The sequence below is a fragment of the Arthrobacter melezitosi genome, assembly GCF_054511055.1.
The window spans coordinates 1-57,671 of the sequence record NZ_JBTNDJ010000013.1 but is presented as its reverse complement, the minus strand read 5'-3'; the positions used below and the strand labels follow the sequence as shown (position 1 = coordinate 57,671).

Sequence of the window (57,671 nt, the reverse complement as noted above, 5' to 3'; positions counted from 1 at the left end):
GCTCAAGCATCCCGAATCAGGCCCGGCACGGAGAAGCCCCCGGACCCCGATGTGGAAAACCGGGGGCCGGGGGCTTCCGCCGCGGCCGGGGGCTAGGAGAAGTCCTGCGCCGACCGTTGGAGCATTTCGAGCCACTGCTCGCGGGCGGAAAGGGCTTCCTTGGCCGTGGAGATCCGCTTGGCGTCCCCGGCCTTCTCGGCCGCCGCAAGGTCATCCCTGAGCGTGGCGATGGTCGCCTCGAGCTGGCTCAGGGCGCTGTTGGTCCGGGCCTTGGTCTCGGGGTTCGTCTTGTGCCAGTGCTCGTCCTCGGCGGCCTTGACGGCGTCCTCAATGCGGCGCAGGCCGGCGTCCATCCGGCCGATGTCGGCGCGCGGCACCTTGCCCGCCTCCTCCCACCGGTCCCGGATCGACTGCAGCGCCTTCTTGGCGGCGGCGACGTCCTTCACCGGCAGCAGCCGGGCGGCCTCCTTGAGGAGCGCCTCCTTGGCCACGAGGTTCGCGCCGTACTCCTCGTCGACGGCCTCGTTGGCGGACTTGCGCGCCTCGAAGAAGCGGTCCTGCGCGGCGCGGAAGCGCGCCCACAGGGCGTCGTCGTCCTTGCGGCTGGCCCGCTTCGAGGCCTTCCACTCGTCCATCAGGCGCCGGTACTCGGCGGCCGTGGCCCCCCAGTCGGTGGAGCTGGAGAGGCTTTCGGCGCGGGCGATCAGCGCTTCCTTGGCCCGCTTGGCCTCGGCGTTGTCGCTGTCGAGCTGGGAGAAGTAGGCGCGGCGGTGCCGGTCGAAGATGGTGCGCGCGGAGCGGAAGCGCTTCCACAGGGCGTCCTCGGTGCCGCGGCCCAGCCGGGGGCCGTTCTTCTGCGCGGTCTTCCACAGCTCGAACAGCTCGTTCATGCGCGTGCTGCTGACCTTCCACTGGACGGTCGAGGGGTCGCGTCCGGCGAGTTCCTCGGCCTCGGCCACGATCGCTTCGCGGGCGGCGAGCTCCTTCGCCTTCAGTTCCTCCTGGGCGGCCCGCTCGGCCTTCTCGAGGCCCGTGATGGACTCGGTCAGCGCGTCGATGCGGGCCTCGAGCGCGGCGACGTCGCCGACGAGCTTGTATTCGGCGACCTGGCTGCGCAGGTGCTTCGCGGTCTTGAGCATGTCGGCCGAGGGCGCCCTGCCCTTGACCCGCTGCTCCAGCAGCACCACCTGGCTGACGACGTCGTCATACTTCTTCACGAAGTAGGCGAGGGCCTCTTCGGGCGACGCATCGGGGTACTGGCCGACGGGGTGTTCCTCGCCGTTGAGGAGCAGGAAGACGTGCCCGTCGTCCTCGACCCGCGCGAACTTCGCGGCCTCGGCCAGCGGCGTGCTGTGGGCCGGGGGGACGGCGAGCGGCGTCTGTGCCTTCTTCAGCGGCCGCGGCGCCATCGCCGTGGGCAGGGGAGCGCGCGGGGCGGGCGGGGTGCCGGGGCCGGCCGGCCGCGCCGGGGCCCGGGTCTCGGGGACGGCCAGCGCTGTGGCCGCCGGGGTCTCCGGGACGGGCGGGACCTCCGTGCCAGCGGGTGCCGCGTCCGGGGTCTCGGGGGCGGCCGGCGCTGCGGCGGTCGGGGCTTCCGGAGCGTCGGGGACCAGCTCCCCGTTGGCGGCGGCGTTGCCTTCCGGACCCGGGGCGGCCGGAGCGTCGGCACTTGCGGTCTCCACGGGCACGTCAACGGCGGAATCGACGCTGGAGTCCTCGGCCACTGATTCGTCGTTGATGGTCATTTCGTCGGATTGCTGACTGTCTGTCACCGCTATAAGTCTTTCGCTCGATGGATGGCGGCGGACCGGTCCGCCGCCATTTCGTTCAGAGATAAGGAGTCTATCGTTCCGGGGGCCGCTGGGGTTCCCTGTGTAGCGGCCCCTTTTTCGGGCGGCGTTCCCGCGTTTCGCCGGGCACCCCGTCAGCCCCTAAAATGAGTGCCGCACCGGTGGAAGCGCGTCCCTGGCTGCACCGACCTAGGAGATACGCCCCATGGCACGTAAGGCATCACTGTCCGGCTTCCCGGAATGGCTTCCGCAGGAGCGGCTGATCGAGCTGCATGTGCTGGACACGCTGCGCCGGGTCTTCGACCTCCACGGTTTCTCGAACATCGAGACCCGCGCCGTCGAGACCGTCGACCAGCTGCTGCGCAAGGGCGAGATCGACAAGGAGGTCTACGCGGTCTCGCGCCTGCAGGCCGATGAGGCTTCCGCGTCCGAGGCGGGCCTGGCCCTCCACTACGACCTCACGGTGCCCTTCGCCCGGTACGTCGTCGAGAACGCGGGCCACCTCGCTTTCCCCTTCCGGCGCTCCCAGATCCAGAAGTGCTGGCGCGGGGAGCGCCCGCAGGAGGGGCGCGCCCGGGAGTTCACCCAGGCGGACATCGACGTCGTCGGCGACGGCGTCCTGCCGTTCCGGTACGACGTCGAGCTCGCCCTGGTGGTCGTGGAGGCACTGGGCGCGCTGCCGATTCCCGACTTCACGCTGCGGGTCAACAACCGCAAGCTCGCCGAGGGCTTCTACCGCGGCATCGGGCTGACGGACACGGCCTCGGTGCTGCGCAGCATCGACAAGCTCGAGAAGATCGGCGCCGCCAAGGTGGGGCAGCTGCTGCGCGAGGAGCTCGGCGCAACCGACGACCAGGTCGACGCCGCCCTCGCCCTTGCCGCCATCCGCACCCCCGACACGTCCTTCGTGGCGCAGGTGAGGGCCCTCGGGGTCACCGACGAGCTGCTCGAGGAGGGTCTGACCGAGCTCGAGCAGGTCATCGCCGAAGCCTCCAAGCGGGCGCCCGGCCGCGTGGTGGCGGACCTGAGCATCGCCCGCGGCCTGGACTACTACACCGGCACCGTCTACGAGACGGTCCTGAACGGGCACGAAAGCCTCGGCTCGATCTGCTCGGGCGGGCGCTACGACAGCCTCGCCGCGAAGGGCAACCGCACCTTCCCCGGCGTCGGGCTGTCAATTGGCGTCACGCGGATCGTCTCCCGGATCCTGAGCCAGGACTTCGCGGCCGCGTCCCGGCAGGTTCCCACCGCCGTCCTGGTGACCCTGGCAGACGAGGATTCCTGGTCGGCGGCCCAGGACGTGGCCGCGGCCCTGCGGGCGAGGGGCATCTCCGCGGAGGTTGCCGCCAGCGCCGAGAAGTTCGGCAAGCAGATCAAGTTCGCCGACCGCCGCGGCATCCCCTTCGTCTGGTTCACCGGCGCCGACGGCACGCACGAGGTCAAGGACATCCGCTCCGGCGCACAGGAGGCCGCCGATCCGGATGCGTGGACCCCACCGGCCGCGGACCTGCGCCCGCAGGTGCTGCGCGCGCCCTGAGCGACGGGCGCACCGGTTTGCGACCGGCGCGTCAGAAAACGACTTTCGCGCCTGTAATACCCGGTGCCGGCGTCGCTATCCGGTTCGGGCGTCGCTACCGGCCGCGTTTTCCGGCACGGACGGGCCGCGGAACCCTTGCACGACGGCGCGCCCCGGCCCACCCTGCGCACCCAATTGCGACCGGTGCGCCAGAAAACGACTTCCGCGCCTGTAATACCTGGCGCCGGCGTCGTCATCGGATGCCGGCGTCGCTATCGGCCGCGAAAGTCGCGGTCTGGTGCTGGGCCGGCCGGTTCGCCGGTTCCCCGACAAGGACGGCCCGGGCCGGAGTCAGCCGCGGGCGGCGCTCCGGCCGCGGAACCCGAGCACGACGGCGCGCCCCGCAACGCCGAGCGCGAGGATCCCCGTCATGGTGAGCACCGACGCCGCCGGCAGGGTGAACGCGAGAAGCAGGCACCCTCCGGCACCGACGACATTAAGGACCTTCGGCGCGTACCACTGGCGCTCCGTCAACGTCAGCGCCGACACATTCGCGACGGCGTAGTACAGCAGCACCCCGAAGCTTGAGAAGCCCACGACCGTCAGCACATCGGTCGTCAGCAGCAGGACGACGACGGCGGCGGCGGTTGCGGCATCGGCCGCCCACGGCACCCCATGCCGCGCCCAGATCGAGGCCAGCCCCCGGGGCAGGTCACCCTCCCGCGCCATGGCGAGGGTCGTCCGGCCCACCCCGGCGATCAGTGCGAGCAGGGCGCCGAGGCTGGCCAGGGCCGCGGCGGCCGTCACCGCCAGGACCGCGGCTTCCTCGGCGCTGTCCGCTGTGCCGCCCCCGCCGGTTCCCCCTGCCGCCAGGACCGCTTCGCGCAGGGGAGCCTCCGCAGCTGCCAGCGGCCCCGCGCCCAGGGCGGAGAGCAGCGCAGCGGCGAGGACGAGGTAGAGCACGAGGGTGAAGCCGAGGGCACCGAAGATCGCCCGCGGGATGTTCTTCCGGGGCTCGCGCACCTCCTCGCCCATGGTGGCGATCCGGGCGTAGCCGGCGAAGGCGAAGAACAGCAGGCCCGCGGCCTGCAGGAAACTCCAGGGGCCGTCGGCCGGCGCTGTCCAGTCCTGCCGGGCGTTGGGTCCGGCGAAGGCCACGACGATCACGAACGCGAGCACCGGCACCACGAGGGCGACAAGGATCCGCGTCATGAGCGCGGTGCGGGTCACCCCGAACAGGTTGACGACGGTCAGTCCCACGACGGCGGCGATGGCCACCGGGGTCTCGAATCCCGGCGCGGCGTAGAGCCCGAAGGTGAACGCCATCGCGGCGCAGGAGGCCGCCTTGCCGGTCACGAAGCTCCAGCCGGCCAGGAAGCCCGGCCAGGGCCCCAGCTGGCGCCGACCGTAGAGGTAGGTGCCGCCACTGGAGGGGTGGACGGTGGCCAGTGCGGCGCTGGCGGCGGCATTGCAGTACGCGATGAACCCGGCGAGCACGACGGCGGCGGGCAGGAGGCTGCCGGCGGCCGCAGCGGCAGGACCGAAGACGACGAACACCCCGGCCCCGATCATCGAGCCGATGCCGACGGTCGTGGCGTCGAATCCGCCCATCGAGCGCCGCAGCCCCGGAACAGAGCCCATCTTGCTGCCTTCCTTCGTGGTTCACCGGGCCGTGGCCCCCGGACCCCCGCCCCGACCGGCGCACCGGGCCGGCCGGCCGTCGACGCCACCGCTGGCGGGCGGAGAGGGGGATGACCGGTAAACTCGGACACGTTTGATCTAACACTAGGCAGGTGAACATTCGCCTGCGGTACTTCTGTAGGAAGGAATGCTGTGCTGCGCACGCATGAACTCGGTTCGCTCGGATCCGGGCACATTGGACAGACCGTCACCCTGACCGGCTGGGTGGCCCGGCGCCGGGACCACGGTGGCGTTGCCTTCCTCGACCTCCGGGACGCCTCGGGCGTGGCCCAGGTCGTCGTCCGCGAGGAGGAGGTCTTCCATTCCCTCCGCAACGAATACGTCCTGCAGATCACCGGCACCGTGCAGAAGCGGCCCGAGGGCAACGAGAACCCTGCCCTGGCCACCGGTGAGATCGAGGTCATGGCCGACAAGGTCGTCGTGCTGAACACCGCCGACCCGCTGCCGTTCCAGATCGACGAGCACGTCGAGGTGGGCGAGGAGGCCCGCCTGAAGCACCGCTACCTCGACCTGCGCCGGCCCGCCCCGCAGAAGAACCTGCGCCTGCGCTCGGAGGCCAGCCGGGTCGCCCGGGAGCTGCTGCACGCCGACGGCTACGTCGAGATCGAGACCCCCACCCTGACCCGCTCCACCCCCGAGGGCGCGCGCGACTTCCTGGTGCCCGCCCGGCTGGCCCCCGGCTCCTGGTACGCCCTGCCGCAGTCGCCGCAGCTGTTCAAGCAGCTGCTGCAGGTCGGCGGGTTCGAGAAGTACTACCAGATCGCCCGCTGCTACCGCGACGAGGACTTCCGCGCCGACCGCCAGCCCGAATTCACCCAGCTGGACATCGAGGCGAGCTTCGTCGAGGAGGACGACATCATCGCCCTCGGCGAGCAGCTGATCACGCGCCTGTGGAAGCTGATCGGCGTCGAGATCCCCACCCCGATCCGCCGGATGACCTACGCCGACGCCATGGCGAAGTACGGCTCCGACAAGCCGGACCTGCGCTTCGGACTCGAGCTCACCGAGCTCACCGAGTTCTTCAAGGACACCGGCTTCGGCGTCTTCAAGGCCCCCTACGTCGGCGCCGTCGTCATGCCCGGCGGAGCCTCCCAGCCCCGCCGCACGCTCGATGCGTGGCAGGAGTTCGCCAAGCAGCGCGGCGCCAAGGGCCTCGCGTACGTCCTGATCGACGACGACGGCAGCCTCCGCGGCCCCGTCGCCAAGAACCTCAACGACGCCGAGCGCGAGGGCCTCGCCGCCGCCGTCGGCGCGAACCCGGGCGACTGCATCTTCTTCGCAGCCGGCGAGAAGGCGCCCTCCCGCGCCCTGCTCGGTGCGGCGCGCGTCGAGATCGGCCACCGCACCGGACTCATCAAGGACGGGGACTGGGCCTTCGTATGGGTCGTCGACGCCCCGATGTTCGAGCCGGCCTCCGCCGCCGTGGCCGCGGGCGACGTCGCCGTCGGTGCGGGTGCGTGGACCGCGGTGCACCACGCCTTCACCTCGCCCAAGCCCGAGTTCCTGGACACCTTCGACACCGATCCCGAGAACGCGCTGGCGTACGCCTACGACATCGTCTGCAACGGCAACGAACTCGGCGGCGGGTCGATCCGTATCCACCGGCGCGACCTGCAGGAGCGGGTCTTCGCCGTCATGGGCCTGAGCGCGGAGGAGGCCCAGGAGAAGTTCGGGTTCCTGCTCGAAGGCTTCAAGTACGGCGCGCCTCCCCACGGCGGTATCGCCCTGGGCTGGGACCGGGTCGTCTCGCTGCTGGCCGGGACCGACTCGATCCGCGACGTCATCGCGTTCCCGAAGTCCGGCGGCGGGTACGACCCGCTGACGGCCGCTCCGGCGCCGATCACCCCGCAGCAGCGCAAGGAGGCCGGCGTCGACGCGCGGCCGAAGTCCGCGGAGCCAAAGCCGGCCGAAGGCAAGGCCCCGGCCGAGGCCTAGGCCGCACGCCCCGTCCTCCCCGCACGAAACCGCAGCTCACCACGCTCTCGCAGACCGGAAGCGTGGTGAGCTGCTGTCTCGGGGGGTAAGTGCCGCGCGGGCCCCTGCCGTCCGGCACCCACGCCCACCGCCGTCCGGCGCCCATGCGGCGTGCGCCGGACCCCGCGCGTCCTTCTCCGCCGAATGTGCAGTTCACCACGTTTTGGGACCGTGGAAGCGTGGTTTTCTGCAGTTTCGGCGGGGGAGGAGGGGAGTCGCGCGCCGCCCGCCAGGAGCGTTCGGACGCAATTGATCGCTGGGAGAGAAATAACGCGGCCCGGTGACGCGTTATGAAATAATCAAACAAGTACGTGCTCCGGGGTCGGTGTAATTCCGAACCGGCGGTGATAGTCCGCGACCCGGCGGTTACTGCGCATCCGCGCAGGGACCCTCGGTTGAGCCGGTGAAATTCCGGCACCGACAGTTAAAGTCTGGATGGGAGAAGCACGCACAGCAGGACGCCGTCGGCGCGTCCCCTTTCTTCGGGGGCGGTGTCGCGGGGTCCGCGCCGGCCCTTCCGCCGCGCGCGGCCGGGTCCTTTCAGCTGTCGTCACCCCGAGCCGTTGAGACGGTAAGGAACGACATGGATTTTCTGCAGTGGCTCTTCGAGGCCCGCATCCCCGTTGGAAACAGCTCACTGCTGCTGCGTGAGGTCATCGGGAACGTTTTCGGTCTGCTCAGCGTCCTCGGCGGCATGCGCCGGCGCGTCTGGGCCTGGCCTGTCGGCATCGCGGGGAACGTCCTGCTGCTGACCGTCTTCCTCGGCTCGGCCTTCGGCGGCGCCGGCGCCGTGAGCCTCCTCGGCCAGGCCGGCCGGCAGGTGATGTTCATTCTTGTCTCGGTCTACGGCTGGCGCCAGTGGCAGGCCGGGCGGCAGGCCGCCGGTGCGGCCGTCACGCCCCGCTGGGCCCCCGCCCGGGCACGCATTGGAATCGTCGCCGGGATGATCCTCGGCACCGTCGCCCTCACCCCGCTGTTCCGCGCCCTCGGGTCGTACGAGCCGGTGTGGGCCGACGCCTGGACCTTCGTCGGGTCGCTGCTGGCCACCTTCGGGATGGCCAAGGGCTGGGTCGAGTTCTGGCTGATCTGGGTCGCCGTCGACATCGTCGGTGTTCCCCTGCTCTTCAGCGCCGGCTACTACGCCAGCGCCGTCATGTACCTGATCTACGGCGGCTTCACCATCCTTGGGTTCGCCGTGTGGACCCGTGAGCGCCGGCGGGAGGAAGCACGCACGCGCGACGTCCCGGTGGCCTCCTCCCTCAAGCAGGCACAGTGACGCCACCAGCGCCGGAGGCGCCGGACGCGGCCGCCCCGAACCGCGCGGAAATCGAGGCAATGGACCGTGCCCTCGAGTACGCCTCGCAGGGGGTGCGCGGCGCCAACCCGCTGGTCGGCGCCGTCCTGCTGGGCACCGACGGCCGGGTGCTCGGTTCCGGATACCACCGCGGGGCCGGCACGCCCCACGCCGAGGCCGCCGCCCTGGCGGACGCCCGGTCCCGGGGTGCCGACCCGGCAGGGGGCACCATGGTGGTCACGCTCGAACCGTGCAACCACCAGGGCCGCACCGGCCCCTGCTCGGTGGCCATCCACCAGGCGGGGATCCGCCGGGTCGTGTTCGCCGCCCCCGACCGCACGGCCCAGGCCGCCGGAGGCGCGCACTGGCTGAGCCGGAACGGCGTCGAGTGCGTCGGCGGGCTCCGCGGAGCCGAATCGGAACACCTCAATGCGCGGTGGATGCGTGCCACCGCCGAATCGAGGCCGTTCGTCACCCTCAAGACCGCGTCGAGCCTCGACGGACGCGTTGCCGCCGCCGACGGGACCAGCCAGTGGATCACCGGCGGCCCGGCCCGCGACGACGGCCACGCCATCCGGGCGCGCGCCGACGCGGTGCTCGCCGGCACCGGCACCGTGCTGGCCGACAATCCGCGCCTCACCGCCCGCCCCGCCGGTCCGGCCGCGGCCGACGGTCCGCAGCCGGCCCGGCCGCTGCGCGCCGTCATGGGCCTGCGGCCCGTCCCGGAGGATGCCGCCGTGCGCGGACCGGGCTTCGTCCAGCTGGCCACCCGCGACGTCGCCGCCGCACTGTCGGACCTGCACGGGCGCGGCGTCCGCCACGTCCTTGTGGAGGGCGGCCCGGGGATCGCCGGCGCGTTCCTGGCGGCCGGCGTCGTGGATGAGCTGGTCAGCTACATCGCCCCCGTGCTGCTGGGGGAGGGCACCCCGATGTTCCCGCCGATCGGCGTTGCCACCCTGGCGGACGCCCGCCGGTGGGCCCCCGACCCCGCCGGCGGCGGCGCGCTCGCCCAGCTCGGGCAGGACGTGCGCCTGCGCCTGCGCCCGGCGGACCCGCCCGACGCCGCCCCTCCCGCCGCGGACCCCGCCCTGCGGGCCGCCACCACCCTTTCCACCACCGAGCCACACCAGGAGTAAGCCATCTTCACCGGAATCGTTTCAGAACAGGGACGCGTGGTCTCCCTCGACCTCGCCGCCGACGGGGAAAGCGCGGTGCTCGTCTTCGAGGCCGCCGACACCGGCACCGGCCTCACCCCGGGCGCCTCCATCGCCGTCAACGGCGTCTGCCTCACCGCCGTCCGGCTCGAGGGGGGCCGGGTGGCGGTGGACGTCATGGGGGAGACCCTGCGCCGCACCACCACGGGCGCCCTCGCCCCGGGCGCGCCGGTGAACCTCGAGCGCTGCGTGCCCGCCGGCGGGCGGCTCGACGGGCACGTCGTCCAGGGCCATGTGGACGGGCTCGGCGTGCTGCGCGAACGCGAGGACCTCGGCGCGTGGCACCGGCTGCGCTTCTCCCTTCCCGCGTCCCTGGCCCGCTACGCGGCCGAGAAGGGCTCCATCGCGGTCGACGGCGTCTCCCTCACCGTAAGCGCGGTCAGCGCACCGCAGGAGCAGGAGCCGTGGTTCGAGGTGGGCCTGATCCCCACGACCCTCGCGGAGACCGGCCTCGGCGCCAAGGCCCCCGGGGACCCCGTCAACCTGGAGATGGACGTGCTGGCCAAGTACACCGAACGCCTCCTCGGCTTCGCCCCCGCCGGCGAACGCGCCCAGCACCCCGGCACCGGGGACGCCGGAGCGGCGGCATGACCTCCGGACCCGGCGCCGGCGTGCGGCTCGACGGGATCGCCGCGGCCGTGGCGGCGATCGCCGCCGGGCGCGCCGTGGTCGTCGTCGACGACGCCGACCGCGAGAACGAGGGCGACATCATCTTCGCCGCCGAGGCCGCGACCGCCGCCCTGATGGGCTGGACCGTGCGGTACACCTCCGGCGTGCTGTGCGTCCCGCTCGAGGCGGCGGCGGCCGACCGGCTGAGCCTGCCGCCGATGACCGCGGTCAACCAGGACGCCAAGGGCACCGCCTACACGGTCTCCTGCGACGCGGCGGCCGGTGTCACCACCGGGATCAGCGCCGCCGACCGGGCGCGGACGGCCCGCGTGCTCGCGGACCCGGCCAGTTCGGCCGGCGACCTCACCCGCCCCGGGCACGTCTTTCCGCTGCGCGCGGCCCCCGGCGGGGTGCTCCAGCGCCCCGGCCACACCGAGGCGGGGGTGGACCTGTGCAGGCTGGCGGGCCTGCAGCCTGCCGCGGTCATCGCCGAGCTCGTGCACGACGACGGCGGCATGATGCGCCTGCCGGCGCTGCGGGCCTTCGCCGACGAGCACTCCCTTCCCCTGATCTCAATCGAAGACCTGGCCGCCCACCTGCGGTCCGCGGCAGGCGCCGCACCCACCCCCACCGAAACACCTAGGAGAACCCCATGAGCGGCCACGGAGCCCCAGTCATCGACATCAGCGGCGTCAGCACCGAGGAGGCCCCGCTGAAGCTCGCGGTCATCGCGGCCAGCTGGCACACCGAAATCATGGACGGGCTGCTCGACGGCGCCCGCCGCGCCGCCGCGGAGGCCGGGGTGGAGACCACCGAGGTGCGGGTTCCGGGCAGCTTCGAGCTGCCGGTGGCCGCGGCGAGGATGGCGCCGTACTTCGACGCCGTCGTGGCGCTCGGCGTCGTCATCCGCGGCGGCACCCCGCACTTCGAATACGTCTGCTCCGCCGCCACCGACGGCCTCACCGAGGTCAGCGTGCGCACCGGCGTTCCCGTCGGCTTCGGCGTGCTCACCTGCGACACCGAGCAGCAGGGCCTGGACCGGGCCGGGCTGCCCGGATCCAAGGAGGACAAGGGCCACGAGGCGGTCACCGCGGCCCTGGCCGCGGCGGCGGCCCTGCGCCCCTGGAAGATGTAGGCGGCGCCCAGGGGGCCGGAGGTGTTGATCACACCCCCGCCCCCCGGATGCGGGACCCGGCGGCGGAACCCAGTAACGTTGGCAGGGTGAAAACCTTTGATTCCCTCTTCGAGGAGCTGAGCGCAAAGGCCGCCGCCCGCCCCGCCGGGTCCCGGACCGTGGCCGAGCTGGACTCCGGCGTGCACGGAATCGGCAAGAAGGTCGTCGAGGAAGCCGCCGAAGTGTGGATGGCCGCCGAGTACGAGTCGAACGAGAATGCCGCCGAGGAGATCTCCCAGCTGCTCTACCACCTGCAGGTCCTCATGCTCGCCAAGGGCCTCACGCTCCAGGACGTCTACAAGCATCTGTAGCCGCACCCGCGGCCACTGATCCTCGACCCCCACCTCTTCGAGCGAAAGACTCCCCAATGCTTCGTGTAGCAGTTCCCAACAAGGGCGCGCTCTCCGAATCCGCGACCGCCATGCTGGCCGAGGCCGGTTACCGGCAGCGCCGCGACCCGCGCGAGCTGGTTCTCGTCGACCCCGAGAACGACATCGAATTCTTCTTCCTCCGTCCGCGCGACATCGCCGTGTACGTCGGCTCCGGCACGCTCGACGTCGGCATCACCGGCCGCGACCTGCTCCTTGACGCGCAGGTCAAGGCCGAGGAGCTCCTGCAGCTCGGCTTCGGCGCCTCCACCTTCCGCTTCGCCGGACCGGTGGGGAACTTCTCCTCCCTCCAGGAACTCTCCGGCAAGCGCCTGGCCACCAGCTACGACGGGCTGCTGCGCGACTACCTCACCGAGCACGGCGTCGAGGCCACCGTCGTCCGGCTCGACGGCGCCGTGGAGTCCTCGGTGCGCCTCGGCGTGGCCGACGCCATCGCCGACGTCGTGGAGACCGGCAGCACCCTGAAGGCCGCCGGCATGGAGATCTTTGGGGAGCCGATCCTGCGCAGCGAGGCGGTGCTGATCGGCCGGGCCGGGGTGCAGGCGCCCGCCGGACTCGACGTCCTGCTGCGCCGTCTGCAGGGCGTGCTCGTGGCCCGCCAGTACGTGATGATGGACTACGACATCCGCAAGGAACTCGTCGATGAGGCCGCCGCGCTCACCCCGGGCCTCGAATCGCCCACCGTCTCCCCGCTGCGCGATTCCGACTGGGTCGCCGTGCGCGTCATGATCAAGCGCAACCAGACCAACCGGGTGATGGATGAGCTCTACGACCTGGGCGCGCGCGCCATCCTCGTAAGCACCATCCACGCCTGCAGGATCTAGGGGCTCCCATGGCTGTCGCAATCCGCGTGATCCCCTGCCTCGACGTCGACGCCGGCCGCGTCGTCAAGGGCGTGAAGTTCGAAGACCTCCGCGACGCCGGCGACCCGGTGGAGCTCGCGCACCGCTATGACCGGGCCGGAGCCGACGAGCTGACCTTCCTCGACGTCACCGCCTCATCCTCCCAGCGGGAGACGACGTTCGACGTCGTCGGCCGCACCGCCGAGGAGGTGTTCATCCCGCTGACCGTGGGCGGCGGGGTCCGCAGCGCCGCCGACGTCGACCGGCTGCTGCGCTACGGCGCGGACAAGGCGTCGATCAACACCGCGGCGGTGGCCGAACCGGCCCTGATCGACGAGATCACCCGGCGCTTCGGCTCCCAGGTGCTCACCCTCTCCCTCGACGCTCGCCGCACGCGCGGCGCGCAGACCCCGTCGGGGTTCGAGGTCACCACCCACGGCGGGCGCACCGGCACCGGGATCGACGCCGTCGCGTGGGCCCGGGAGGCCGCGGACCGCGGGGTGGGCGAGATCCTGCTGAACTCGATCGACGCCGACGGCACCAAGGACGGATTCGACCTTGAGCTGATCCGCGCCGTGCGCGCGGCGGTCGGGGTGCCGCTGATCGCCTCGGGCGGTGCCGGCGCGCCGGAGCACTTCCCGCCGGCCGTGGCGGCGGGGGCGGATGCGGTGCTGGCGGCCTCGATCTTCCACTTCGGGCCTCCCGACGCCATCGCGCAGGTCAAGAAGGCCATCCGGGACGCCGGGTACCCCGTCCGCTAGGCGGGCCCGGGGGAGGTCAGGGCCCGACGTCGGCGCTCTCGAGCAGCGCCACCGCCTCGGGCCTGCCCTCGAAGGCGACAAGGGCCTGCCGCCGCCGCCCGTGGGCGTGCAGCAGCAGCTCCGAAGGTTCGCCGATGATCGCCACCGACACCGGGGCGCGGCGTGCCACGTGGCGCGGACCGTCGGGCCGCACCAGCACGATGCCGACGTCCACCCCCCGGTAGAGCAGGGCCGCGCGCTTGATGAGTTCGGCCCACAGCGTCGAGGAGTAGCCCTCGTCCAGGGCCCGCGGCGCCCACCGGGTGCCGGCCCGCCGCACGTCCTCGGTGTGCACGAAGTATTGGACGAGGTTCGCGTTGCGGGCGATCCCGCCGATGCGCAGGGGCGACAGCGCCGGCGGCCCGGCACGGAACTTCTGTACCAGGGCGGTGTACTCCTCCGGGGTCGCGGCGGCCTCCGCCGTCCTGCGCACTGCCCGCTCGGCGGCCGCCGCCAGCGGCTTCACCAGCAGGCCCGCGCCGTGGGCGGGCCGGTGTTCCCGCAGGTAGAGGTGCGCCGCCAGCTCCCGGGTGCGCCAGCCGCCGCAGAGCGTGGGGGAGTCCGGGCCTGCCGCCATCAGCGTTTCGGCCAGAACCTCGCGGGACGGAGTTACGTAGCGCATCACTGGAAAAACTAGCACGAACCGGCCTCCCCGGAGGCGCTGCGCGGGGCGCGTTTGCGCGGCATTAGAATTAACAGCGATGTCTTCTCCCCAGCCAGGCCCCCCGACCCCCGCGGACCCCGCCGTCCGCCTCGCCCCCGGCGTCGCCGCCGCGCTCAAGCGCGACGACGCCGGCCTCGTTGCCGCCATCGTGCAGCAGTACGACACCCTTGAGGTGCTCATGCTCGGCTGGATGGACGACGAGGCCCTCCGGCGCACCCTGTCCACCGGCCGGGTCACGTTCTACTCGCGGTCCCGCCGCGAGTACTGGCGCAAGGGCGACACCTCCGGGCACACGCAGTGGGTGAAGTCGGTCTCCCTCGACTGCGACGGCGACGCGCTGCTCGTTGCGGTGGACCAGGTTGGGGCGGCCTGCCACACCGGCACCCGCACCTGCTTCGACGGCCGGGCGCTGGATGCCGTCACCGGCAGCCGGCCCGATGCCGCGCACGCGGGCAAGGAAGGCTAGGCGGATGCAGCAGCTTGGAACGATCAGCCCCACCCTGGAGGAGTTCCGCCGCCTGGCCGCGGACCGCCGGGTCATTCCGGTCTCCGTGAAGGTCCTGGCCGACGCCCACACGCCCATCGGGGTGTACCGCCGGCTGGCCGACGGGCGGCCCGGCACCTTCCTGATGGAGTCCGCCGCCGGCGGGGGAGTCTGGTCCCGGTATTCGTTCATCGGCGCCAAGTCCCGGGCCACCCTGACCTCCCGGGACGGCTCGGCCCACTGGCTGGGCGAACCTCCCGCCGGGGTGCCCACCGCAGGCAGCCCCGTCGAGGCGGTCCGGCTCACCGTCGAGGCCCTGCGCACCGAACGCTTCCCCGGCCTTCCCCCGTTCACCTCGGGCCTCGTGGGGTTCGTCGGCTGGGAGGCGGTCCGCCACTGGGAGCGCCTGACCAGCCCGCCCGAGGACGACCTCCAGCTGCCCGAGCTGGCCATGTGCCTCGTGTCGGACATGGCCATCCACGACAACTCCGAAGGTTCGCTCACCCTCGTCGCCAACGCCATCAACTTCGACGGCTCCGACGAGCGGGTCGACGAGGCGTGGCACGACGCCGCAGCGCGCATTGACAGCATGCTCGCCGCCCTCGCCGAGCCCGCCGACCAGCCGGTCTCCGTCCTCGCCACGGCCCCGGCGGCGGAGCTGATGGAGCGGGTGCGCGAACGCTGGGACGAACCGCTCTACCTGGCGGCCATCGAGCGCGGAAAGCAGGCGATCGTCGACGGCGACGTCTTCCAGGTCGTCATCTCGCGCCGCTTCGAACTCGACTGCGGCGCCGCGGCGCTCGATGTCTACCGCATCCTGCGGACCACGAACCCGAGCCCCTACATGTACCTGTTCAGCCTCGAGGATCCCGACGGCAGGGAGTACTCGATCGTGGGCTCCTCACCCGAGGCGCTTGTCACGGTGACCGGCGACGAGGTGATCACGCATCCGATCGCCGGTTCGCGCCCGCGCGGCGCCGGCCCCGAGGAGGACCGCGCGCTGGCGGAGGAACTGCGGGCCGACGAGAAGGAGAAGGCCGAGCACCTCATGCTCGTCGACCTGGCCCGCAACGACCTCTCGAAGGTCTGCCGGCCCGGCAGCGTCGACGTCACGCAGTTCATGGAGATCGAGCGGTTCAGCCACATCATGCACCTTGTCTCCACCGTCGTCGGGCGCCTCGCCCCCGGCCGCACCGCCTATGACGTCCTCGCCGCGACCTTCCCCGCGGGCACCCTCTCGGGGGCGCCGAAACCGCGGGCGCTGCGCCTGATCGATGAACTCGAACCCCACCGCCGGGGCATCTACGGCGGCGTCGTCGGCTACCTCGACTTCGCCGGCGACATGGACCTCGCCATCGCCATCCGCTCCGCCCTGCTGCGCGACGGCAAGGCCTACGTGCAGTCCGGCGGCGGGATCGTCGCCGACTCCGTCCTGGAAGCCGAGGCCCTCGAAACCGTCAACAAGGCCGCCGCACCGCTCCGGGCCGCCCTCGCCGCCGCCGGCCTGCGCCCGGCCGGCAGCGCCCAGCCCTCCGCCACGGGAGCCGCACGATGAGCGCCGCCAGGCCCCGGATGCAGCGCCGCGGTACGGTCGTGCTGATGATCGTGGCGGTGGCGCTGTTCGCGTTCGGCACCACCACCCAGACCTGGCTGGAGGTGCGCCTGCCCCGGGAGGCGGTGCAGACCCCCGACCTCGCGGTCCCGGGCAGCGACGCGGCCACCCCGGTGAGCGCGTTCGCGCTGGTGGCGCTGGCGGCGGCCCTGGCCGTCTCCATCGCCGGGCGGGTGGCGCGGTGGATCGTTGCGGGGATCCTGTTCCTCGCCGGAGCAGGGATCCTCCTCACCAGCATCCGCATCGGCCTCGACCCCGCGGCGGCCGCCGCCCCGGCCATCGGCGAGGCCATCGGCATCAGCGGCGGCTCCGGCGCCACGTCCGCCGCCACCGGAATGCCCTGGCTGGCCGCCGGCGCCGGGCTGCTCCTGGCCGCGGCGTCGGTCTGGGTGGCCGTGGCCGGGCGGCACTGGGAGCGGGCCTTGCGCTACGAGAGGACCACCGGCTCAGCGGCTCCGGCCCGGGCCGCGTCGGCCCACGCCACCGACATCGACAGCTGGGACCGCCTGACCTCCGGGGAGGACCCGACACGCTGAGCGCGGGCCCCGACACCCTCGGTTCACAGGAGTGCGGCGGGTCGGTGGACCGGGGCCGATAGTGGCAGAATGTACGAAGACACCCAGAAGGAGAATCACCATGGCAGAGAACACGACCGCAGCTCCGAACCGGAACTCGCCTGAGAGCCACGCCCAGATGGGCGATGAGACGATCGGCCATGGCAACAGCCCCGCGGCGTGGACCTGCGTCCTGATCATGATCCTGGGCGCCGCCGTGTCCTCCTTCGCCTACATCTTCGCCAGCACCGAGGGCAACCGCGATGCCGGCACCGTGCTGTTCTGGATCGGCATCCTCGTCATGTTCGTCGGGCTGCTCGTCGGCTTCGTCATGCGCCGGATCGGCTACGGCGTGGGCGGGTCGAAGCTGAAGAACAACGGCCACTAGGTGAGCGTTCTCGACGACATCATCTCCGGCGTCCGAGAGGACCTCAGCCTCCGGGCCGCCGGGGTGCCCCTGGCCGAGGTGCGCGCCCGCGCGCTGGAGCAGGCACCGGCCGCCGACGCCCTCGCCGCCCTGCGCGGCGACGGACGCGCCCTGCAGGTGATCGCCGAGGTCAAGCGCAGCAGCCCGTCCAAGGGTAGGCTGGCGCCCATCGCGGACCCCGCCGCCCTGGCCGCCCGCTACGAGGCAGGCGGCGCCGCCGTGGTGAGCGTGCTGACCGAACAGCGCCGGTTCAACGGGTCGCTGGCCGACCTCGACGCCGTCCGGGCGAGCGTGCGCATCCCCGTGCTCCGCAAGGACTTCACCGTTGAGGACTACCAGATCTGGGAGGCGCGCGCCCACGGCGCGGACCTCGTCCTGCTCATTGTCGCGGCGCTGGGTGACGCCCAGCTCGAGCACTTCCTCGGCCTGACCCACGAACTGGGCATGAACGCCCTCGTCGAAACGCACACCGCCGAGGAGGTCGACCGCGCTGCCGCCCTGGACGCCAGGATCCTCGGCGTCAATGTGCGCAACCTCAAGACCCTCGAGATCGACCGGTCGGTCTTCGCCGACCTGGCCGGCCGGATCCCGGAGCACGCCGTCACCGTCGCGGAGTCCGGTGTCCGCACCGTGGCCGACGTCGAGGAGTTCGCCGCCCTGGGCGCCCAGGCGGTGCTCGTCGGCGAGGCCCTCGTCCGCGGCGAGGACCCGGAGGCCGCGGTCGCGCAGTTCCGGGCGGTCGGGACGCGGGACCGTTCCGGGCTGCGGCAGCGGTGAGGCACCGGCCGCTCTAACCGGGCGCAGGGCCCCGGCGGGCCCGCCAGCAGCGAATCCGGCCGGCAGCAGCCGGCCCCGAAGGATCCAGGACAGGAAAGCTCATGACACACCAGCACACCGGCGAGCGGGCTACCAAGGCAGCCGAAGAGATCGACGGCGACGCCGCCGCTGCCTTCCTGACCCACGAGGCGCACCCCGGGAGCCTGCGCCACGCGCCCGGCCCGTACTTCGGGGACTACGGGGGACGCTGGATGCCGGAGTCGCTGATCGCCGCGCTCGATGAACTGCAGGAGACCTTCGAGTCGGCCAAGGCCGACCCGGAGTTCACCGCCCAGGTCGCGGAACTCAACGCCACCTACGCCGGGCGGCCCTCCCTGCTGACCGAGGCGAAGAGCTTCGCCGCCCACGCCGGCGGGGTCCGGATCTTCCTCAAGCGCGAGGACCTGAACCACACCGGCTCGCACAAGATCAACAATGTCCTGGGGCAGGCCCTGCTGGCCAAGCGCATGGGCAAGACCCGCCTGATCGCCGAGACCGGCGCCGGCCAGCACGGGGTGGCCAGCGCCACCGCCGCCGCGCTCCTCGGGCTCGAATGCGTCGTCTACATGGGCGCCGAGGACACCCGGCGGCAGGCCCTGAACGTCGCACGCATGCAGCTGCTTGGCGCGGAGGTCATCCCGGTCACCAACGGCTCCCAGACGCTCAAGGACGCCATCAACGACGCCCTGCGGGACTGGGTGGCCAACGTCGACACCACCCACTACCTGCTCGGCACCGCCGCGGGGGCCCACCCGTTCCCGGCGATGGTCCGCTACTTCCACGAGGTGATCGGCGAGGAGGCCCGCGCCCAGGTCCTCGAGCAGACCGGCAAGCTCCCCGACGCCGTCTGCGCCTGCGTCGGCGGCGGCTCCAACGCCATCGGCATCTTCCACGGGTTCCTCGACGACCCGTCGGTGCGCCTCTACGGCTTCGAGGCCGGCGGCGACGGCGTGGAATCCGGACGCCACGCCGCCACGATCACCCTCGGCCGCCCCGGCGTGCTCCACGGCGCCCGGTCCTACCTGATGCAGGACGAATACGGGCAGACGCTGGAGTCCCACTCCATCTCCGCCGGCCTTGACTACCCCGGCGTCGGCCCCGAACACGCCTACCTCGCCGACATCGGCCGCGCCTCCTACGAGCCGGTCACCGACCGCGAGGCCATGGACGCCTTTAAGCTGCTGTGCCGCACGGAGGGCATCATCCCCGCGATCGAAACGGCGCACGCCCTCGCCGGCGCACTGAGGGTCGGCCGGCGCCTTGCGGCGGATCTCGCCCCCGGGGAGAGCGCAGCGGACAAGGTCATCATCGTGAACCTCTCGGGGCGCGGCGACAAGGACGTCGCCACAGCGGCCGAATACTTCGACCTGCTGCCCGACGAGAGCGCGGAGCAGGAAATCGCCCAGGAAGGGGAGCAGCTGTGAAGACCCTGTCCTCGAAGGCCGCCGCCGCGGTCGAGAAGGCCCGCGCCGAGGGGCGCACCGCCCTGGTCGGCTACCTGCCCGCCGGCTTCCCCGACGTGCCCACCAGCATCGAGGCGGCCCTGGCCATGGCGGCCAACGGTGTCGACCTGATCGAGATCGGCATTCCCTACTCCGACCCGGTGATGGACGGCCGGGTCATCCAGGACGCCACGGTGCAGGCTCTCGCCGGCGGGTTCACCGTGCCCCAGATCTTCGACGTCGTCCGCGGCATCACCAGCGCCACCGACGTGCCGGTCCTGGTCATGACCTACTGGAACCCCGTGATGCGCATGGGTGTGCGGGACTTCGCCGCCCGCCTGGCCGAGGCCGGCGGCGCCGGGCTCATCACCCCGGACCTGATCCCCGACGAGGCTGCCGAGTGGCTGGCCGCCTCCGACGAGTTCGGCCTCGACCGCGTGTTCCTCGTGGCGCCGTCGACCTCGCCCGCCCGCATGCGCAGCACCGTGGAGGCGAGCCGCGGCTTCGTCTACGGGGTCTCCGTCATGGGCATCACCGGCGCCCGCACCTCGGTGGGCGCCGCCGCGCGCGCCGTCGTCGAGGACGCCCACGCCGCCGGCGCCGAACGCGTCTGCGTGGGCCTCGGCGTCTCGAGCGCCGAGCAGGTCGCGGAGATCGCACGCTACGCCGACGGCGTCATCGTCGGCACCGCGCTGGTGGCGGCACTGCGCGACGGCGGGGTGCCCGCCGTGGCCGCCCTCTGCAAGGACCTTCGCACCGGAACCGGAAAGAACCCCTCATGAACGCTGTGCCCCTTCCCGCGCTGGTCCCGGCGTCGATCCCCAGCCCGCCCGCGGAGTGGGCCAGCTTCAGCCTCGGCCCGCTGACCATCCACCTCTACGCCCTATGCATCCTGCTGGGTATCATCCTCGCCCTGTGGCTGACGCAGAAGCGCTTTGCCCGCTACGGCGGCCGGCCCGAGGCCGTCTGGGACATCGCCGTGTGGGCGGTGCCGTTCGGCATCATCGGCGGCCGGCTCTACCACGTGTTCTCCTCGCCCGACGCCTACTTCGGGCCCGACGGCGACCTCTCGCTCATCCCGCAGGTCTGGCTTGGCGGCCTCGGCATCTGGGGCGCCGTCGCCCTGGGCGCCGTCGGGGCCTGGATCGGCTGCCGCCGGGCGGGGATCCGCCTGTCGGCCTTCGCCGACGCCGCCGCCCCCGGCGTGCTGCTCGCCCAGGCGATCGGGCGATGGGGAAACTGGTTCAACCAGGAACTCTACGGCGCGCCGACCGACCTGCCGTGGGGCCTCGAAATCGACGCCGACAACCCCGCCTTCCCGGCCTCGGCCGAGCCGGGCACGCTCTTCCACCCCACCTTCCTCTACGAATCCCTGTGGAACCTCGCCGGGGTGGCCCTGCTGCTGCTGGCGGACCGACGCTTCGGGCTGCGCGGAGGGCGGATGTTCTGGCTGTACGCCGCCTACTACACCCTCGGCCGGGTCTGGATCGAGGCGCTGCGGATCGACGACGCCGAGATGATCTCCCTGTTCGGGATCACCGCACGCCTGAACGTCTGGGTCTCCATCGTGGTGTTCCTGATCTCTGTGGCCATCCTCGTGTACCTCAGCCGCCGCCTGCGCGGCGCCGGGGCGCCCTCGGTGTACCTCCCGGGACGGGAGCCGGCCGCGGAGGCCGTCGAGGACGGGAAGACCGGGTCCACGACGGGCACGGGTGCGAAGGCCACCGACGCCAAGCCCGCCAGCGGCGCCAAGCCCGCCGCCCCGGCCTCGGACGACGCGGATGTCCGCGGGGCGGACGCCTCGGCGACGCCGGAAAAGGGCCGTGGTAATCTTTCCGAAACACATGGCTCCTCAGTGACCCCAGGGTCACAGGACCCCGCGAACGCGGAGCCACGGGACTCGGCCTCCCGAACCCAGTCCCCGGGCCACCGCCCCTAAAGGACGCTTCCGGACCACACCGACGTGGCTCACCGGGTACCGGCCGGGCCACCCCTCCGACCGCCGCTACCCACGGCTCGCCAGCGCGGCACGGCGACAGTTGTCTCCGCCCCGCGCCACCGCCTGCCCGGAACAGCATCTCGACAAGTACGACCGCGCCCGCCGGCTCCCGCGGGCGCAATGGGGCCAAGGCCGTCCCCTCCCGACGCTCCATTCTGGGGGAAGGACTCTTCGAATGACCGCTCAGCACCCGAACGACGCTCCACCGGCGGGCCCGGCCGAGGCCGCCGAGGCCCCGGCCGAAACCGTGCGCTCACCGTTCGAGCGTTTCGCCTCGCTTCCGCCCGCCTCGGGGCTCTACCACCCCGAGAACGAAAAGGACGCGTGCGGGCTCGCCGTGATCGCCACCCTGCGGGGCGTGCCCGGCCATGACATCGTCGATGCCGCGCTCACCGCGCTGCGCAACCTCGAGCACCGCGGTGCCGTCGGCGCCGACGAGGGCACCGGTGACGGGGCAGGCCTGCTCACCCAGGTGCCCGACGAATTCCTCCGCGCCGTCGTCGGCTTCGACCTGCCGCCCGCGGGGTCCTACGTGGTGGGGACCGCGTTCCTCCCGGCGGAGGAGAAGGAGCAGGAGACGGCGCGCGCCGGCATCGAAGCCATCGCGGAGTCCGAGGGGCTCGCCGTGATCGGCTGGCGCGTCGTGCCCGTCGTCGCGGACCTGGTCGGCGCCATGGCCCGGGCCTGCATGCCCCACTTCGAGCAGGTGTTCCTGGCCCCCAGCGGCGGTGCGGACCCGAACCTCGACGCCAGGGCCTTCCGGGTGCGCAAGCGGGCCCAGAACAAGTACGGGGTCTACTTCCCCTCGCTGTCCTCTCGGACCCTCGTCTACAAGGGCATGCTCACCACGGCCCAGCTCGAGCCGTTCTACCCCGACCTGTCGGACCCGCGCTTCAAGACCCGGCTCGGCATCGTCCACTCCCGGTTCTCCACCAACACCTTCCCCTCCTGGCCGCTGGCCCAGCCGTTCCGGACCATCGCGCACAACGGGGAGATCAACACCGTCAAGGGCAACCGCAACTGGATGCGGGCCCGGCAGTCCCAGCTGGCCAACCCGCTGCTGGGGGACTCGCCCGAGGAACTCTTCCCGATCTGCACCCCCGGCGCGTCGGATTCTGCATCCTTCGACGAGGTCGCCGAACTGCTGACCCTCTCCGGGCGGCCGATCACCCACGCCATCATGATGATGATCCCGGAGGCCTGGGAGAACCACGCCACCATGGACCCCGCCCGGCGGGCCTTCTACCAGTACCACTCGATGCTGATGGAGCCGTGGGACGGACCGGCCGCCGTGTCCTTCACCGACGGCCGGCTCGTCGGTGCCGTCCTTGACCGCAACGGGCTGCGCCCGGCACGGTACTGGGTCACCGAGGACGGCCTCGTCGTCCTGGCCTCCGAGGTCGGCGTCATCGACATCGCGCCGGGCAGGGTCGTGCGCAAGGGACGGGTGTCCCCGGGCAAGATGTTCCTCGTCGACACCGAGGCCGGCCGCCTCATTGAGGACGAGGAGATTAAGGCCGAGGTCGCCGCCGCGAATCCGTGGGCCGACTGGGTGCGCGAGAACCTGATCTCCCTGGAGGACCTGCCCGAGCGCGAGCACGTCGTCCACACCAAGGCGTCGATCAACCGGCGCCAGCGGACCTTCGGCTACACGCAGGAGGAGCTGAGGATCCTGCTCGGGCCGATGGCGCGGACCGGCGCCGAACCGCTGGGCGCCATGGGCTCGGATACCCCGGTGGCGGTGCTCTCCAAGCGCCCGCGGCTGCTGTTCGACTACTTCGTGCAGTCCTTCGCCCAGGTGACCAACCCGCCGCTTGACGCCATCCGGGAGGAACTCGTCACCTCCATGGGCCTCTCCATCGGGCCCGACGGCAACCTGCTCTCCACCGGCCAGGTCCGCTCCAAGCAGGTGGCCCTGAAGTTCCCGGTCATCAACAACGACGAACTCGCCAAGATCGCCAACCTCGAATCCGACGACGGCGACCGCCTCACCGTGCGGGTCCGCGGCCTGTACCGGCACGACGGCGGGGAGGCCTCGCTCCGGGCGCGCCTGGCCGAGATCTGCGAGCAGGTCTCCAGCGCCCTCAACCGCGGCGTGCAGTTCGTCGTCCTGTCCGACCGCGACTCCAACGCCCAGTGGGCGCCGATCCCGTCGCTGCTGCTCACCTCCGCCGTGCACCACCACCTGCTGCGCAGCGCCAACCGCACGAAGACCTCCCTGGTCGTGGAGGCCGGCGACGTGCGCGAGGTCCACCACGTCGCCGTCCTGATCGGCTACGGCGCCTCCGCCGTGAACCCCTACCTCGCCATGGAAAGTTGCGAGGAGCTTGTGCGGAACGGCGACATCACCGGTGTCACCGCCGAGGCCGCCGTCGCGAACCTCATCAAGGGCCTGGGCAAGGGCGTCCTGAAAATCATGTCCAAGATGGGCATCTCCACCGTGAGCTCCTACTGCGGCGCCCAGACCTTCGAGGCGCTCGGGCTCGCCCAAGAGCTCGTCGACGAATACTTCCACGGCACCCAGACCCAGCTCGGCGGCGTTGAACTCGACGTGATCGCCGCGGAGGTCGCCGCCCGGCATGCCGCGGCCTACCCCGAGGACGGCATCGAAGACCCGCACCGCGGGCTCGAGAACGGCGGCGAATACCAGTGGCGCCGGGAGGGCCCGCCGCACCTGTTCAACCCCGAGACCGTCTTCCGGCTCCAGCACGCCACCCGCGAACGCCGGTACGACATCTTCAAGTCCTACACGAAGGGCGTCGACGACCAGTCCCGGGAACTGATGACCCTGCGCGGGCTCCTGAAGCTGCGCGGCGGGGAACGCCCGCCGGTGCCGCTCGAGGAGGTGGAGCCCGTCTCGAGCATCGTGAAGCGCTTCTCCACCGGCGCGATGAGCTACGGTTCCATCTCCCGGGAGGCCCACGAGACCCTGGCGATCGCCATGAACCGGCTCGGCGCGAAGTCGAACACCGGCGAGGGCGGGGAGGACACCGACCGGCTGCTGGACCCCGAGCGCCGCTCCGCCATCAAGCAGGTGGCCTCCGGCCGTTTCGGCGTCACCAGCCTGTACCTGACCAACGCGGAGGACCTCCAGATCAAGATGGCGCAGGGCGCCAAGCCCGGCGAGGGTGGCCAGCTGATGAGCCAGAAGGTCTACCCGTGGATCGCCCGCACCCGGCACTCGACGCCCGGTGTCGGACTGATCTCCCCGCCGCCGCACCACGACATCTACTCCATCGAGGACCTCGCGCAGCTGATCTACGACCTGAAGCGCTCGAACCCCTCGGCCCGGGTGCACGTGAAGCTCGTCTCCGAGGTCGGCATCGGCACGGTGGCCGCCGGCGTCACCAAGGCCAAGGCCGACGTCGTGCTGGTCTCCGGGCACGACGGCGGCACCGGCGCCAGCCCGCTGAACTCCCTGAAGCACGCCGGAATGCCGTGGGAGCTTGGCCTGGCCGAGACGCAGCAGACCCTCATGCTCAACGGGCTGCGCGACCGCGTCGTGGTCCAGGTGGACGGGCAGCTGAAGACCGGCCGCGACGTCGTCATCGCCGCCCTGCTCGGCGGGGAGGAGTTCGGCTTCGCCACGGCGCCGCTGGTCGTCTCCGGCTGCGTCATGATGCGCGTGTGCCACCTCGACACCTGCCCGGTCGGCGTGGCGACGCAGAACCCCGAGCTGCGCAGCCGGTTCACCGGCAAGCCGGAGTTCGTCGTGAACTTCTTCGAGTTCATCGCCGAGGAGGTCCGTGAGATCCTCGCCGAGCTGGGCTTCCGCACCCTCGAGGAGGCGATCGGCCGCACCGAACTGCTCGATGTGAAGCAGGCGCTCGACCATTGGAAGGCCGACGGGCTCGACCTCGAGCCGATCCTGCGCGGCGGGGAGTTCGGCGGGGACGCCCCGCGGCGGAACCTCACGACGCAGAACCACGAGCTGGACAAGCACTTCGACAACAAGCTGATCAGCATGGGCGCCGAGGCCCTGGCCAACCGCTCCCCGGTGCGCATCTCCGTCGACGTCGTCAATACCGACCGTTCGGTGGGCACCATGCTCGGCCACGAGGTCACCCGGCGGTTCGGCCTCGACACCCTGGCCACCGACACCATCGACGTGACGCTCACCGGGCAGGCCGGGCAGTCCCTCGGGGCGTTCCTGCCCGCGGGCATCACCCTGCGGCTGCTGGGCGACTCCAACGACTACGTCGGCAAGGGCCTCTCCGGCGGCCGCATCATCGTCCGTCCGGACCGCGCCAACCATTTCCACGCCGACCGCAACGTCATTGCCGGCAACGTGATCGGCTACGGCGCCACCAGCGGCGAGATGTTCCTCCGCGGGCAGGTGGGGGAGCGGTTCCTGGTGCGCAATTCCGGGGCCACGGCGGTCGCCGAGGGCATCGGCGACCACGGCTGCGAGTACATGACCGGCGGCCAGGCCCTGATTTTGGGCCGCACCGGACGCAACTTCGGCGCCGGCATGTCCGGCGGCACGGCCTACGTCCTGGACCTGGACCGGACCCGGATGAACAAGCAGAGCCTCGACAGCGGCGAACTGCTGCTCGTGCCGCTCGACGCCGAGGACATCGAGATCGTGCGCCGGCTGCTCATCCAGCACGCCGAAGAGACCGAATCCGCCCTCGCGGCGAGCCTGCTCGAGCGCTTCGACGAGACGGTCGGGCGCCTCACCAAGGTGCTGCCGCGCGACTACGCCGCCGTCCTCGACGCCAGGGCAAACGCCGTCCAGCAGGGGCTCGACCCCGACGGCGACGAAGTTTGGACCAAGATCCTGGAGGTAACCGGTGGCTGACCCACGCGGATTTTTGAAGGTACGAGAGCGCGAGACCCAGCCCCGCCGCCCGGTCCCGGTGCGCATTCTGGACTGGAAAGAGGTCTACGAGGCGCAGGAAAAGGGAGTGCTCAAGAGCCAGGCCGGGCGCTGCATGGACTGCGGCATCCCGTTCTGCCACCAGGGCTGCCCGCTCGGGAACCTGATCCCGGAGTGGAACGACCTCATCTACCGGGACAAGGGCCGGGAGGCCGTCGAGCGCCTCCATGCCACCAACAACTTCCCCGAGTTCACCGGCCGGCTCTGTCCGGCCCCGTGCGAGTCCTCCTGTGTGCTGGGCATCAACCAGCCGGCCGTCACCATCAAGCAGGTCGAGGTCTCCATCGCGGACCTCGCCTTCGCCGAGGGCCTCGTTGAGCCGCACCCGCCGGAGCGCCTGACAGGGCGCACTATCGCCGTCGTCGGCTCCGGCCCCGCCGGGCTGGCCGCCGCCCAGCAGCTCACCCGCGCCGGGCACACGGTGGCCGTCTACGAACGCGACGACCGGGTCGGCGGGCTGCTGCGCTACGGCATCCCCGACTTCAAGATGGAGAAGGTCCACCTCGAGCTGCGCCTCGACCAGATGCGGGCCGAGGGCACCCGGTTCCGCACCGGCGTCGAGGTGGGCCGGGACATCAGCTGGGACCAGCTGCGCCGCCGGTACGACGCCGTCATCGTCGCCACCGGGGCCACCGTGCCGCGCGACCTGCCCATTCCGGGCCGGGAACTGGAGGGCGTCCACTTCGCCATGGACTACCTCGTGCAGGCCAACCGCGTCGTGGCCGGGGAGACCGTCGACGGGCAGATTTCCGCCGAGGGCAGGCACGTGGTCATCCTCGGCGGCGGTGACACCGGCGCCGACTGCCTCGGCACCGCCCACCGCCAGATGGCCGCCTCCGTCACCACCCTGGCCATCGGGCACCAGCCGCCGTCCGAACGCCGGCCGGACCAGCCCTGGCCGACCTTCCCGAACCTCTTCGAGGTGGCAAGCGCCCACGAGGAGGGCGGGGAGCGGACCTACCTGGCCTCGACGGTGGAGTTCCTCGGCGAGGACGGGAAGCTGACCGCCCTGCGGGTCGCCGAGACCGAGGTCGTCGATGGACGACGGCGGGCCAAGGCCGGCACCGAACGGGAGATCCCGGCCGACCTCGTGTTCCTCGCCCTCGGGTTCACCGGTCCCGAACCGGCGGGGCTCACCGAGCAGGTCGCCGCCGCCTTCGACGACCGCGGCAACGTGGCCCGTGACGGGTACTACATGACGAACACCCCCGGCGTCTTCGCCGCCGGCGATGCGGGCCGCGGGCAGTCCCTGATCGTCTGGGCGATCGCCGAGGGAAGGGCCTGCGCCGCGGCCGTCGACCAGTGGCTCATGGGCTCCACCCGCCTCCCGGCTCCGGTTGCCCCCACCGACCGCTCCATCGCGCTCCGCTGACCGCGTACGCGACAATCCACCCCCGAAAATCCGACTAGGCTAGGTTTCATGAGACGCGCGAAAATTGTTGCAACATTCGGTCCGGCTATCGCCAGCTATGAGAACACCCTCGCTGTGCTGGAAGCCGGAGTGGACGTGGCACGGATGAACATGAGCCACGGGGATTACGAAGTCCACGCCAAGACCTACGAGAACGTCCGGAAGGCCTCGGCCGAGCTCGGCAAGCCGGTCGGGATCTTCGCCGACCTGCAGGGCCCGAAGATCCGTCTGGGACGCTTCGTCGACGGCCCGTACGCGCTGGCGCGTGGAGATGTGTTCACTATCACCACCGAGGACATCCAGGGTACCCAGGAGATCTCCTCTACAACCTTCAAGGGCCTTCCGCAGGACGTGAAGGTCGGTGACCTGCTGTTGATCGACGACGGCAAGGTCTCCCTGAGGGCCACCGCCGTCGACGACGTCAAGGTGGTCACCGAGGTCGTCGTCGGCGGCATGGTCTCAAACAACAAGGGCATCAACCTTCCCGGCGTTGCGGTGAACGTGCCGGCGCTGAGCGAGAAGGACGAGGAGGACCTCCGCTGGGCCATCCAGACCGGGGTCGACATGGTCGCCCTGTCCTTCGTCCGGAACGCCTCCGACGTCAACCGGGTGCACGAGATCATGGACGAGGAGGGGCGCCGCGTCCCGGTCATCGCCAAGATCGAGAAGCCGCAGGCCGTGGAGGCCCTCGAGGAGATCATCGATGCCTTTGACGCCATCATGGTCGCCCGCGGCGACCTCGGCGTCGAACTGCCGCTGCAGGAGGTGCCGATCGTCCAGAAGCGCGCCATCGAACTGGCCCGCCGCTGGGCCAAGCCGGTCATCGTCGCCACGCAGGTGCTCGAGTCGATGATCGACAACCCCCGCCCGACGCGCGCGGAGGCCTCCGACTGCGCCAACGCCGTGCTCGACGGCGCCGACGCCGTCATGCTCTCGGGCGAGACGAGCGTGGGCAAGTACCCGATGGAAACCGTTCGGATCATGAACGACATCATCGAGTCCACCGAGCAGCACGGCCTCGAGCGCGTGCCGCCGCTGGGCAGCAAGCCCAAGACCCGTGGCGGCGCCATCACCCGCGCCGCCGTGGAGATCGCCGACCAGCTGGACGCGAAGTACATCTGTACCTTCACCCAGTCCGGGGATTCGGCCCGCCGGCTCTCGCGCCTCCGCCCGAAGAAGCCGGTATTCGCCTTCACCCCGGTCCAGTCGACGCTGAACGCCATGTCGCTCATCTGGGGCATCCAGCCGCTGCTGGTTGAGTTCGTGGCCCACACCGACCAGATGACCGCCCAGGTGGACCGGACCCTCTTCGAATCGGGACTCGTCGAGGTCGACGACCTGGTGGTCATCGCCGCCGGTTCGCCTCCCGGACAGGCCGGGTCGACGAACTCGATCAAGGTGCACCGCGTCGGCGACATCACCGACGCCGGGCAGCGCCCCGGCGATCACACGTCGCCCAACAAGGAGAAGGTCGGCCCCTGGCCGGTCAAGGGCAAGAAGTAGCGCCCTCCGCTCCGCGAACACGAAAGGACCCCGCCCGGTGGGCGGGGTCCTTTCGTGTAGCTGCCCGGGCCGGCGGGCCCGGGGGTGTCAGTTGACCTGGTTGATGATGGTCTCGGCCACTTCGCGCATGCTCAGGCGCCGGTCCATCGACGTCTTCTGGATCCAGCGGAACGCCTCGGGCTCGGTCAGGCCCATCTTCGTCGTCAGCAGGCTCTTGGCGCGCTCGACCAGCTTGCGGGTGGCGAACTGCTCCTGCAGGTCAGACACCTCGTTTTCGAGCGCCCGGATCTCCTCGTAGCGGGACATCGCGATCTCGATCGCGGGCAGCAGGTCCGCCGGGGTGAAGGGCTTCACCACATACGCCATGGCCCCGGCCTCCCGTGCCCGCTCCACGAGCTCCTTCTGGCTGAAGGCGGTGAGGAGCACCACAGGGGCGATGCGCGCCTTGGCGATCTGCTCGGCGGCGGTGATGCCGTCCATGACCGGCATCTTGACGTCCATGAGGACCAGGTCCGGCTTGTGTTCCTTGGCGAGCTCGACGGCCTTCTCGCCGTTGTCAGCCTCGGCCACCACCTCGTAGCCTTCGCCCTGCAGGATTTCTACGATGTCGAGCCGGATCAACGTCTCATCCTCGGCGACGACGACCCGCCGGGCGGGGCGTGCGGCGGGGGATTCCTTTGATTCAGACACGATGATTGCTCCTTGGTTACTACGTCGTACCGACCGGCCGGCGGCTTCCCAGCCGGTTCTCCAAACCAGCCTATCGGCATGTAGAGTTGTTTCGCGCACCGGTGAAATTGTGACTGCTCCACGTGGGGGTCCGATGGGCGTGGTAGGAGCCCGAATGGCGGAATTGGCAGACGCGCTGCACTCAAAATGCAGTATCGAAAGGTGTGTGGGTTCGAGTCCCACTTCGGGCACATGTTTCCCCTAGTCGGAGGCCCTTTTGCTCTCTGACTGTGGACAGCCGGCCCAATTCTGTGGTCCGGGTGCCGGTTCTGGTGGCTGTTTTGGAGCTTTCCTGGGCGCGGGGTGCCGCCTTTCTGCCGCGAAGCCCGGTTTGGGCGCTGTTACTAGTTCATGGGGGAACAGCGGGTTAGCTGCATGACCGTGGTGAAGGTTTTTGACGTGGTCATCCTCCTCGACCAGTGCAGGCGAGGGAACCACCGTAGGTTGGCCACTGATGAGCACCATCGCTACAAGCAAACCCAGGTCGGGGTGACCTCCCGTTTGCTCGCTGGTGGCTATAGAGGTTCCGGAGAACTGAAGGGGGCCGGAAGTTGCAGCGGGTGGGAAACAGCCCGTCGGCAACGGCCAAACCAGCGCCCGCATGTCATGAGCCGTATCGCGGCCATGGAGCGCGGGCACCTTCATGCGTGCGGAGGGTAAAAGTGCCACGATACCGCAAAGCGCTGCCCTAGTCGTCGTCCTGAGTGGGCGAAAGGTCTTCCTCAGGGTGAATGTCTTCACCGAAAAAAGGCTTCGGTGGCCCAAAGGCAAGTCTGGTGGCGGCGATGACAGAGGAAGTGGTGGCGAAACTGAACCCAGCGCCAATGACAGCCCCCAACGCGTAGGGCAAAACAGTCTTTAGCACGATCGTGCCCGTTGGGCCGGTCTTGGTAATGAAGTTTTCGTGGACGAGACCGTTGATCGGCTTTAGAACTGACCCCGGGATGGCCTTTAAAGTCTTCCGTGTCCAGTGCTGGCTGGTCTTCTTTGCGAAGCTGGGAATCGCGCTATCGGCCCCTTGCTCAAGGAGGATGGAGAGGGCGAGTTTCCGGCGGTGTTCGATGTCGGCCGGAGGGATCTGGTGTACCTCGGCAACAGCGAGAATGTGGAAGACGGCGGATGGAAGTGATACTGCTGGCCCACCGAGAGTAATAGCAAGGGCAGCAGCCTTTCCGATCCCCAGGGCAGCGGACGTCGCACCAGCTGCGGCGCCGGCAGCGCTGGTCGATATGAGTAGCTCGGTTTCTAGTTTCTTCAAGATGGCTGCGGGCGTCAGGCGGGGATGCTTGGTGCGCAGCTTCCGCACATGGGCGGCTGCTGGAGAGGATTGGCCCTTCAGGATGGAATTTATCTTCTCTAGGAGCGCATGATCGGGTGCCTTTGCACCATCCGGGCTTGGGTCACCGCTGGCGGTGCTCAGTCTCGGGTCTTCCAAGTTGTTTCTCCTCCTGCTTGGCCCGAATGTGGTGGTGTGGGCTGGCCCTGGGAAAAGTATGCCGTAAGGAGATCGAAGAGCGCTGTGGATGGCGGGAAGTTGGCCACGCAGTACCGTCCCTAGGCGAACCCTTCCCTAGAGCCAGGAGTCTGATCACCGGCCACGCAGCGGTGCAGCGGAAGCGGTTGCTTTCATTCGTTCAACTAGCTCGTTATGCGCGTCCCGCTGCGCTCTATCTGAGCGAGAGCGCGCACCCCGAAAGGCCCTACCATGTGACTTCACATGACCGTGTTCACGGACTTTCAAAAACTCAACTTCCAGCCGCAGACGTTCTGCCTTGTCGGGAAAAAGGTCGCGAAGTGCTTGTTCATTCGCATCGAGTAGACGCGCCTCTGAGTATTCCACAATCTTAGGTTCCCTCCCGTGAAGGCGTTCCCAATCTCTGATGGTTTGAGCCAAGTCCTCGCGGTCATGCCGCTGATCCCTTAGTGCATTGCGATACTTCACTAGGGCCTTGGTAAGCGGTGTAGGACTAGTGTCGTGCCAATCATCCAGGTCTGGGTCTTCGAGAATGTTCAAGGCTTCGCGTTGCTTCTTCTCAAGTTCACCAATCTGGTCGAATCTCGGAAAGTACACGGGTCTCTGGAGTACCAGAAGGAGAGGGTGCACAAGTCTCGTACCTAGCTGTTCGAGTTTTCGCTTCTCCGCCTTCACTGCTGACATTCGTTCAACGATCAGAATCGCTACGCCTACGGCCACACCAGTGACTAGAGCCACGATGAGATCTGGAATCACCGTTGACCAATCTGGTGGAAACGCCGATGACGAGGCACCTAAGTTCAAATCTATGGGGTTGTTCACGAATTCAAGTGTGCATCATTTTTGTGAACCCCACGCTCTGGCATTCACGAGCCGACCACCGACCAGATCCTCGTTGACGGGGTGCCGGCGGAAATCTCCTCACCGCACGCATCGCGTGAACTCAGCATCGAGACCGTGTATCAGGACCTCGCCGTCATCGACACACTCAACGGGATGCACAACCTGTACCTCTCACGCGAGATCCGCTCGGGCGTGTGGCCATTCCGGCTCCTCAACCAACGGAAGATGAAAAGCGGGGCCAGGGAGATGCTCGCCCGCATCGGAAACACGACCCTGTCACTCATCCATGGGGTAGGCGGCATGTCAGGCGGCCAGCGTGCTCATTCCCTAATGGCGGACCCAGAGAAGGTCGCTGCAATGTCCCAAGGCGAAATGAAGCTACAGTTGATTCCTCAAACTGGCGAAAGCTTACTAGTGCAAGATCTTCCTAGCGAAGAGGTCCTGGAGTCTGCAGCAGTTCGGCTTCGGCCATTGATCCTCAACGATGATCCGGTGTACTGGGGAAAGGCGTTGAAAGCTCTCGGCTACTTGCTCAAGGGACAACGACAGTCCGGAGATTAGAGGCTTTTTGGCTGAGTTGAAGACGCGATGGCAGGAACGAGTGGCTACACAACCCGGCAAGGCTCGCGCGTACTTCATACAACTGAAGCGAGGAGATGACGCTCCCACCTCCACCATTGTCGACTCAGATCTAGGCATGGCGTGGTTCTATGGCGACGTTGTACACGCGGATGCGGAACGGCGAGAAGTTGGAGCTGAGTACGGCATAAAGGAGCGATATCGTGCTGCTGCGTTACTTATCTCCAATGTAATGGTGAACAATCGCATGACCTTGAACTTTATCCGAGATCTCCACGGCCGAGGTTTACTTGACCTGGACGAAAATGCTTTTTCTGAAGAAGTGGTTGTAATGGACACCCATTTCAAGACAGCGGCTCACTTTTACGTGGGAGAAGCCGGGACTGGAATGCCGAGGACATTACGGGATCTGTTCCCGAGGGCTTCGAGCGATTTGATCTCAGTAAGCACGCCCGGGGAGTGAAGTGGGTAAGGACGACACCCAATCGGCACATTCCACTACGTGAGCGCTTCAGTCATGAGGTACTGGGAGTTTTCTAGACGTGGCGTGTGTGACACCCCGAGTGACTGAGCTCTAGAGGTATCCTCGGTCCGGCCGCGCTCAGTATGACCAAACATTAGCTGCCTTGAAAGGACCAACTGTCAGTTCGTTTTAGACCGAGCAGACAGCGAAGGAGACCTGCGGGCGTCATCGTACGTTCGCCGCTCCTGAACGCCTGGCGACTGCCCCGGGGTGGTGGGCTCTGCATGGCTGCCCATAGTTACTGATCGCCCGTACGAAAGACTGTTGGATCAGCCGCGTTCGGGGCCCATTCTTCGCGAGCCAGTCCGAGTGCCTTCGCTATCCATCGTTTTGACGTCGTGAAGATCTGCTAGCTGATCGAGGAGACGACGGCATCGGATGATTGCACTTTGAAGCGCGAGAGTAAGCGGGTCTATGGAATCGAACGTCTCATCTGTATCGATTTTCTGGCCGCCCGCGGATATTGGTCCGCTCGTCCGTTGTTCATCGGCTGCGGGGTCGGCGTGGCTCGTCAGGGCAGGTTCATTGCCTGTTTCATTCTGCTCGTTGGATGCATTGCGAGGGTCGGGGTCTGGCTGCAGCCTCATGCGTCGCATGAACTGTTCAAGAGCGCGGACTGCTCGGTCCTCCTCAGTCTTGGCCGTTTCCTTGCCTGCTATCACCCATGACTCTTCGCGTGAGATTGCCTGCTCGGCCGCGGTCCCTACGCTTAGCCGGATCAGGCGCCCGACCTCTCGGTCGATATCGCACGCCATCTGTAGGAGTGGATAGGTGGATAGGTTTTCAACATTTGGCACTTCTTCGAACGGCCTGAAAAACGCCCAAGGGTCCGCGTTCGGGTCTAGCCGTGCGATCGCGCGCAGCACGGGCTGCAAATAGGTAAGCGGTTTGACCCGGAAGGGTGCGCCAGATTTGTGTTCCCACAGTTTCAGCACAACCTCTCGCGTTGTCGCGGCAAGTTCCTGGTCGTCGGGATTCTGCTCGCAGCGTGTGATCAGTTCTGCTAGGTGGTGCGACATCCAGCGGCCGACGACATCGCTGCGATCCAGGGCGTCCGCGAGGTCACGTCCGAGTTGTAAAGATCTGTCAGCGTTAGAACTCATGGACCTCTCCTGTGTTATCGATCAGGAAGTACTTCGTGTACGGCGGCAGGAAGCGGAATTGGTCCTCGTCATCGGTAGATTTCGAGCCGCGGAACGCAGAGTCCTCCGAGCGTCTCTTGATCTCGACTTCTACGATGAGCCATCGATCGAGTTCGTCCAGAACGCCGGTAAGCCAAGAGCGGTTGGCAACTATGGCATCGCCAGAAGACCCAGTGGTCTGCCTCTCATTGGCAAAATCGTCCCATGTTGTTTGTTTGATTACGACGTTCTCGCCGTCGCGCCAGAGCCGGAAGTCCGCATCGGCGACCAGCGCTTTGAGTGGCGGCATTGCAACGGTGGGCCGGTTGGGCGGGAAGTCGATCGACTTAGCGTACGGATCCTGTCGGTCGCGTCCGTGCGCTTGTCCGTGGGGCTCAATCCATCCTGTGAGCTCGAATCCAGGGATAGTGGAGCTGAATTCTTCGTCCACGGCATCGGGGATTCGGTAGGCATGCTTGTCCGGGGATGTCTGCAGTGCCTTCAGCAGGGCGGGGGCGGTGTCGGGAGTTACGAGAGCCGAATGAATGCTGACTGTCTCGCTTTGCGAGTAGTACTGAACGGTTCGAAATCCCCAAACGGCCACCTCCTCCGGTGATGGGAACAGCTCCTGGCTGAACCTGGGGGACGTGATCTGGTGAATCCAGTGCGGGTCGCGGGTTCCAGTCCCCACGTCCGAAGGGCTCTGTGAGTCGAGTCGGGCGTATTCCGGTGCGGGGTCACGTCGGTCGGACAGCCAGCGTCCATCGTCCCGGCTGGGCATGTGTGGTTGAAGGAATCGGGTGTATTCGGAATTTCCGGTCTCTTCATCCTCGTCGTATCGCTGAACGACGGGTCGATGCTGAAGGAGGATGCCAGCTACTTCGCAGAGGCCCTGAACAGCCAAGTAGAAGTCGAGGTCTTCTTCTTCCGGCCAGTCGCTCTTATGAGGGTAGGTGCTCCGGGGGTAGAGGTTGAGTGCGTGACGATTGTCGTCCTCTGCACGACCACGCGATGGAACCGCCCAGTGCTTGACCAAAACTTCCGCGACGAGCCGCTCGATTGACTTTTCGCTGATGCCAAACGCATCGCCAAGTGGGTTGCACCAGTATGAACGAAAGTCGAGAAAGAACCTGAACCGATCGTCGTCGGGATCGTCGTCCGTGGTTTTGCTTTGGGCGGACTCCTGTGACGACAAGGCACCCGTTGCGATATGTGAGACGATCTCGTTCTGGGACGTGACTTCTTCCAAGTTGGCCTGCCAGTCGTGGCGTTTGATGCCGATGGGTCTTCCTGCTTGCTCGACTAGCTTCTGCTCAGCAGAATCGAGCGTGATCAGGCCGGCAGCATGGAGACGGAGCAGGCTATCGCGCGCCAACGGCGTGTTCACAGCGTGTGGTGTTCCGGTGACCGTCCTTATGAGAAGGTCCTCGCACAGTGCTGCTGTGGCCAGTCCTGCCGGTTCGACGGTAGCGCGGCTGATGGCGAACAGCAGCCATTGATGCGCATGCCTTTCGTAGAACTCGAGGCGACCGTCGAGAAAGGGGGTCGGATCAGCCAGCCCTGAAGCCAGGTCGAGCAAGCGCGATACTACGCCGCTGTGACCGAGTGTGAGAGCCAAACGGACGCTGTGAGCGGCTTGCCACCGCGTCTTCCCAGCGGGATCCCCGAGTGCGGTCCAGATAACGGCGGCGACAGCCGCTTCGGAATCCCAGCTCCCTGTTGTCCCAAGGAGATGATGTCCGTCGTGGGCGTCAAGAGGCGCCGTATCATCGAAGTACGAGGACGCGGCGTCGAACAGTTGGAGGGCCTTGTCGACGGTGAGGCGACGGCCGAGATGTGTGGCTAGCGCATAGGCCTGATCGGCGGAGAAGGACTGCTGCTCGGCCAGCGCACGACTTGTTATGTGCTCATAATCAGTATTGCGGCCGGTTAGGGCCCGCGCGTCCTCAAAGTGGAGAGTACGCCAGGAAACAAGCAGAATGTCGGGTGCGAAGCGAGCGAGCTGTGTCGACAAAACCTCATCCAGCGCCGCCTGCGTCGCCATCGAAAGCGATCGGCCCTGCAAGGACTCCAAGAGGCGAGAGAGGTCCCAGTGGCTGGTTGTCGGACATGCCTTGAACGCGCGCAGGAGGCTGGGAGTGGGACCAGCAACGTCTGCAACGTAGTCGAAGATGTCCTTTCGGAAGTGTCCCCTGCCATAACGTTCCAGCGCGTCGGCCCAACCGCTCGCCGACTGCAGGTCAAGGTCCGTGAATAAGTCCTGTGGGCTCTGGCTGGGGTTGTCGTTGGACGTGAAATAGTCTGCGGGTGCGGTGGTGGAAGTCCAGAGCAAAGACGGGTCGACCTGTTCGATGGCGGTCCGCTGCACACCGGATTGGTCGAGAAGTTCGTCGAGCGCGCTTGCGGTCAGCTGCTGTTGCCGTCGAAAGCGAAGGTAGGCGACAATCGCTGAGGTTGCGTCATGCGAACCTGCGGCTAACGCCGAGGCTAGGGCAGGGTGGTCGGGATACCGATCGCCAAAAGGGAGCAATGCAAGAGCGGCCACAGGGTCATCCTTCAGCAGCAGTGCAGGATTGGTCGCGATTGCGTCCGCGAGGCTTCGAATCGGCGAAATACGCCGGTCGCGCCACCGCGATCCGGCCGCGAGAGCCTCAGGCAATGAGAGGCGGGCAGCGACGGAAAGGACGTCAGTGTGGGACAAATAATCGCCGAGGTAAGGCTCGAGGCTCTCGGCGATCTGGCACAGCCGGTAGGCCCGACCGGGCTGGTCAAGCGCGCCGTGCCCAGCATGGCCCGCAATGGCCAAGAATGTCTCCCAGCGGGCCCAGGCGTCGTCACCGATGGCATCCGTGATATCGATGGCTGCTTGGAAGTGGACGATTGCCTCCTCGGGTGATATTCGGTATGTGGCGCGCGCGAGCTTAACGAAGTCGGAGGCGAGTTCACCTGCATCCTCTCGTGCATTGGCAGCGTACTCATGGCAGCGTTTGGCGAGTTCGGAAGACAACTCATGGTTTGCGACGTGAGTGGCGGTCTGCCGGATGAGGTTGATCAGGGTCCGGCGCGTAATTACGTCATTGTTCCCGGCTTGGAAGGTGAGCAGGGCAACTTGATCTACGATCTCGGGGAGTCGAGCAAGGGCACGTCCGATGAGCAGCACGACAGTGTTGACCTTGGTCTGGTCAATCCGTTCCTGCCGCCACCCGAGAGGTGCTTCCTGCAAGAACGCCGATATGCGCCGGCCGAAGGCCACGCTGCTTTCAGAGGTTTGATCGAGCACAAAATCAAGCCATGCGACGGCCCAGGAGACGAGGGGCTCGACGTTTGCCCGGTAGGTGCGCAGATTTTGGGATGATTCAAATTTCTCGCGTTCGCGGGCTTCCCGAATGGACGGACCTTGGATATCGACGGGGTCGATCGCTCGGCCTTCGAGACGAGCACATAGGACCAGCCCGAGGATTGGATACCAAATGTCCGGGTCGTACCACGACCCGGTCAGGTGTCCGAGATTTTCAGGGAGGTATGCACGCAAGATTTGCGCGGCGTCGAGGGGGGCGAGGATCTTGTGCGCAACGCCTCGGCTGGTTAGCCAAATGGCGGCTGTTAGACCGTTGTGAAGCGGGTCGCCCGACCCAGAACGTTCGTAGTCGGCGTGACGGCTCAGCTGGGACGTACTCTTCCTTTTCATGATCGGCTGGAGTAGGTGCGCCACAATTTCAGTGTCCATCTCCACATCCCGCTCGGCGCAGGCATGGGCAATCGCGAGCTTGAGATGTCGGCCCCGGGCAGCGCGGGCGAGATCGGCCAGGTCGGCGAGGCGTCCTGCGTCGAGCAGACGACGAGCGATGTCCACCCCTACGTCAAAGGCGAGGGTGCGCGGTCGCCAGCTTCGGAGGAACTGAACGCATGCAGCCGAACCATCGGTATTGAGCACCCCCCAGCTGACCTGGAGGACGTCCAAGTCTTCCACCCCTGATTTAGTGTCGCCGCGTTGTGCTTGCCGCACCCATGCATGCATCCAAGATCTTGCGCTTCGCAGACGGTTTCGGGCCTGATCGGTCTGGCCGGCGGCACCGGCCAGAAGGGCGCCTTCTATTGGCAAATTGGAGTTGGGCCAGCCGGCAGTGAGGCTCCGAGTGGCGATGAGTTGCTCAAGGACCGTCGGGTCAAGGAACTGTGCGGCCAAGTCCGTGTTTTCGCGGATCAAGTCAAGGCGGCGGGTGCGTCCAGCGGTTAACGCCCCCAAGCGCAGGGCGAGTTGGGCAGCTTCGAAGTCTCGATTGGCTCGGAGGGCGGCTGTCAAGGCGAAATGAGTGCGCTGTTGCGCGATCTCACGACGTTGGATCTCGTTCCGCTGCGGGCCAGGGAGCGCGTTGTCAGGAAGCCGGTCGTCGGAGAGCGCGAGCTGAACGAGGCCGTCGAACCGGTTTGCCTCGAAGAGCAGCGCGGGCAGCGAGGCTGCCACGTAGGCATCCTGATCAGCCAATGGCGAAAGGCGCTCAATGAACGCGTCGAGGCTTTTTCCAGCGGGACGGTAGCGATTCCGGAACCAGGTTTCGGTAGGCTCATCGCGGAACTGCACCGTATCGCCGTCGAGCAAGAGCGGGCGGCCCAGATCGGCGATGAAGCTCAACACGACGGATGGGTGAATGTCTGCCAGGTCCGCCAGGACGCGAACGGGGATCATCGGCCGCAGTGCTGCGAGGCCCACGCAGATTGCGTCGATGTCGGGGCCCGATCCGTGCGCTCCGTCACGGATCTCGGCGACTTGCCGCTCGATGAGGGAGTCGAGGGCCTGTCCGGGCGAGCTCGGGTTCGGTGCCAGCCACGCTAGGGCTTCGTGGAGATCTTTAGCTGCGTCTAGAACTGCCGCTTGGACCCGCGGGTTGTGGCTGGTCCGGGAGTGGAACTCAGAGGCGTCGGCGGCGGAGACATCTGGATAAGTCGTTTGCAGGTGGGAGAAGGTCTCGCCGAGGTCGAAACCATGAAGCGGGATGTCTTGGTAGTCGGCCGGAAGCCCCAATAAGTCGATACGTTCAGTGCGGCACGTCACGACGAGCCGAACATTATCAGGGAGCGGTTCGCGGAGAAGGCCACGGACGAAGGAGCGTTCGCCCATCTCGTCGGAAATCATGGCAGAGTTATCGGCGGCGTCGATGACGATCGTGAGAAGGGCAACCGGTTCTGTGGTGGCGACTGTTTCGGCTGCCTTCGTGAGTTTGCGCAAGAAAGCGAGGGCGTAGTCTGCGTCGTCTGCGGTGGCGGACGGAATGAGGGGATCGCACAATGCACGTCCGGCGAGCTCGTTTACAAGCTGGACGAAGCCTTGTTTGGGTCGGTGGCGCGGTGCGCTGGGACGTCGATAAGAGCCGTTGCCAAAACAATCGAAAACAATCGTTATAGAGCCTTCCGGCAAGTGGCGTCCCAAAGCGCCGGCGAGGACACTTTTGCCCACCCCACCGGGGCCGTGCACAAGTGTCGGTGCGGTGGAGTGTTCCATAATTTTTGTAGCGATTTCGGCGAACTGACGTCTGTCAATGGGGCGCCGCGGGGGTTCGATCAGGTTAGGCGAAGGCAGTAGCTGGTCTTCAGAGGTCTTCAAGGAGGCCAGCACATCCGTGCGGCGGACCGCAGGGTTGTTCCCAGCGATCGAGGTCGCCCGACTGGAGATCATCTCTCGCAGCAGGAGCGCTTGTTCGCCTGGCGCCCCAGGAAGTAAGTCCGCAACCTCAAGGTCAAGGAGGTGGCGGAGCTTGAGCAGAGATGGTGCGCGTTCGTCGACCACTAGCCGCTGGCATAGGGCGGCGATGTCGTCCGCGGTGATGATCGACATGAGGCATTCGCGGATTGTTCTGGTAGCCGACGAGGGGACGCCGGTTCGGAGGTCCTCGAGTGCCTTCATCGCGGATGGTGCGGGGGGTCGGTTGCTGACGAATTCGAACTGAACGCGCTCCAGAACTGCAAGGTGATTGGCCTTCAACGCCCGGTACTTGCGCGCGAAGCCGATGAGCGTCTTGGTGAGAAACGAAAGTGTCCATGGCGTATCCCCGTACCGCGTGGAGTGTTTGAACTGGCGATACACGACGCGGTCCGTCTGTGCGATATCGCTGGCGCCCCAGTACTCCGCGAGGTCAATGACCTCGTCACCGGTACCAGTATCGTCCTCGGCAGTTAGGCTGTCGGCTGTGACGGTGTCTGAGATAGGCAAAGTCGGTTGTTCGCTCGGATCAACCGCCTCGACAAAAAGCGAGTGAAGGCCGGAGCTCTTATCGAGGAGCCGTAGGGATTGGCGTGCTGCCCACGTGTAATGAAATTGATCGCCGTCACGGCTCGGGCGAAGAAGATCGGGCTCGGTCATCGGGAGATCTGCACGATTTTGAATGACGCGACGCTGGTACCGTCTTGGCTTGGCGTCACAGGATCACGGTGGCGAAAGTTCCCAAACTTCGGGCCAGATTCAAAGCAAGCTTGCTGGTGACGGAAGTGAGACGACTCGCGCCAGTTAGCCTTGAGCAGCAATGATTCACCTCCGAGTTAGTTGCCCTCGCTGGCGCCGAAGGTCCTTCGGCCTAATGCTATCCCCTCGGGCCTCGACGCCCGCTCATAGGAGTGCTGTCCGGTAGTCATTCGTGGCGAGATTCTGCTCCAGCACTTCTGCCCCACCGAAGGACCGTTTGTAGCGTTTCAGCTACGTTCAACGGCTTTTTGAGAGCGGGGAATACGCGAATCAAAAATGTCAGTACCTGCGTGGGATCTTCCCGGCAGGGAGGGGACGGTTAGAATCGGGTTGAGGAACCGGCTCATGCGACAGACGCTTCGCCAGATGGCATTTCGCACCCTCCCTCCCACTGCTACGAGTAGTTGTGACTGCTCAGCGGCTCGCATTTCTTATTGAAGCGCCTCGGAACGTGGTAAATCTCCGGCGCTTCGCCGAGGATCTACCTCGCTTCTCGGCTGACCGCGGCGGATAACAAGGCTCATCCGCTGCGCGTCGCCACCTTGCCGATTCGGCGGATCGAGAGAATCTGTCATGCAGCTGTCGGCCGCTCGGATCATGAATGGTTTGAGGGGAGATGACGTCGTGATGGAGAGTCTGGAGACCGTGCATGTCGGGGGGGAGTGCCCGGGACTCGGTAACGAGCGCGGGCACCACCCGGTCACGGCCGCGGTGGAATGTCGCCAGCAGGATCGGACTATTCACGGCAAAGAAGCGCCGCACCCTGTCAATGCGGGGTGCGGCAGTCGTGGGGAGGGCCTCTGGTAGGGAAAAGTGGGGGTGTGGACCGTGTCCACACCTGGGGCCTCGGATTGGGTCGTACATCGGTCGGACCGGGCCGGATTGCGCATGTTTCCTGAGGAGCCCAGTGTTTGCAAGGGCTGGAGTCCGGTTCGAGTCCCACTTCGGGCACATGTTTCCCCTAGTCAGAGGCACTTTTGCTCTCTGACTGTGGACAGCCGGCCCAATTCCGCGGTCCCGGTGCCGGATCTGGTGGCTGTTCTGGAGTTTTCCTAGGGGCTGGGTGCCGCCTTTCTGTCGCGAAGCCCGGGTTGGGCGTTCTTACTACTTCATGGGGGAGCGGCGGGGTAGCTGCATGACTTGGTGAGGATTCTTTGACCGGGTCCTCCTCCTCGCCGGGCAGCTCAGGCGAAGGAGGCACCGAAAGTGAATGATTCATGAACTCCATCGCCACAATCAGACTAAAGAGTCTCGGAGGGGCCTTTCGGGGCAGCGGCGTCGAGCGAAGATGACGCCATCTGACCCTGCGACGGCGCCGACCAACGGTGTATCGGGTCCTATCCCTGTGCCGCGGGCAGGGGCGCTATCGTCCCGTCCGGGTGACGCAGGCCTGCCAATTCCAGGGCGCCTGCGGGGGTGAGCTTGTAGGCATAGCTCTCACCCTCGGCCAGTGCCCCGCGGCTCTCATCCGACGGGAGGTGCTGGGTGAGGGTCTGGCCCGCATGGGCATAGGTCCATTCGAGAGGGCCGCAGACCGCGATGGACCCGTCGCGGTACATGATGCCGACCTCCGTTATCGTCCCAGGGGTCCCCTCGGCGTTATCAATCCGGCCATAAACTGATTGGCCCGCCGGCAGCGGCGTTCCTGTCGCGGGGACCCTTGTCCCGTCGTCGGTAAGCGGTCGGGGAGGCTGGGGCCGGCCCCCGATCGCCTCACAGGCCGATACCGGGTGGGCCGGGGCGCCGTCTGCCTCCTGCCCGCTCCCCGGGGTGCAGGCGCCCCGGGAAACCTCTTTCGAAGGTTGCATTCCGGGGCGGTTCACGACTTCACAGACGGGCTGTGAGACGGACTGGGCCTGACCCGGGGGTGTCTCCAGCGGCAGCGAGGAGGTGGCCGCGGTGTAGAGGATGCAGTAGCCGAACGCGGCAAGACCGGCCAATGCCGCCAGCGTGCTGCGCGGGTACGGTGCAGAACCTCCGCAGCTGACCGCCGGGAGCGCCGCCTGGCCGTTGACGCCCTCCCGGCCGGTATTGCCGGCCGGTGCGTTCATGTAGGGCCCGGGGTTCTCAATTGCTGGTGGTGCTCCCAGATCCGTGATCTACAGGCGGCTGGCGGCTGGCGGCTGGCGGCCGAATCTGGTCCATGAGCTCGTTGTTTCCCCATCGGCCAAGAGTATGCAACTGCCGGCCCGCATCCGGCCATCGGCCCCGTGTCGCCCTTTGTTTGCGGGGCACTTGCGGGAATGAAACCTTCGAGAGTCCGACACCGACGACATCCGGGTGTGAGGTACGGCCGGGCTGAAAGGGATGGTCGTTTACAGTGGGCCAATGCCCATCGACGCGTTGCTGCTGCCGGTCATTTCCTCGAGATTGGACGCCGATAGCCGGAGCAGGGCACTGGCCCTGCGTGCTGTGGAATCACTCGGGGATGCCCCGGGATCAGCCCTGTCGCACTCGGACGGGCGCAGGGAGTTGCTGAAGGTGTGGGAGAGCCTGGGTTGCCTGTACGGGGTTCGCCAGCACGCGCGTGAGGTCGTGGCGTCCCGGGCTGCGTTAATCCTTGCTCTCAATGCCCTGCTATTGACCGATGATCCGCCGCCCGGCGTGGAGATGTACGTTCCCGTCCTCGATGCGGAGTTGGCTGCCCTCGACTGGGGGCTCCTTGGTCAGGTGTCCCCGGATCGTGCCCTGCAGATCGAGCAGATCGAGGGAGACTGGCGCGCCAGTGAGTCCGAGGAGACGGATGAGGTGGAAGGGTCGATCAGCGAGACCCCGGAGGGCCGGTTGTTGTGAGGGCGCAGTCGGGACCGGCCGTCTCACGGTGTCGTATCAGTGGGGTCCTCTTGACTGCGCCACTCCTGCCACGCCTTCAGTTCGTGAGATCCGAGGTAGCCGTAGTCGTCCTTGTCCTGCAGGGCCAGGAGTCTTTCGCGGGTGGGTGGAGTGGCTGCTTGCCATAGGGCGTCTCTTTCGCGCAGGAGATGCTGCAATTCGTTCCAGCGGATCTTGACGAAGCGAGTCCTGGGGCGCTGTTGCGCGGTCTGTCGCATTCTGATCAGCCAGTATGGCTCGGACTTGTCATACCCGGAGAACGTCATGCACCCACCGTAGGGGTTGGCGAGCCGCTCCCCGGGGACTGACAGTCCGTGGTTCAGACTGGATGAGTGATTGAACAGGCATGGGACCAGGTGCGTGACGGTGCACGGCTCGAGGGGTGGACTGAGGCGACCGCCAATGGGTGGGGTGCGCTCATCGCCTGGGTGGCAGGACCAGCCAATTCCTGTCGTGTGCCGGCGGCCGTGCGGGAGCGGCATACCGAGGTGCTCGTCATGACTGACGGCGCCGTCGTACGGCAACCCAGCATGCTCAGCGACGAGGATCTGGCCTCCATCGACGACGACATCGACACATACCTGGCCGCCGCCGGTATCCCGCCCCTGCGGCGCGGCTACGCCTGGTTCATCCGTCGGCCGGCGCAGTGCGACACGGATGAGGCATTCTGGTCAGCGATCAACCAAGGCGTGGAGGAGGCTGTACCGGGTGTCGTCGAGCCGCTCGAGCTACGGCTCGTGGTCGACGGCGTGCTCCGAACCCTCTATTCCTGAGGTATGCCGGTCCGACCGCTCGATGCTTCGCTTCGGCTGGGGAAGTCCCTTCCTTCCCCAGCCGGAGCCCGCCTTTGCTTCTGGCCGGTGTCCTGTCCGAGGTTTCGTTGAAGAAACCTCATACTGCACAGCCCGGCTTCCTCGGATCAGAAGCGTAAGGGTGAAGGCTCATGCCCTTTGGCGGTTCAGGCCCTTACCTGGGCGAGAGCAGCGTCCTGCATCCTCCGGATCCACACCTGGGTCACTGCATCCCATGCTTCGCTGGTGCGCAGCCATTCCTCCGTGCTGTTCGTCGCCGGAAGACGGTACTTGTGCATTTTCTCTTTTGCTTTGCTTTGGCTACTCAGGTCTTCGAGGTCGGCCAGGAGATCCATCAGTTCCTCTCCAGTGGTGCGGTCCGCACGTGAGACATTGTCCGCGTTCTTTACTCCGTGCCCCCGCGACATGCCCAGGTAGGGAGTGATGAGCGGTGTGACCAGGTTAAGCCAGGCTTCGTTGGAGGCCAGGCCGTCGTTGCAAATTGAACCGACGACCTGCTCAAGGACTCGCAGGGCCGGTTCGGCTTCGAGGGCACGACAGTAGTGCTCTGATTCGTTCGAGTTATCAATCATGGGCGGGATCTCCACGTTCAGGTAGGTGTGGCTGGGCGGGGTGATTTGGTGTTTGGGCGCAGTAGTACGCGTGTCAGGCAGTTGCTGGCTGTGGCAGGTCCTGACAGTCCCAGAAGTCGTCGTCGTTGAGGCGGTGGCACCACAGCCCCAGGCGGTTCACCGCCAACGCCGTTGCGAGGCTGCCCTTGAATCGGGTTCCGTCGGTCCACGCCGCGACCTCGATATGTGTACCCGTCTGGGCGGCGTCTTCGATGGCGGGGAAGCAGTCACCGTCGCCAGTGAAGACGACGATCGTGTCGTAATCCCCTGACTGCGCGGCTTTGTCCAGGTTCAGGCCCATCCTGACGTCCACGCCGGTTTCCTTCGGCGGCCGACGGTTGTCCTGGTACCGCAGCGGCAGGTAGGTGGCGGTGACAAGAGGGTCCTTGGCCCAGCGGGATTTCTGTTTCCTGAAGGTGGCCGCGCCCATCTGGTCGCGGAACCGGCAGGGCTCGCCGCGGAAGACGAAGACCCCTGCCAGCTCTGAGGGGTTCCGTCGCTTGCTCGCCACCCGGTGTGCGAGCAGGCGAGGGTTTACGTAGGTTTCCTGCTTGTCCATGCCGTGTCCGAACAGGTCATGGCCGAGCATGTGGACGTTGCCGTAATCCAGGAAGACCGCGATTCTTTCCATTACTTTTCTCCTCTTAAACGACGAAACCGCCACGCGGATGGTGGCGGTGCTTATCCTGCACATCAATCAGCTGACCGATGTTCCTGCTCCCTCATCTCCCAAACAATGCCTCAGGGAAGAATGAGGAACGAATAACAAAACACTTTGAAAAACAAAGCGACCCCGCACCAGTCGGCGCGAGGTCTTGCTTTATCCACTATCGCTGAACGCGTCGAGTTCGTCAAGTGGGAAACGGCATGGACTTTGCTCTGAGGTGGGGGTGCCGAGGGGGCTTCGTTGCGCTCGAGAGACCCTCCCACTCGCCAATAGGGGTGTGGATCGCAGCGCTCAATGGCCGTCCTTCTGCACTGCTATGTGGCGTGCCAGATGGGGCAGCTCGCCTCGCATTCCATGCATTTTGAGACACGAAGGATATAAGACGCCCGGGTGGGTTCAGAGAAGGAGTCGGGGCCCGCGGGTGGGATCGCCTGTCGCATCAGCTGGTCATTCGTTGGACTTGAACACGATCGAGTCGAAGACGGCGCGCGCCTCTCTCGTCAGCTCCGGATTGATCGATTCGTGGAACTGGACCACCCAGATCACAGCGCGCTGGCCGTTCAGGTCGACCACACGGAAGGTCTGGTGTTCCTCCTTGGTCGAGTACCAGCTTGTGCATTCGTTCGAGAATTCTGAGCTGATGCAGAACTTGTCGCGGTCACAGGGGGTGATGTCCAGATCGCCCTCGACGGAGTGGTCGAACTCGAAGCCGGAGTAATCGCCCACCATGACCTCGACCGGAGTGGTGCTCGCTGTTGACGTCTGTGCCGTCATTGCGTCGACGAAGGCCTCGGCCGATGGGCCGACCTCGACGAGGTTGCCTTGCCACGCGCAGGCGTCGGTCGGCACATAAGGGGTGGGCCAGAAAACCACGGCGACCGCCAATTCATCCGGGTGATCCGGGTCGTCCTTGAACAGGACGTCACCGCCATCGCTCAACCAGCCGTCCGGGACGGTGATCTCGAAAGGTTCCGTGAAGCTGGTGACGAGGTAGGTGCCGGCGTCGAGGTCGCCGCTCTCCGGCAGCGGCGGAACCGTGCCGCCCTCCGTAGGCGACACCGTGCCGGCCTCCGTAGTTGGTGAACTGGTGGGCGGGAGGGAGGCGTTGTCGGGCGCATACTCGCACCCGCCGAGACATCCCATCAGTGCGATAGCCACCAAGGGCAAGAGACGGCGCGACCGCTGAGCGGCCTTTTCGTGGGGTGTCAGGGAGCTCATCGATCCACCAGGCCGCTACAGGGATGCGGTGAGGCCCCGCAGCCGGGTGGCCTCGCGGGCGGCACGAGATGGGATGCCGTCGGCTCAAGTCTCCTCCGGTACGGAACCCGCGACAATAGAAGTTGTACGGAGATCAGTTCCCCCTGACCGCTGCCAGGGCTTCCGCCGCCCTGTGGTGCTTACGGCTCAGGCGCAATGTGTCCCCGAGCCGGGTCAGCACCTCGGCGAGCCGCACGTCCCGTGTCGGTGAAACGCCGACCTGGTTCAGCAGTGCGGCCGCTTCAGTCAGCCACTCCTGGGCCTTGGCGTGATCCCGTGCTTCGGCAGAAATCGCGGCCAAGGTGAGGAGGGGGTCGGCGCGGGCGGTCGCTTCAGGTAAGCCCTGGCTTATATCCGGCAGCAGCGTGAGAGCTCGGAGGGCAACGTCCTCTGCCGCATCCCAGTCACCGGCAGCCGTTGCGTCAAGGGCGCGGCGGTTGAGCCTTGCCGCTTTCGGCCTGCTCAGGATACCGACCACTACAGGCGCCCGACGAAGCATTCCGTGTGGTGGGGGCTTCGACCCGCGAATGAGGGGCCCGCTGTGGCCGCGGCGACGCCGACGGCGGCCCGGAACAGGCGCTTGATGGTCTTCATGATGGTCGTCTCCTTCGATGTTTTTGGTGACTCTCAGTGTTCGCGGTTGTGAGAGGTGGTCGGCCCGCTAGCGGCGGGTCAGCGGTTCGGTGTGGTGGAGGCCGATACCTGCGAATGTGGGTCCGGCGGTGGCTGCGGCGACGCCGAGGGCGGTGACGGCGGCCCAGAATAGGCGCTTGATGGTTTTCATGGTGGTCGTCTCCTTGGCTGTGGTGTTCGGGTTGTTGATTCAACGATGGCGCAGGGGCCTTAATTAATTCCTAAAACGGGTTGGGGCAGCGAAGCCCCGGCAGGTGGGTTGTAGCGTCCCTGGTGCGGGATCGAGAACGGGATCGGGTGGCCGGAGCGCTTGCACTGGTCCGGGTCAAGCCGGAGCGCGGATGCGTGAGGAGCGCGTGAGATGGGTGCACTATGGATTCGAGTCCTGGGTCCGCTCGAGGTGATGACCGGCGGGACAGCCGTTCCGCCTAGTGCCGCGAAACACCGGATCGTGTTGGAGTGCCTGGCGCTACGGGCAAACGCGGTGGTGACGGCGGATTTCTTGATCGAAGCGCTATGGGCCGATCACCCGCCGGCCAAGCCCGGACCGCAGCTGCAGGTGTATGTCGCGAACCTGCGTCACGCGCTCGAGCCGGACCGCCCAAAGGGGGCCGCACCCCAGCGGTTGGTCAGCAGGCCAGGAGGTTACCTCCTGGCCGTCGGTGAGCAGGAGCTTGATCTGCTTCAATTCAGGCAGCACATTGCGGCCGGGGAGCTGGCGGTGCAGGGCGGGGACCTAGCGGCAGGCGCCGAAAGTCTTCGCCATGCAGTTGAGCTTTATAAGGTCCCGGCATTCCCCGATCTGACTGATATTGAGTTGTTCCGGCCAGAGCTCGACGCGTTGCAGGAAACCTGGCTGGATGTTTACCAGGACCTTGCTGACGTGGAGCTCGCCTTGGGCAGGCACAACCCTCTGGCCGGTGAGCTGCAATCCTTAGTGGCCCAATACCCGTACCGAGAGGATTTGTGGGCACCGCTTGTGCTGGCGCTGTACCGCTGTGACCGGCAGGCCGATGCGCTGGCGGCCTGCCGGAAGATGCGTCGGATCTTCATCGATGAACTGGGACTTGACCCGGGCCCGCGCTTTCAGGAGCTGGAAGGCATGGTTCGGCGGCAGGACGCGTCTCTGGCTGCTCCCGCCCTAAACGGACGAGGTGCAGGCCAACGCGTGGACAACCTGCCTGCGCAACTCACACCTTTGATCGGGCGCGAGGCCGAACTGAAGGAAATATGTTCTCTCTGCCTCACCGAAGGCTGCCGACTGGTCACAGTCACCGGCCCGGGAGGGACAGGTAAGACCAGTCTGGCTCTGGCGGCAGCAGGACAGCTCCGCACACGCATGCCGGATGGAGTCTGCTGGGTGAATCTCGCCTCACTGAGTGAGACCCGGCAGGTGCCTGCCACGATAGCCGCAGCGCTCGGCGTGGAGGACCGGGCAGGCGCTGACCTACTCGAAGCCGTGACCCGGTTCCTGCGCTCCCGCCGGCTGTTGCTGGTCCTTGATAATTTCGAACACTTGGAGGATGCATGGCACATCGTTGTGGACATGCTCACCGTGGCGCCCTTGCTGCGGATCCTGGTCACCAGCCGACGGCCCCTGCAGGTGCGCGCCGAGTACGAGTACGAGCTGACCCCCTTGGCTCTGCCTCCCCTTGGCTCTCCACTCTCGACACACCTGCTGCAGGAGGTGCCCGCCGTGAAGCTGTTCCTGGCCCGCGGCAGGACCGTCCGTCCGCTTTTCAAATTAGACAGCACCAACGAGGCGGCAGTGACGCGCATCTGTTACCGCCTCGATGGCCTGCCGCTTGCGATCGAACTGGCTGCCGCCCAGCTGCGGAACCGCACCTTGCAGGCTCTGCTGGCCGGGCTGGAGGCCAGCCTGACCGACCTCCCGGCTGCCTTCCGTGACCTACCAGACCGCCAGCGGACCCTTGCGGCAACGATTGACTGGAGCCATCAGCTGCTTCACCCGCCTGAGCGGGAACTCTTCGATCGGCTTGGTGTTTTCGCTGCTGATCCGAGCGTCGCAGCGGTTCACTGCATCCTCGGGCACGCGTCAGACCTGAACGGCACTGAGGCCCTGCTGACCGCGTTGTCCCAGCACAGCCTCCTGCGCACGTACACCGATGAAACCGGCACGCGCAGAGTATCCATGCTGCAGGTTATCCGTGAGTTCGCCCGGGACCGTCTGTCGCTTCTTGATGAAGCGGAGACCATCCGGATGAAGCACGCCATTTTCTATCTGGGCGTAGCAGAAGACATAGGCCCTCAGCTCTGGGGCGCGAAGCAGGTGGATGCCTTCCGGCTGCTGCAGGCCGACGCAGCGGAGTTACGGCGGGCACTGCGGTGGGCCACCGGTCCGCGCCGTTCCACAGACGTGGGGCTGCGGCTCATCGGGGAGCTCTGGCACTACTGGGAACTAACCGAGGACGTCGGGGAACAGTACGAAATCGCCATTGAACTACTCCAAGACACACCGGACGCTCCACCACACCTCAGAGCGCCAGCGCTCAGCGGAACAGCGACCTTGTGCTGGGTGCTGGGCCGCAACGACGAAGCAACCGAGCTGCACCACCGGGCGCTGACCGCCTTCAACAGTGCAGGCAACTCCCAAGGCGCCGCCTGGACAACGATATGCCTGGCAGTGCAGGCCCTGGTGGCGGATGACCCGGATACAGCCCGCAGTCTCGCCGAAGAAACGCTGTCCATGCCGGACGCCAGCCTACGCACCCGGGTCGCCACTCAGGTCGTCCTGAGTTTGCAAGCAATGTACGCGGGCGACTCCTCCCGGGCCCTTGATTTATGCAAGGAAAGCGTCGAACTCGCCCGTCCACTTGGAGACCGCCTCATCCTCGGCGTAGTACTGACCAACCTTGCGGAATGCATGGAGCAGACCGGAGACCTCGCCACTGCCGAAACGCTCCTGCGCGAGGCACTCGGTGCGACACTTGAACTCGGCGCGCAGGCCAACATCGTCGCCTTCCTCGAGTCCCTCGCCAGTATCTATATCCAACAGAGCCGCATGGAACTGGCCATACGAGTGCTGGCAGCAACGGAGGTCTACCGCTCGGATCGGAGTCACCCCCTCAGCCCGCCGGAGCAGCGGCGCCTCGAATCGCTCATAACAACAGCACGCACCCAAGCCGGCCCCATACGCTTCGGCCTAATCTGGGCCGAAGGTCAAGCCCTGACGATCACCCAGGCCGTCCGCGAAATCCTCGACGCGAACCAGGACAAGATCTTGGAGGAGCACTCGAGCGCTGCCATTCCTGATCAGGCAACAGAGACCCCTGTGGAAGCAGCCCCCTGGGCCTGAAAATTGGACGACGAACTGCTTCCTGCAGGGTGAACTGCGGGAACCTGGTCACCCGGCTCCAGCCGCTCCGGGAACCCAACGCCTGTAGGCGACCCCTCAACGGGCGCTTTCTCGGGCATATCCAACGCAACGCGTAGTGCTCGAGTTTGCGGTTAAGCGAACCCGGGCCAGCCCAAGACATGTCGAGCCCAATTCCGTCGTCGAGTGCCAACGCCGGATCGCTTTGATGTCACCGCTGGCGGTGCCGAGCCTGCCAACTATAACGTGAAGGATTTCGGCGGGTTCAGCGCGGCTTTCTGGACGGTTTCCGGCATTCCTGCCGGTAGGGGCTGGTGCCGGGTTTCATGCAAATCCCTTTGAACCGGCGCCTCAGTTCAGACCCGAACTCCGTCACGGCACTGGCCGTAAGCACGGTTATAGGACGCAAAGGCGATCGGGAGGACTTCGCCGGAGCAGCCGCCTTCCTGGCTAGCAGCGTATCGGCCTACGTCAACGGGGGAATTGCCCACCGTCGATGGCGGATTATGGGTCCATTAGATTCGTCCGGTAACGGATCCATGGCCGCTTCGGAGGCGCGTCCAACGCTTTGGGAGGGCGCCCTTTTTGCTGCGGTGTCAGAAGAACTTGAATCGGGCTCCGCTGGAATGAGGTCGTTGTGTCATACCTTGGGCCATTCTTTCTGTCCGTAGGTGTGAACTCGGCGGGTTGGAACTTGGTGTGGCATCGTGGGGTCGTAGCGTTGGGGCATGAGCATAGGCCCTGACCGTCAACGCGCCACCGGATCCGCGGACCCTGCGCCGGGAAGTCGAAGGCAGTGTCACCCAGATGAGCCTGCTGGCCAACCTGGTTGCCCTGATCGCCGGATCGGTGTCCATCGGCAACTCCGCCACCGCCACCATGGCCCAGCGCATCCCCGAGCTCGGTCTGCGCCGTGCCCTCGGAGCCAGGCGCAGCGGCATCTTCGCTCAGCTGCTGGGCGAAACCACCTTCCTGGGCATGCTTGGTGGTGCTGCCGGTGCCCTGCTCGGAGTCACCGCCACCATCGGAGTAGCTCTGGTCAACGGCTGGGTGCCGCTCATCGAGATCACCATCGTGGCCGTCGCTACCGGCGCCGGGTGTGCGGCGGAAACCCTGGCAGGTATCCTGCCGGCGCTGCGGGCCACCCGGATCTCTCCCACCGAAGCACTCTCCAGATAAGGCGTACCTCCCCAAACGCCACGCACACCTCTCCTGCCCGTCTGTCGCCCAACCCCATCTGAGGGATCCTTCGCCGTGCGCTCGGGCGTTTGGCATGTCACGGAACGGGAGGTTGATAAGCAGCACCTCACCGCTCTTGCCCGTAAAAGCAACGAAAGGCTGAGTTAGCTCAAGGGGGTTGCTGACTGCCGCCGTGCTCAGCTAATGGGGCCGGGCTTACTGGCTATTCTTCCAAAACGGCCGACCTCAAGCCGAGGGCGGGGCCCTGCGGTGCATGGCTGCCCGGGGCCGGCGGGTAGAGGACATCCTCTCGGCTGTAGTGCCCCACGACGTCGAATTGCCGCTTCGCGGCCAGAGTGCGCTTCAGGTCGACGTCCGCCACAACCATCCCCTCCTGGTCGTAGAGAGGACCCGCAACAGCACGGCCGTCAAGGGGTTCGAAGATCGCTGCTCCACCCCGTCCGAACGCCTCACCGTCCTCGGGCAACTTTATCGGGAAGTCCTCGGGAAACGCAGAGCGAGGAATGTACTGGGGAGCCGACACCACGAAGGCGCCGGCTTCGATAGCTATGTGGCTCATCGTCGAAAGCCACCCTTCCGAGTCATCGGCCGTGGGAGCCGCCCAGATCTGAACGCCCTGACGATAGACCGCGTACCGGGCCAGGGGCATACGGTTCTCCCAACAGAGAAGGCCTCCGACCCTGCCGACCGGCGTCTCGACGGCACGCAGGTCATGTCCGTAGCCGACGCCGTGGAACACCCGCTCGTGCATCGTGGGCATCAACTTGCGATGCTTCCAAAGCAGCCCCTCGGGGCCAATCAGAATCATCGTGTTGTAGAGACTCCCGGGCCGTGCTGATTCGCGTTCGTTCACTCCGAGCACGCAGTGCATGTCGTGTTCGGCGCAGGCCTCGATGAATCGGTCGATCTGTGGTCCGGGGACATCGACGGAGTTGTCCCACAGACGGGTCCACAGTTCATCGACTCCGTCGAAACGAGCCGCCTGATACGCCCAGACCCCTGAGGGGTAGAGCGGGATGAAGGTTTCAGGGAAGACCGCGAGCTTCACGCCCTCGCCCGATGCCTCGTCCAGGAGTCGCAGCGCCTTCGATACTGACCCCTCCGCATCGAGGATGACAGGTGTTGCCTGGACTGCAGCGATACGCACAGTATTTGCGGACATGGAGCAAAGTGTGCGCTCATGCCGGCGCAGCGTCAATACTGCCTCCGCCCTGATCCGCGGCAGGCTGGCCAGTGCGCACACGTATTGCTGGGTCGCCGGTGCGTTGGCGGCTGCTGGTGTAGGGGCGCCGGTAGGCCCATTCGGTGGCAAGGGAGCGGTTGAAGCGTTCGGCTTTGCCGTTGGTCCAGGGGCAGTGCGGTTTGATGAAGCGCTGGACCGCGCCCAGGTCCGCCACGGCCCGGGCGAAGGCCTCCGAGCGGCGGTGGTGCCCTTCTCATCGGGCAGCACCTCGGCGTAGCCGATCCGGGTGTGGTCATCGACGGCGACGTGGATGAAGTCATAGCCGATGCCCCAGCCCGGACGTCCCCGGAGCGCCCGTGGGCCCGCCAGCCGCCGCCGTTGGGGATCCGGCCGAGTTTTTCACATCCAGGTGCACCAGCTCACCCGGGGCCGCCCGCTCGTAGCGCCGGGCGCTGCGGCGCACGGCGCGGATCACCGCCCCGGTGAGCGGGTCACAGGTCGCCAGCGGCGGCACTCGGTTGCGGGTGAGGATCCGCGAGATCGTCCGGGCCGGAACCCCGGTGGCCGCCGCGATCGGGCCCGGGCCGGCCCGCAGGCCCGCCGGGGCCCGGAGGACGGTATGTTCACGGGCGGCGTTGGTGCGCCCGGGACTGCTCCGGGGCCGGCTGGACCGGTCCCGGAGCCCGGCCGGACCCTCGGCGCGGAAGCGTCGGATCCACCGGTAGGCGCTCTGCCGGGAGACTCCCAACTCGGCCGCAATATGGGCCACCGGCCGCCCGGCGGCCACCCGGTCAACGATCAATTGTCTTCCATGAACAGTCAGACGGGCATTAGCGTGGGACACGAGGACCTCCAGGCACGTGCCAGCGTGATGTCGGCGATTTCCCGGTCGCTGAAACCAGAGTCCCGCCCGTAGTCTCTGCGCATCGCTTTCGGTCATGGAAGTGGCATCAGCGCTGAGCTTTCCCGAGTAATCCATTATGGCCACCTCTGCATCCGGGAGGCCCGCAGTATGGAAGTCCCTTGCTATGGCAAGGAACTGTTCTTCACCGATGATCTTGAGCGTCTTCTTCCCGTGAGCAGCCTGCAGTGACTGGATCCGATGACCTGCGCTGCGGCCAGTGTCACCAATTCGTAGAGGCGGACGCTCAAGGAAGAGCTGATCGCCTTGATGAGGGACTCCCAGGCGAGGTACACCTCCGGATTCAGGCTCATTGGCTTCGTGTGGTTTGGCACCTAGCCGAGCGATCTGCGGCCGGCGTCGTAGATTTCAGCGATCAAGCCGGCGGCCTCGTCCTCGGGCGGCGTTTCCAGGTTGGTCATCGAAAACTCCTCGCAACTGGCGGTGAGCAAGGCTCGGGTTCAGGTGGCCTCAAGCCGCCGGTGAAGGCCGCCCGGACCCATTGTGATCTTCCAGCCGATGCTTTGTAAACGAAGTCCAGGAAACCCGATGTTGGCCAGTGGCTTCGTGAGGTTGAAGCTCACCCCGTCCTGAAGCTGGCACCACGTGACTTAGCGCCCGTCGGACATCCAGAGGGTGACGATCTGGTTGACGTTCACCCCGCCATTTTCGCGCACGGCTTCTCCTGCAGCGGTGACGTCATCGACAACGAAGGCGATAAGAATCGCACAACATCTGCTCCGGAAACCACCACTGAATCTCTTCCTACTTGTGAGACCACTTAACTTTTCCCAGACTTATTTCTAGTCGCGTAACTGGTCTTGATGTGATGGTTTTATTTTCAAAGGATCGTAGGTGAACAGGGCAGGCGTGCCTCACCTCCCGATGATTCATCTAAAGTGAAATTTACTCGCATTGTGTCGTTCAACGTATTCGAGTTTGGGACTCCCTCACCTGGCATGGCCGCGAGGTCAATGAATCTAGTTCTAGGGATATTTTCTGATGCCATGGAGATCAAAACCTCTGCACTTATGCCACCTATACCTACTTCACCCCCGATTGAACTGTTTGATCCGTTGTCTCCCGTGGCGATGATATTCACGTAACCGGTCAGGTCGGGCGGTTGCGGATCCAGTATCGCTACTCGAAATCCGATATACATTTCGCGTTCGAATGGGTTGTAGATGCAGGTGATTTCGTCAGTCTTGAAGGCTACGTCGCCGGAAACCGGTACCCCAACTGTCAGGGTGATAATTTTATCTAGGGGGATCGGCTCCCCCTCGTTAGGCGCGACCGCTAGAACGAGGCCGATCTGGTCCGCAGAAGCGGCTCCCTCCGCAACAACGCTTGTAATCCCGTCGGCGGCCAATGTCTGTTGCGCGGCCTCTAGGGGACTTCCGACGAGACCAGGAGGGACTACGTCTGGAGGCTGCGTGTCACCGCCTGTGCCCACGTCGCCGCCTGTGCCCGTGTCGCCTGTGCCCGTGTTGTCGCCTGTGCCCGTGTTGCCGCCTGTGCCCGTGTTGCCGCCTGTGCCCGTGTTGTCGCCTGTGCCCGTGTTGCCGCCTGTGCCCGTGTTGCCGCCTGTGCCCGTGTCGCCGCCTGTGCCCGTGTCGTCGCCGCCCCTGCCTGTGCCTGCGACTGCACCGCCACCGCCCCCGGCTGCGCCTCCGGTTTGGGCGGGACTGGAAGAGCTCGACGCGGTTGTAACGGTAGGGCTGGGGCTGGCATCAGTACTCCCAGCGTTGGGAGTGTCGCCTGCGCGAATCTGCCCAAGTAGAAAAGCGCTGGTCAAAAGAAGTAGGGCTACAACCACGGCTGATACCCATATGGTGATCCTTCTGGTGCTGTTCATGGTGGCGCTCCTTTTTCGGTTGTTTCCTGCAACTATTAGATAGGCTGGCGCGCTGCTTCCGGTTCGTTCTGTTGTAATTCTTCGTTAGTTGTCAGCGGTATTTGTTGAGGCGGTCAATTGTGTTTGTAGGGTGGTATTGATGTAGCAGAGCAAATTCTCCGGAAACTGAGGGAAACGAGGGTGTTGGTGCGGTTCGACCTTCTGCTGCTCATTGCGGTCAAACAGAGAGCCGCCTGCGGTTGGCAATGCAGGCCTGCGTGTTGGGGTGCTGGGAGCCAAGCGTCTCCTGCAGAATTGCGATGGCGTCGTCGTAGTGCGCGGCCGCGGACGACGTGCATCCAACGTCCGCTTCTAGCGAAGCCAAGTTGTTCAGCAATGCGGCGATTTCTGGGTGGTGCGGACCGAGGACCTGGCGTTTGATCTGAAGAGCGCGGGTGTAGCTGAACGCCGCTTCGCGATGGTCGTTTTTTTGTTGCTGGATGTTGGCAAGGTTGTTTAGTTGTACAGCTACTTCGTAATGGTCTGGCCCGTTCTTGGCGGTCCAGATGTGAAGCGCTTCCGTAATCACCTTTTCGGCCTCGTCCAGCCTTCCTTGGCCGCCGAGGGTGGCACCGAGTACTGACAGGTCGGCGGCGATTGCGGCGGCATTTGTCTGGTCGTTGCGGTGGCGGATGTCCAAGGCTGCCCGAATATGCGGCTCCGCGTCGTCGTACCTACCTTGGATGTGGGCCAGTCCGGCTAAGTTGTGGTAAATCGCTGCAATCTGCGGATCATCAGGTCCAAGGGCAGCGGTGGTTAGCTCAAGAGCCTCAGCGTAGAGGGCCGCCGCTTCCTTGTAGCGGCCGGTGTCCTTGCACAGGATGCCCTTGGCGTTGAGGGCGCCGGCCTTGCGGAGCGGTTCCAGACCATCCCAGTGCTCCAAACCGAACACTCTCTCCAAAGCGTTTGCGGCTTCTAGGTATTGTCCGGCAAGGCGCCGGGCATCACCGTCCCGAGTGAGTGCCTCGGCAAGCCACAGATCCCGGGTACTGGAGACGGGCTGGCCCTCCAGCAATGCCACGGCGGAGTCCAGAAATCGGCTGGCAGTTAGGTGGTCTACGGCCCGGGACGCGACACCGGACCTCATGAGCAGCGCCTCGACCCTAATCACTGCCTCAGCCAGATCCTCGTTTCGAGTCTCCATGATGCTGCCGGCGTGTTTAGCAAAGTGATCCGCTGCAACCGCGTCGCCGCGTTCCCACGCTTGGAGGGCCAGCCGATTCAGGCGCCTGGCCCTAACCCGTGCGGTTGTGCCGAGCATCAGCGGCCGGTGAGCGGTTCGGTGTGATTGATCGCGGCTCCGGCGAAGCTGGGGGCGGGGAGGCTGCGACGAGACCGACGGTTGCTGCTGTGGCCCAGAAGAGGCGCTTGATGGTTTTCATGACGGTTCCCTTCTCATTGTCATTCGCGGGGTTAGTGCGCGGGTTGTGGTGAGGAATTCGCTATCGGCCCTGAAAGGCCTCGGTGTGGTTGACCCCCTGTCCAGCGAAGCTGGGGGCGGCGGAGGCTGCGACGAGACCGACGGTT

General features: G+C 66.7%; 44 protein-coding genes, 1 tRNA gene, 1 pseudogene and 1 riboswitch. Of the genes and pseudogenes, 28 read left to right on the top strand and 18 right to left on the bottom strand.

The features are described from left to right. Positions 1 to 92: 92 nt before the first annotated feature. On the bottom strand, positions 93 to 1,772 hold the full coding sequence (locus ACX80W_RS13120; protein ID WP_459283965.1) for a DUF349 domain-containing protein: 1,680 nt from the start codon (positions 1,770 to 1,772) through the stop codon (positions 93 to 95). 223 nt (positions 1,773 to 1,995) lie between these two features. On the opposite strand from ACX80W_RS13120, the gene hisS reads away from it, so the two are divergent. Continuing rightward, positions 1,996 to 3,327, top strand: coding sequence for a histidine--tRNA ligase (gene hisS / locus ACX80W_RS13115; protein ID WP_459283963.1), 1,332 nt, complete (start codon positions 1,996 to 1,998; stop codon positions 3,325 to 3,327). A gap of 330 nt (positions 3,328 to 3,657) precedes the next feature. Here the strand turns inward: hisS and ACX80W_RS13110 are convergent, their stop codons facing one another. Continuing rightward, complete coding sequence (locus ACX80W_RS13110) at positions 3,658 to 4,947, bottom strand: APC family permease (RefSeq protein WP_459283961.1); 1,290 nt, start codon at positions 4,945 to 4,947, stop codon at positions 3,658 to 3,660. A 192-nt stretch (positions 4,948 to 5,139) separates the two neighbouring features. Between ACX80W_RS13110 and aspS the strand changes: the two genes are divergently transcribed. The 9 genes from aspS to hisF all read left to right on the top strand — a co-directional run bounded on the left by aspS (position 5,140) and on the right by hisF (position 13,264). Continuing rightward, complete coding sequence (gene aspS, locus ACX80W_RS13105; protein ID WP_459283959.1) at positions 5,140 to 6,942, top strand: aspartate--tRNA ligase; 1,803 nt, start codon at positions 5,140 to 5,142, stop codon at positions 6,940 to 6,942. A 347-nt stretch (positions 6,943 to 7,289) separates the two neighbouring features. Continuing rightward, positions 7,290 to 7,432: riboswitch (FMN riboswitch) on the top strand. A 132-nt stretch (positions 7,433 to 7,564) separates the two neighbouring features. Beyond that, on the top strand, positions 7,565 to 8,257 hold the full coding sequence (gene pnuC, locus ACX80W_RS13100) for a nicotinamide riboside transporter PnuC (protein ID WP_459283957.1): 693 nt from the start codon (positions 7,565 to 7,567) through the stop codon (positions 8,255 to 8,257). Further along, entirely contained in the window at positions 8,254 to 9,411 is a 1,158-nt protein-coding gene (ribD, locus tag ACX80W_RS13095) for a bifunctional diaminohydroxyphosphoribosylaminopyrimidine deaminase/5-amino-6-(5-phosphoribosylamino)uracil reductase RibD (RefSeq protein WP_459283955.1), read from the top strand. The genes pnuC and ribD overlap by 4 nt, the downstream gene beginning before the upstream one ends. Before the next feature lie 3 nt (positions 9,412 to 9,414). After that, a complete protein-coding gene (locus tag ACX80W_RS13090; protein WP_459284016.1) occupies positions 9,415 to 10,080 on the top strand; it encodes a riboflavin synthase in 666 nt (221 codons plus the stop codon). Beyond that, a complete protein-coding gene (gene ribB, locus ACX80W_RS13085; protein ID WP_459283953.1) occupies positions 10,077 to 10,754 on the top strand; it encodes a 3,4-dihydroxy-2-butanone-4-phosphate synthase in 678 nt (225 codons plus the stop codon). Before ACX80W_RS13090 ends, ribB begins: the two co-directional genes overlap by 4 nt. Then, positions 10,751 to 11,233: a 6,7-dimethyl-8-ribityllumazine synthase gene (gene ribH / locus ACX80W_RS13080; protein WP_459283951.1), complete on the top strand. Its 483-nt coding sequence runs from the start codon at positions 10,751 to 10,753 to the stop codon at positions 11,231 to 11,233. The genes ribB and ribH overlap by 4 nt, the downstream gene beginning before the upstream one ends. Before the next feature lie 86 nt (positions 11,234 to 11,319). Then, positions 11,320 to 11,583, top strand: coding sequence for a phosphoribosyl-ATP diphosphatase (locus ACX80W_RS13075; protein WP_459283950.1), 264 nt, complete (start codon positions 11,320 to 11,322; stop codon positions 11,581 to 11,583). A 56-nt stretch (positions 11,584 to 11,639) separates the two neighbouring features. Then, positions 11,640 to 12,485 carry an ATP phosphoribosyltransferase gene (gene hisG / locus ACX80W_RS13070; RefSeq protein WP_459283948.1) on the top strand — a complete coding sequence of 282 codons (846 nt, stop codon included), beginning with the start codon at positions 11,640 to 11,642 and terminating at the stop codon, positions 12,483 to 12,485. Positions 12,486 to 12,493: 8 nt separating this feature from the next. Beyond that, a complete protein-coding gene (hisF, locus tag ACX80W_RS13065; protein WP_459283946.1) occupies positions 12,494 to 13,264 on the top strand; it encodes an imidazole glycerol phosphate synthase subunit HisF in 771 nt (256 codons plus the stop codon). A 16-nt stretch (positions 13,265 to 13,280) separates the two neighbouring features. Here hisF and ACX80W_RS13060 read toward each other — a convergent pair whose 3' ends face one another. Further along, on the bottom strand, positions 13,281 to 13,925 hold the full coding sequence (locus tag ACX80W_RS13060; RefSeq protein WP_459283944.1) for a TIGR03085 family metal-binding protein: 645 nt from the start codon (positions 13,923 to 13,925) through the stop codon (positions 13,281 to 13,283). Positions 13,926 to 14,004: 79 nt separating this feature from the next. Between ACX80W_RS13060 and hisI the strand changes: the two genes are divergently transcribed. From hisI to pyk, 11 genes are all read left to right on the top strand, one after another. Next, on the top strand, positions 14,005 to 14,433 hold the full coding sequence (gene hisI, locus ACX80W_RS13055) for a phosphoribosyl-AMP cyclohydrolase (RefSeq protein WP_459283942.1): 429 nt from the start codon (positions 14,005 to 14,007) through the stop codon (positions 14,431 to 14,433). A 4-nt stretch (positions 14,434 to 14,437) separates the two neighbouring features. Beyond that, complete coding sequence (locus tag ACX80W_RS13050; protein WP_459283940.1) at positions 14,438 to 16,006, top strand: anthranilate synthase component I; 1,569 nt, start codon at positions 14,438 to 14,440, stop codon at positions 16,004 to 16,006. Next, positions 16,003 to 16,599: a Trp biosynthesis-associated membrane protein gene (locus ACX80W_RS13045; RefSeq protein ID WP_459283938.1), complete on the top strand. Its 597-nt coding sequence runs from the start codon at positions 16,003 to 16,005 to the stop codon at positions 16,597 to 16,599. Before ACX80W_RS13050 ends, ACX80W_RS13045 begins: the two co-directional genes overlap by 4 nt. Positions 16,600 to 16,699: 100 nt before the next feature. Then, the gene (locus tag ACX80W_RS13040) at positions 16,700 to 17,005 is read left to right on the top strand and encodes an HGxxPAAW family protein (protein WP_459283936.1); all 306 of its coding nucleotides are present in this window, start codon (positions 16,700 to 16,702) and stop codon (positions 17,003 to 17,005) included. Further along, on the top strand, positions 17,006 to 17,821 hold the full coding sequence (gene trpC, locus ACX80W_RS13035) for an indole-3-glycerol phosphate synthase TrpC (protein WP_459283934.1): 816 nt from the start codon (positions 17,006 to 17,008) through the stop codon (positions 17,819 to 17,821). A gap of 101 nt (positions 17,822 to 17,922) precedes the next feature. Beyond that, positions 17,923 to 19,284: a tryptophan synthase subunit beta gene (gene trpB, locus ACX80W_RS13030; protein WP_459283932.1), complete on the top strand. Its 1,362-nt coding sequence runs from the start codon at positions 17,923 to 17,925 to the stop codon at positions 19,282 to 19,284. Next, positions 19,281 to 20,084, top strand: a complete 804-nt coding sequence (gene trpA, locus ACX80W_RS13025; protein ID WP_459283930.1) for a tryptophan synthase subunit alpha — start codon at positions 19,281 to 19,283, stop codon at positions 20,082 to 20,084. The genes trpB and trpA overlap by 4 nt, the downstream gene beginning before the upstream one ends. Further along, a complete protein-coding gene (gene lgt, locus ACX80W_RS13020; protein ID WP_459283928.1) occupies positions 20,081 to 21,241 on the top strand; it encodes a prolipoprotein diacylglyceryl transferase in 1,161 nt (386 codons plus the stop codon). Before trpA ends, lgt begins: the two co-directional genes overlap by 4 nt. Positions 21,242 to 21,476: 235 nt before the next feature. Then, positions 21,477 to 26,102 (top strand): glutamate synthase large subunit, encoded by a 4,626-nt coding sequence (gene gltB / locus ACX80W_RS13015; protein ID WP_459283926.1) that lies wholly within the window; start codon positions 21,477 to 21,479, stop codon positions 26,100 to 26,102. Further along, positions 26,095 to 27,552 (top strand): glutamate synthase subunit beta, encoded by a 1,458-nt coding sequence (gene gltD / locus ACX80W_RS13010; protein ID WP_459283924.1) that lies wholly within the window; start codon positions 26,095 to 26,097, stop codon positions 27,550 to 27,552. The genes gltB and gltD overlap by 8 nt, the downstream gene beginning before the upstream one ends. Positions 27,553 to 27,600: 48 nt before the next feature. Further along, positions 27,601 to 29,094 (top strand): pyruvate kinase, encoded by a 1,494-nt coding sequence (gene pyk, locus ACX80W_RS13005; RefSeq protein ID WP_459283922.1) that lies wholly within the window; start codon positions 27,601 to 27,603, stop codon positions 29,092 to 29,094. 87 nt (positions 29,095 to 29,181) lie between these two features. On the opposite strand, the gene ACX80W_RS13000 is transcribed toward pyk, so the two are convergent. After that, complete coding sequence (locus ACX80W_RS13000; protein WP_459283920.1) at positions 29,182 to 29,784, bottom strand: ANTAR domain-containing response regulator; 603 nt, start codon at positions 29,782 to 29,784, stop codon at positions 29,182 to 29,184. 148 nt (positions 29,785 to 29,932) lie between these two features. Here ACX80W_RS13000 and ACX80W_RS12995 point away from each other — a divergent pair. Beyond that, positions 29,933 to 30,014 (top strand) — tRNA-Leu (locus tag ACX80W_RS12995). 497 nt (positions 30,015 to 30,511) lie between these two features. Here the strand turns inward: ACX80W_RS12995 and ACX80W_RS12990 are convergent. Further along, a complete protein-coding gene (locus ACX80W_RS12990; RefSeq protein ID WP_459283918.1) occupies positions 30,512 to 31,258 on the bottom strand; it encodes a hypothetical protein in 747 nt (248 codons plus the stop codon). A 153-nt stretch (positions 31,259 to 31,411) separates the two neighbouring features. After that, on the bottom strand, positions 31,412 to 32,119 hold the full coding sequence (locus ACX80W_RS12985; protein ID WP_459283916.1) for a hypothetical protein: 708 nt from the start codon (positions 32,117 to 32,119) through the stop codon (positions 31,412 to 31,414). Positions 32,120 to 32,254: 135 nt separating this feature from the next. Between ACX80W_RS12985 and ACX80W_RS12980 the strand changes: the two genes are divergently transcribed. Then, positions 32,255 to 32,701 (top strand): hypothetical protein, encoded by a 447-nt coding sequence (locus ACX80W_RS12980; RefSeq protein ID WP_459283914.1) that lies wholly within the window; start codon positions 32,255 to 32,257, stop codon positions 32,699 to 32,701. 40 nt (positions 32,702 to 32,741) lie between these two features. Beyond that, positions 32,742 to 33,182 carry a hypothetical protein gene (locus ACX80W_RS12975; protein WP_459283912.1) on the top strand — a complete coding sequence of 147 codons (441 nt, stop codon included), beginning with the start codon at positions 32,742 to 32,744 and terminating at the stop codon, positions 33,180 to 33,182. A 329-nt stretch (positions 33,183 to 33,511) separates the two neighbouring features. Here the strand turns inward: ACX80W_RS12975 and ACX80W_RS12970 are convergent, their stop codons facing one another. Both ACX80W_RS12970 and ACX80W_RS12965 read right to left on the bottom strand, forming a co-directional pair. Further along, positions 33,512 to 34,345: a hypothetical protein gene (locus tag ACX80W_RS12970; RefSeq protein WP_459283910.1), complete on the bottom strand. Its 834-nt coding sequence runs from the start codon at positions 34,343 to 34,345 to the stop codon at positions 33,512 to 33,514. After that, the gene (locus ACX80W_RS12965) at positions 34,335 to 40,721 is read right to left on the bottom strand and encodes an ATP-binding protein (RefSeq protein ID WP_459283908.1); all 6,387 of its coding nucleotides are present in this window, start codon (positions 40,719 to 40,721) and stop codon (positions 34,335 to 34,337) included. Before ACX80W_RS12965 ends, ACX80W_RS12970 begins: the two co-directional genes overlap by 11 nt. A gap of 2,427 nt (positions 40,722 to 43,148) precedes the next feature. Between ACX80W_RS12965 and ACX80W_RS12960 the strand changes: the two genes are divergently transcribed. Continuing rightward, positions 43,149 to 43,613, top strand: a complete 465-nt coding sequence (locus ACX80W_RS12960; RefSeq protein WP_459283906.1) for a hypothetical protein — start codon at positions 43,149 to 43,151, stop codon at positions 43,611 to 43,613. 23 nt (positions 43,614 to 43,636) lie between these two features. Here the strand turns inward: ACX80W_RS12960 and ACX80W_RS12955 are convergent, their stop codons facing one another. Then, positions 43,637 to 43,918 (bottom strand): hypothetical protein, encoded by a 282-nt coding sequence (locus ACX80W_RS12955; RefSeq protein ID WP_459283904.1) that lies wholly within the window; start codon positions 43,916 to 43,918, stop codon positions 43,637 to 43,639. A 66-nt stretch (positions 43,919 to 43,984) separates the two neighbouring features. On the opposite strand from ACX80W_RS12955, the gene ACX80W_RS12950 reads away from it, so the two are divergent. Beyond that, positions 43,985 to 44,425 (top strand): DUF5956 family protein, encoded by a 441-nt coding sequence (locus ACX80W_RS12950; protein ID WP_459283903.1) that lies wholly within the window; start codon positions 43,985 to 43,987, stop codon positions 44,423 to 44,425. Between the two features lie 185 nt (positions 44,426 to 44,610). Here the strand turns inward: ACX80W_RS12950 and ACX80W_RS12945 are convergent, their stop codons facing one another. The 5 genes from ACX80W_RS12945 to ACX80W_RS12925 form a co-directional block, all read right to left on the bottom strand. Beyond that, complete coding sequence (locus ACX80W_RS12945; protein ID WP_459283901.1) at positions 44,611 to 45,036, bottom strand: hypothetical protein; 426 nt, start codon at positions 45,034 to 45,036, stop codon at positions 44,611 to 44,613. A gap of 73 nt (positions 45,037 to 45,109) precedes the next feature. Then, on the bottom strand, positions 45,110 to 45,706 hold the full coding sequence (locus ACX80W_RS12940) for an NYN domain-containing protein (RefSeq protein ID WP_459283899.1): 597 nt from the start codon (positions 45,704 to 45,706) through the stop codon (positions 45,110 to 45,112). Between the two features lie 483 nt (positions 45,707 to 46,189). Then, on the bottom strand, positions 46,190 to 46,960 hold the full coding sequence (locus ACX80W_RS12935; protein WP_459283897.1) for a hypothetical protein: 771 nt from the start codon (positions 46,958 to 46,960) through the stop codon (positions 46,190 to 46,192). Between the two features lie 133 nt (positions 46,961 to 47,093). Beyond that, positions 47,094 to 47,477: a hypothetical protein gene (locus ACX80W_RS12930; protein WP_459283895.1), complete on the bottom strand. Its 384-nt coding sequence runs from the start codon at positions 47,475 to 47,477 to the stop codon at positions 47,094 to 47,096. Positions 47,478 to 47,660: 183 nt separating this feature from the next. Continuing rightward, positions 47,661 to 47,783, bottom strand: coding sequence for a hypothetical protein (locus tag ACX80W_RS12925; protein ID WP_459283893.1), 123 nt, complete (start codon positions 47,781 to 47,783; stop codon positions 47,661 to 47,663). A gap of 210 nt (positions 47,784 to 47,993) precedes the next feature. On the opposite strand from ACX80W_RS12925, the gene ACX80W_RS12920 reads away from it, so the two are divergent. Both ACX80W_RS12920 and ACX80W_RS12915 read left to right on the top strand, forming a co-directional pair. After that, positions 47,994 to 50,948, top strand: a complete 2,955-nt coding sequence (locus ACX80W_RS12920; protein WP_459283891.1) for an AfsR/SARP family transcriptional regulator — start codon at positions 47,994 to 47,996, stop codon at positions 50,946 to 50,948. An 825-nt stretch (positions 50,949 to 51,773) separates the two neighbouring features. Further along, positions 51,774 to 52,145, top strand: a complete 372-nt coding sequence (locus tag ACX80W_RS12915) for an ABC transporter permease (protein WP_459283889.1) — start codon at positions 51,774 to 51,776, stop codon at positions 52,143 to 52,145. A 223-nt stretch (positions 52,146 to 52,368) separates the two neighbouring features. Here ACX80W_RS12915 and ACX80W_RS12910 read toward each other — a convergent pair whose 3' ends face one another. The 4 genes and pseudogenes from ACX80W_RS12910 to ACX80W_RS12895 form a co-directional block, all read right to left on the bottom strand. Beyond that, positions 52,369 to 53,328, bottom strand: coding sequence for a carbon-nitrogen hydrolase family protein (locus tag ACX80W_RS12910; protein ID WP_459283888.1), 960 nt, complete (start codon positions 53,326 to 53,328; stop codon positions 52,369 to 52,371). Positions 53,329 to 53,410: 82 nt separating this feature from the next. Beyond that, a pseudogene (locus tag ACX80W_RS12905) lies at positions 53,411 to 54,193 on the bottom strand (helix-turn-helix domain-containing protein); the annotation flags it as partial. A gap of 898 nt (positions 54,194 to 55,091) precedes the next feature. Next, positions 55,092 to 56,105: a hypothetical protein gene (locus ACX80W_RS12900; RefSeq protein ID WP_459283886.1), complete on the bottom strand. Its 1,014-nt coding sequence runs from the start codon at positions 56,103 to 56,105 to the stop codon at positions 55,092 to 55,094. Positions 56,106 to 56,322: 217 nt separating this feature from the next. Further along, positions 56,323 to 57,165, bottom strand: a complete 843-nt coding sequence (locus ACX80W_RS12895) for a tetratricopeptide repeat protein (RefSeq protein WP_459283884.1) — start codon at positions 57,163 to 57,165, stop codon at positions 56,323 to 56,325. Positions 57,166 to 57,671 lie beyond the last annotated feature (506 nt).

What these genes read in the sequence shown, in the direction of transcription:
- ACX80W_RS13110 (WP_459283961.1), bottom strand. Translation starts at nt 4,947, where the DNA reads ATGGGCTCTGTTCCGGGGCTGCGGCGCTCGATGGGCGGATTCGACGCC.
- ACX80W_RS12915 (WP_459283889.1), top strand. Translation starts at nt 51,774, where the DNA reads ATGAGCCTGCTGGCCAACCTGGTTGCCCTGATCGCCGGATCGGTGTCC.
- ACX80W_RS12965 (WP_459283908.1), bottom strand. Translation starts at nt 40,721, where the DNA reads ATGACCGAGCCCGATCTTCTTCGCCCGAGCCGTGACGGCGATCAATTT.
- ACX80W_RS12945 (WP_459283901.1), bottom strand. Translation starts at nt 45,036, where the DNA reads ATGATTGATAACTCGAACGAATCAGAGCACTACTGTCGTGCCCTCGAA.
- ACX80W_RS13045 (WP_459283938.1), top strand. Translation starts at nt 16,003, where the DNA reads ATGAGCGCCGCCAGGCCCCGGATGCAGCGCCGCGGTACGGTCGTGCTG.
- ACX80W_RS12920 (WP_459283891.1), top strand. Translation starts at nt 47,994, where the DNA reads ATGGGTGCACTATGGATTCGAGTCCTGGGTCCGCTCGAGGTGATGACC.
- pyk (WP_459283922.1), top strand. Translation starts at nt 27,601, where the DNA reads ATGAGACGCGCGAAAATTGTTGCAACATTCGGTCCGGCTATCGCCAGC.
- hisF (WP_459283946.1), top strand. Translation starts at nt 12,494, where the DNA reads ATGGCTGTCGCAATCCGCGTGATCCCCTGCCTCGACGTCGACGCCGGC.
- hisG (WP_459283948.1), top strand. Translation starts at nt 11,640, where the DNA reads ATGCTTCGTGTAGCAGTTCCCAACAAGGGCGCGCTCTCCGAATCCGCG.
- ribH (WP_459283951.1), top strand. Translation starts at nt 10,751, where the DNA reads ATGAGCGGCCACGGAGCCCCAGTCATCGACATCAGCGGCGTCAGCACC.
- ACX80W_RS12955 (WP_459283904.1), bottom strand. Translation starts at nt 43,918, where the DNA reads ATGACGTTCTCCGGGTATGACAAGTCCGAGCCATACTGGCTGATCAGA.
- ACX80W_RS12910 (WP_459283888.1), bottom strand. Translation starts at nt 53,328, where the DNA reads ATGTCCGCAAATACTGTGCGTATCGCTGCAGTCCAGGCAACACCTGTC.
- pnuC (WP_459283957.1), top strand. Translation starts at nt 7,565, where the DNA reads ATGGATTTTCTGCAGTGGCTCTTCGAGGCCCGCATCCCCGTTGGAAAC.
- ACX80W_RS13040 (WP_459283936.1), top strand. Translation starts at nt 16,700, where the DNA reads ATGGCAGAGAACACGACCGCAGCTCCGAACCGGAACTCGCCTGAGAGC.
- ACX80W_RS13050 (WP_459283940.1), top strand. Translation starts at nt 14,438, where the DNA reads ATGCAGCAGCTTGGAACGATCAGCCCCACCCTGGAGGAGTTCCGCCGC.
- ACX80W_RS12970 (WP_459283910.1), bottom strand. Translation starts at nt 34,345, where the DNA reads ATGAGTTCTAACGCTGACAGATCTTTACAACTCGGACGTGACCTCGCG.
- ACX80W_RS12935 (WP_459283897.1), bottom strand. Translation starts at nt 46,960, where the DNA reads ATGAGCTCCCTGACACCCCACGAAAAGGCCGCTCAGCGGTCGCGCCGT.
- ACX80W_RS12925 (WP_459283893.1), bottom strand. Translation starts at nt 47,783, where the DNA reads ATGAAAACCATCAAGCGCCTATTCTGGGCCGCCGTCACCGCCCTCGGC.
- ACX80W_RS12940 (WP_459283899.1), bottom strand. Translation starts at nt 45,706, where the DNA reads ATGGAAAGAATCGCGGTCTTCCTGGATTACGGCAACGTCCACATGCTC.
- ACX80W_RS12960 (WP_459283906.1), top strand. Translation starts at nt 43,149, where the DNA reads ATGCCCATCGACGCGTTGCTGCTGCCGGTCATTTCCTCGAGATTGGAC.
- ACX80W_RS12900 (WP_459283886.1), bottom strand. Translation starts at nt 56,105, where the DNA reads ATGAACAGCACCAGAAGGATCACCATATGGGTATCAGCCGTGGTTGTA.
- hisI (WP_459283942.1), top strand. Translation starts at nt 14,005, where the DNA reads ATGTCTTCTCCCCAGCCAGGCCCCCCGACCCCCGCGGACCCCGCCGTC.
- ribB (WP_459283953.1), top strand. Translation starts at nt 10,077, where the DNA reads ATGACCTCCGGACCCGGCGCCGGCGTGCGGCTCGACGGGATCGCCGCG.
- gltB (WP_459283926.1), top strand. Translation starts at nt 21,477, where the DNA reads ATGACCGCTCAGCACCCGAACGACGCTCCACCGGCGGGCCCGGCCGAG.
- ACX80W_RS13060 (WP_459283944.1), bottom strand. Translation starts at nt 13,925, where the DNA reads ATGCGCTACGTAACTCCGTCCCGCGAGGTTCTGGCCGAAACGCTGATG.
- trpB (WP_459283932.1), top strand. Translation starts at nt 17,923, where the DNA reads ATGACACACCAGCACACCGGCGAGCGGGCTACCAAGGCAGCCGAAGAG.
- hisS (WP_459283963.1), top strand. Translation starts at nt 1,996, where the DNA reads ATGGCACGTAAGGCATCACTGTCCGGCTTCCCGGAATGGCTTCCGCAG.
- lgt (WP_459283928.1), top strand. Translation starts at nt 20,081, where the DNA reads ATGAACGCTGTGCCCCTTCCCGCGCTGGTCCCGGCGTCGATCCCCAGC.